The following is a 57,671-nucleotide window of genomic DNA, read 5'->3' on the forward strand; positions in this document are numbered from 1 at the left end:
TGCCACCCACCAACACCAAGGCTCAAATCAACCCAGGACTCTCGTTATCGCTGGATGAGAAACGGGGGTCACGTCACAATCCGTCGCCAAATGAGCGGGCCTGGCCGATGGCGCTCGCCAGCGACCGGTCAGCAGCATTGGACGTGAGTGGATGAATTTCCACCCAATCCCCAATTTGGGCAAAAGCTGAGCCGTTATTGAGAAGCTTTGCTCGACAGATGGATGACGACCAATGACGCCTGCTGTAATATCGACACCTGAAGTGCCAAAAATGCCCCTGCGGCTTACTTTCAAGTCAATCAACAAAGATCGGAATTGGTTTTGAAACCGGCGTTGATTTTCAAGTTCCAATCGCGCCGGAGGCCATCAAATGCAATCGGAAACAGAAGAGAAACCAATTTCCATCGCCTCGCGCCTAAAGATATTTCAGCATTTTGCACGACTAGGGCGGAATATCGCATATGCTCGACAGTAACAAAATTAATCTCGAAAATGCGAGAATATTGATCGCTGATGACAACGAGAATGCGAGAAATATTATTCAAGACATGCTGCAAGCTTTTGGCGCCCGCGAGATCGTCGCGGTAAATGACGGCGTCGAGGCAAAGGCGGCGCTGGCAAAGCAGCAGTTCGATCTCCTGATCACCGATGGCTCGATGCCGGAGTGCGATGGCTATGAACTGGTGCGGTGGCTTCGAAATCGCCCCAGTGACCAGGAACGGATCACGCCGGCAATCATCGTCTCAGCGCACGTGCGCGAGTCTCAGGTGGCTGCTGGTAGAGACTGCGGGGCAAACTACATCATTGCCAAACCGGTGAGCCCGCAAACCCTTCTGGAGCGGATCTTTTACATTACAAAAGATCCGCGCCCGTTCGTTATTGGCGACACCTATGCAGGACCGGACCGGCGCTGGAAGCACCAGGGTCCGCCTGGCGCGACCGAAGGACGGAGGAAGGACGACCTCCCCGCGGAGGTCGGCGCGATCGCCGGCGCAAATCTCAGCGAAAATGAACTCGACAGCCTGATCACACCTCAGAGGGTGACACCTTGAGCGCTATACGCACGATCCGCCAAGCTCCTCGGCTAAGCCAGCTTGTGAAAATGGAGGGCGGCCTCCATGCTCGAACGGCGCTGAGCCAAGCAAAAGCTGCCCAGGGCGCAAACCGGGACGCTCACTTGACGGCGATTGGCCAAAGCCTTGCCTGGATGGGAGAGTGGAGAGCCTTGGAAGAGCCGTCAGTCTCGGACTGGGAAGCGCTTCATGAGGCCAGCGCCGGGATCATTGGACTTTGCGACTCCGAAGCTGACGCCCACCTCCTGCGCGCCGCGCGTCTGCTCTGCGCGTACATTGACCGCGCGCGACATGGGAAATGCTCCAAAGAAATCGGCGCACTTTTCATCAACACGCTAAAGGCGCTCGCGGATCAGGATAGAGATATCGAAACCCGAGCAGCCGTTCTTAGCGGTCTGGAAGCCCTCCTGCCAAAGCAGAACTCAGGCGCATGATGACTAAGCCGCAGTCAAGCTGCGGCGCTGTTGGATTTAACTGAACCCATGAGTTTTTAGATTGGCGGGATTGGGCGCGCCGCTCAATTTCCCAACTGGCGCCCCTCGCGTCTTCAGAACTCGCGCCAGTCGGCCCTCGCGCCACCATTCGACACAAGTCTTGAAGGCGCCGATGTCGGCCTGGACTGAACGTAAGGGCGACCCTCCAGCGCCCCCTGCGCGTTGCGACCGATTTTGAAGTGACCGACCTGTCGGGCCAGGCCCTGAGCCTCGTGACTTAGACTGGCGGCAGCCGCAGTGGCCTGCTCCACCATGGCCGCGTTCTGTTGGGTGACCTGATCCATCTGATTGACGGCTATATTGACTTCACTAATGCCTGTGGATTGTTCCTGGTTTGATCTAGCTATCACTTCGATCAAGTTGTTGATCTCAGCAATTTTACCGACCATGCCTGAAAGCGCAGCTCCGGTTTCGCCAACCAGGCCGACACCCTGGGAAACCTGAGAAGCGCTGGTGGCGATGAGCTTCTTGATTTCTTTGGCCGCATCAGCAGATCGCTGCGCCAAGGCGCGAACTTCTTGAGCAACAACAGCGAAGCCGCGACCAGACTCACCTGCGCGAGCGGCCTCAACGCCAGCATTCAACGCCAACAGGTTAGTCTGGAAGGCGATCTCATCAATCACGCCAATGATCTGATTGATCTCTCCGGAACTACGCTCGATGGCCGCCATGGCAGATACCGCCCGCGCCATGACTTCGCCGGACCTCACCGCCTCAGCCTTAACATCAGAGGTCGTCTTCGCCGCCTGAAGCGCCCCCTCTGCGCTCCGCTTTACGGTTGCGGTGATTTCATCCAGCGCCGCAGCGGTTTGCTCCAGACCCGCAGCCTGCTGCTCTGTCCGGCGCGACAGGTCCTGGGAGGCCGCAGCGATTTCGGCGGAGCCGTTGGTCATTGCGTCCGTCGATCCGGCTACAGCAGCGATGACCTGGCGCAAACTTGCCAAGGCGGTGTTGTAATCACGCTTGATGGCCTCGTATTTTCCTCCGAAATCGATTGCGATTTCAGCCGTGAGATCGCCAGACGCTAGCTTTTGCAGGCAATCTGCAAGCGTTGAAACGACGTGGTCATCCTCCTCGGCTTTCCGGCGGATTGCTTCGTTTTCAAGGCGCTCTGTTTCAACAGCGGTGATGTCATTGGCGAACTTGATGATCTTATAGGGCTTGCCGCTCTCATCGAAGATCGGGTTGTAGGAGCCCTGGATCCACACATCGCGACCGCCCGCGCCGACACGCTGGAATTTGTCCGCGAAGAACTCCCCCGCGCTCAGGCGGCGCCAGAATTCCGCGTAGGCTGCGCTTCGGGCGTAGTCTGGATCTACAAAAAGGCTGTGGTGCCGGCCTTTGATCTCCGACAGGCTGTATCCCATGGTGGCGAGGAAGTTTTCGTTGGCATCGATCAGGTTGCCTGACAGATCGAACTCCACTCGCGCCTGCGAACGATCGATCGCGTTAGTCAAAGCCTGAAACGCGCGGTTTTGGGCCTGCAGTTCGGCGACCGTCCGACGCGTCTTAAAACTCGCAAAGCCCATTTGAGCGCCCCTACCTCTCAGCTTTCCCGGTGGGTCCAGAAGAGTACAGAGAGACTAGAGCTCAAAATCTTAACATTCGTAAACGCAAATCGATCGCTACTCGATCCGAGTACAACTGAGACTTTAGGTTAACTCCACATCACTAATAAGATCTTGATTTGATGCCTATCAAATATAGGTCCCCATTTTGAGGGTGGCTCCACTTCAATCGCGTCAATACACCGCACCATAACCTCTGGCTCTCATTTAATTTTGCGATCTAATGGATGGCCGTCGTCGCCGGCTAAAGAAAGGCGCAATGCGTTGCGCGAACCATTTCGCTGGATGACGGTTCATCAAAGGCCACGACCATGCCCGCAAGGCGATCGAACATCTCGTTCCGGCGAAAATAGCGAACCACGTTTTGCCGCCTTGGCTAACAGGTGTGGTTAATAACCAGTAAATCAACTCATTTTCGCATACAGCGGAAACCCAAAATGCATATAATGTTGGGCATATTCTTATATATTCAATATAATATTCATAAAATATAAAATATAAATTACATTTATAAACTGCAAAATACTAGAGCAATTGATATAGTTAAGACCTGCTTGGGATTTCAAGAGCAATAATCAATTAAAATTGATAATAATCTTTATTATAATCTTATATTTAAAAATTTAGACAGCTTATTCGAAAATAATATATCGCTCTCCCAGGAATACGATTGCCCCTCAATGCTCTTAAATCAACGCGCCGAAGAACCTACCTGAAAGCAGCGACTTTCAACGTCCGCCTCGAGATGAGGCCCTCATGATCGTGAGCGGTGGCGTTGGACAGAAATAGGACCCGCCGATCGGCACCGCCCTCCCCTTCTCCGAGTTAGCCTAGCAATGGCCCACAGGTTCACTCTGCGGGCCATGTCTCCAGGTACAGGCACACGGCATCCGCAACTCTAACCATGCTGGTCGCACCCATTGTTGCGGCAACTTACGTCCAGCTTTAACTCAGCGAACTGCTGCAAAGCACTCCCTCTCAGCGAGGGGCAGGGCCTTTCCGAGCCAGCGCAAATGGAGTGCCCCCCCCCCTTTCCACCAGAGCGATCGAGGCCCCTCGACCACGCTAATGGTTGCTCGCTCCCGACGGTTGGGAATTTCGATGTAACCCTTTGATTATCTTACAGCCGGAAAAGTACCTGTTGGGAAAAATTCCGTGGAAAAACAATGACGATCTCCTGACTCTTAATCAGCGGGTCCAAGGTTCGAATCCTTGTACACCCACCATTCTCTCTAAAAATCAGTAGGTTGGATGAGGCCGCGCAAGCGGCCGAGCGCCGCCGCTTGCGGAAATTGACAGGGCCCTGAATGGTGCTGCTCCGCCCCTGCTCCCGAAAACCATTGAGGCTCCGACCTCGCGCATCTAACAAGTGTTTGATCGCGATGATGGGAGAGCTCGCATGACCGCCGCCTATATCTGTGACGGGATCCGCACCCCGATCGGTCGCTACGGCGGGTCGCTCTCGAAGGTGCGCGCGGACGACCTCGCGGCGATCCCGCTGAAGGCCCTGGCCGCCCGGAACCCGAACCTCGACCTCGCTGCGATCGACGAGGTGGTGCTGGGCAGCGCCAATCAGGCCGGCGAAGACAACCGCAATGTCGCCCGCATGGCGCTGCTGCTGGCTGGCTATCCCGTCTCGGTTCCCGGGGTAACGGTAAACCGCCTCTGCGCCTCGGGCCTGGAGGCCGTCGGCTACGCCGCCCGCGCCATCGCCTCGGGTCACAACGATCTCGTCTTCGCCGGCGGGGTCGAGAGCATGAGCCGCGCGCCGTTCGTGATGGGCAAGGCCGATAGCGCCTTCTCCCGCAACGCCGAGATCTTCGACACCACCATTGGCTGGCGCTTCATCAACCCCGCCATGCGCAAGCTCTACGGCGTCGACTCTATGCCCGAGACGGCTGAGAACGTCGCTGACGACTGCGGCGTCAACCGCCAGGACCAGGACGCCTTCGCGCTGCGCAGCCAAGCCCGCGCCGCAGCCGCCCAGGCAAGCGGCTTCCTGGCCGGCGAGATCACGCCCGTCGAGATCCCTGGCAAGGCGGGTCCGACGCTCGTGGATCGCGACGAACACCCGCGCGAGACCACGATGGAGGCCCTGGCCAAGCTGAAGCCGATCGTTCGCGAGGGCGGCACGGTCACGGCCGGCAACGCCTCGGGCGTCAATGACGGTGCGGTGGCCCTGATCATCGCCTCCGAGGACGCGGTGAAGCGCCATGGCCTGACGCCGCGCGCCCGGATCACCGGCTACGCCACCGCCGGCGTCGAGCCGCGCGTGATGGGCATCGGCCCAGTTCCCGCCGTCCGCAAGCTCCTGGCCAAAACCGGCCTCTCGATCGGCGACTTCGACGCGGTCGAGCTGAACGAAGCCTTCGCCGCCCAGGGGCTGGCGGTCTTGCGCCAGCTAGGCCTGCCCGACGACGGCGCGCACGTGAACGCCAATGGCGGCGCCATCGCTCTGGGCCATCCGCTGGGCGCATCGGGCGCTCGCCTGGTGCTCACCGGACTGCGCCAGCTGGAAGCCACTGGCGGCAAGCGGGGTCTCGCCACCCTCTGCATTGGCGTTGGCCAGGGCGCGGCCTTGGCGTTCGAGCGCGTCTGATGTCCCTGGCCGATCCGGAACTGATCGAGGCCCTGCGCCACACGGTGCGGGCCCTGTGCCGCGACTTCCCTCCGTCCTATTGGCGGGGGCTGGATCGTGAAAAGGCCTATCCGACCGACTTCGTGGCGGCGATGACGAAGGCGGGCCTCCTTGGCGTTCTGATCCCGGAGGAATACGGCGGCGGCGGACTTGGCCTGACGGCGGCGGCGGCGATCCTGGAAGAAGTCCACGCCAGCGGCGGCAACGCCGCAGCCCTCCACGCCCAGATGTACACGATGGGGACTGTGCTGCGGCATGGCTCGACAGCGCAGAAGGAAACCTGGCTGCCCCGCATCGCCGACGGTTCGATCCGGCTGCAGGCCTTCGGCGTCACCGAGCCCACGGCCGGCACCGACACGACCTCGATTTCGACCTTCGCCCGCCGCGAGGGCGACACCTATGTGATCAACGGCCAGAAGGTCTGGACCAGCCGAGCCGAGCACTCCGACCTGATGGTGCTGTTGGCTCGCACCACCCCCAAGGACCAGGTGACGCGCAAGGCGGACGGCCTTTCGGTGTTCCTGGTCGACATGCGCGCGGCGCTCGGCAAGGGCCTGACGATCAAGCCGATCGCCACCATGCTGAACCACGCCACGACCGAGGTGTTCTTCGACAATCTCGTGATCCCCGCCGACAGCCTGATCGGCGAGGAAGGCAAAGGCTTCCGCTACATCCTCGACGGCATGAACGCCGAGCGCATCCTGATCGGGGCCGAGTGCCTGGGCGACGCCGCCTGGCTGATCGGCAAGGCCCGCGACTACGCCAACAGCCGCGTGGTGTTCGGACGCCCGATCGGCCAGAACCAAGGCGTGCAGTTCCCGATCGCCCGCGCCTACGCCCAGACCCACGCCGCGCGGCTGACCATCTATGACGCCGCCGCGCGCTATGACGCTGGCCAGCCCTGCGGCGAACAGGCCAATATCGGCAAGATGCTGGCCTCCGAGGCCTCGTGGGCGGCGGCCGACACGTGCCTGCAGACCCACGGCGGCTTTGGCTTCGCTGAGGAGTACGACATCGAGCGCAAGTTCCGCGAGACGCGCCTCTATCAGGTGGCCCCGATCTCGACGAACCTGATCCTGGCCTATGTCGCCGAGCACGTGCTTGGCCTGCCGCGCTCCTACTGATGACGTCGTACGCGGACTGGATCGGGAGAACCCGCCGCAGGACCGCCGTGCTGGAGGCCTCGGACCTCGCGAGGCTGGCCGCGCTGCTGAACCGGGACGCGCCCACTGAAGTTACACCGGCTTGGCATTGGGCCTGCCTGGCCGAACCCGTGTCACGCGCGGATCTGGGCCCCGATGGTCACCCGCGTCGAGGCTTGTTTCTGCCACCGATCGAAGCGCCGCGCCGGATGTTCGCCTCGGCCGATATGAGGTTCTCCGGCGTCCTGGCGGCGGGCGCGGAGACCGAGCTCACCGAGACGATCGCTAATATCGAGGAAAAGCCGGGCGCCAGCGGTCCCCTCACCTTCGTCACCGTCGATCGCCAGATGTCCCAGGCGGGCGTGGTGTGTGTGGCCGAGCGGCAGACCCTCGTCTACACCAGCGCGCCACCAGCGCCGCGGGTGGCGGACGACGCTCCACCCGCGGCGGCCGAGTGGCACCAGGACAACGCTACCGATCCGGTGTTGCTGTTCGCCTTTTCAGCGGCCACGTCCAACAGCCATCGCATCCACTACGACCAGACCTATGCGACGCAGGTCGAGGGCTATCCGGGCCTGGTCGTGCATGGCCCATTGATCGCTTTGCTGCTGCTGGACGCCATGCCCCGCCAAGCGATCAGCCGTTTCTCGTTCCGGGCGCTGAAGCCCGCCTTCGCCGGCGAGACGGTCACGGTGGAAGGGCGCCGGACAGACGACGGCGCGGATCTTTGGGCCCGATCCGGCGACGCCATCCTGATGCGGGCCCGCGTCGCGTTCTGAGCGCCCTACTCCTCCAGCGTCGACGTATCGAAGCCGTGATACAGCGACAGGAAGCGGAACGGATGGCCCGGCACGTACTCGCTGAACATCACGTTGTTGATGTCGCTGAGGGTGTCGAAGGCGCCGATCTTCGCGGTCGGGACCTGCAGCGCCAGATGATGACGCGCGAGATTCAAGGCGACCTGGTCAATCCAGCGGGTGACCGTCTCTCGCGAAAGGCGCTCATCGAGATAGGCGCGCAGCCAGCGCAGCATGATCGTCGTCGCTGGCGTGGGGCGCGCCAAGAGCAGGTTGGCCGTGATGCGCGAGCCCGCCTGGGTGTTGCGCTCGTTCTCGTTGAGAACGAAGTCGGCGTCACGCCACTGATCCAGCAGGTCCTCGACGCCCCGCTGCAGCAAAAGGTCGATGTCGGAGACGAATACGGGCCTCTGCAGCAGATCGAGCAATCCGCCCAGACGCTGAAAACGCACTGACTGATAGTGCGCGACGGGGATCTCGATCAGCCCCTTGGGCGGCGCTTCATAGCACCGGGTGGTGACCGCCGAGGCGTCGAAGGCGTCGCCGGTGAAGATGAGGCGAGTATCGCTCACGCTGACGGTTGCGGCGGCGTCCGCGAGACGCTCGGCGCCGCCGATCACATGGATCACGACCAGGAACGGCACATCGCTGTGTTTGATGACCGACAAGGCCAGCCAGCGCGCATAGAGCTCAACATAACGCGCGTCGGCGGCGGCGAAAAATAAGACCTGCGCTCCCAGCGCGTCGGCGTGCGCCTTCAGCCCCGCAGCGTCGAGCGTGAGGCCGTCGCCGGTCAGGAAGGTCTGGGGTCCATCATCGATCGCCTGAGGCGTGGGCGCGTCCAGCTCGGCGCTCGTCAGCGCCTCCATGACCACTCGATAGTGGATCACCCAGTCGCGCCATTCCGGCGACGGCGGCTCGACCTGCAGCGCCGCCGCCTCGTCTAGCAACGCTTCGAAAAGCCCCAGGCGCTCTGTGGTCAACGGCTCGCAGAGGATCAGGCTGACGGCGTCATGATAGTATTTCATGCGCCCAAGAGGATGCAGGCCGGAATTGGTGTCCCTTGCGGCGCCCATAGCCTTGGCCAACTCGGCCGCGACATTGAGCGGCGGCTCAACCTCGGGGACAACCGCCGTGTCCTCAGCGCTCACGCCCTCGAAGAAGCGCCCAAGCAGCGCCCTGGCCGCCTCCTGGGCCGGGAGGACGCCCTCCCCTGCCAGGATCTCGTAGCGCAGCCCGCCGCGCCAGCCGACCTGGAGTTCGAAGCGGTCGGTCGCCAGTCTCCACTGCGCTTCGCCCGGAAAGGTCATGCGCTCGACGAGCAGTGTCTTGGGCGCCATGACGAGGACGCCCTGGTCATTGTCCACGCCCCACCGGTGGTGAGCGAAACCGCGATGCGCGCCCTCGACCTGCAGAACTTCGAGATAGCGCGAGGGCGTCGTGATCCAGCCGGCTTCGGCGATCAGGGGCAGACGCTCCAGCAGAATCGAGGGACGGGCGAGGGTCTGGAGGACATGCGGGGCGACCGCGTAGTCGAAGCGCCCCTCTCGCGCCACCTGCGCCAGCAGGGCGCGATACGTGTCCGGGTCGGAGAGATCGCCCGCATGCGCTCCCGAGAAACCGCCGAGCGTGGCGTCGCGCAGATCCTCCGGCCAACCTAGCGGACCACCGCCGATCAGCAGAACCCGGAAGCTCGGATCCTGAGCCTTGCGCCCCCGCAGGTGGGCGACCAGTTCGCCCAGCGCGTTCAGCCCCGTGAGCTGGCCAAACTGCGAGGGCCGCGCCGCCCGACGTTGGAACAGGAAATCCAGCTGCAGCAGCCCGCCATCCCGCACGCCGCGCAGACGGTGGAAGTCGGTGACATCGGCCGGCACGAACCCCATCAGGCGAAGCTGCTCGAACACCAGCTCGGCCGGCGGCGCGCCCTCGTTAAAGTTGACCACCGAGATTTCGAGCAGGATGTAGTCGGCTTGGCGCAGGATGGTCTCGCCGCCGTGCAGGACGTCCAGCTCCGCGCCCTGGGTGTCGATCTTGACGAAATCGAAGCGGCGGCCCGCCAGAAGGTCGTCCAGCCGCGCCTTGGGCACCACCCGCCGGATCATCACGTCGTCGCGAAAGAAGTCCGTGTTCTCGCGATAGAGCGATGTGCCGGTCGACTGTAGCCACTCCTTGGTCAGGAACAGCTCGGCCTCGCCGTTCTCGCGCGAGGCGGCGACCATGTGCCGTTCGAAGGGCATGGCCGCGAGATCAGCCTCGCAAAACGGATTGGGCTCGACCAGCGTCGGCGTGCAGTCCGGAAACACCTGCAGGAAGCCGCGCGTGAAGCTGCCGATGTGGGCGCCGATGTCGAGCATCGTACGCGGCGCATAGCCATCCAGCTTGAGGGCCTGCAGTTGCTCGCGATTCACCGGCCCTCGCCTTCCCAGAGTCGACCGTCGGGGGCCATGGCCTTGACGGCGTGGCGGCGCGCCAGCTCGCGACGATAGACGCCGTGGAGATCCGGCTCGCTCTGCGCTTCGCGATCATCGCGATCGAGCAAGAGCCCCACGTCCAGATAGGTCGCTAGATTGGCAAGGTTGGGTCGGGGGCGAAGGCCAGCCTGATGCTCGGCGATCATCTCGCCGTAGAGCGTCTCCAGCTTGTCCGCCAACAGGTCCATGTCGAACAGGACGCAGGTGTCGCGATTGGCCTCCAGCGTCGCGCGTAGGGCCAGAGCGCGAGCGCGATCAGAGCCGATCTCGACGGCCTTTTCGACATAGGCCTGCGCACTGTCGACGACCAGTTCGGGCAGGCCGGCGCTGCGCACCAGGCTGCCGCAGACCCGCGAGGCGAACGAGCGGCCCGACCAGGTCAGGACCGGCACCGCCATCCATAGGGCGTCCGAGGCCGTGGTGTGAGCGCCATACGGCGTCGTGTCCAGGAACAGGTCGGCGAGCCGGTAGCGGGCCAGGTGGAAGGCGTTCTGCATCTTCGGTGCGAAGATCAGGCGCTGCCTGTCGACGCCCCGCGCCTCGGCGACGTCGCGCAGGCGGGCGTTGGTCTCTGGATTGCTGTCGAGCAGCCAAAGCACGCTGCCCGGCGTGCGCTTGAGGATCTCCATCCAACGGTCGAAGACGTGGGGAGTGATCTTCTGCGTGCCGTTGAAGCAGCAGAAGACAAAGCCGTCTTCAGGCAAGCCCGCCTCTGTCCGCCTCGGGACCTCGCTGGCCACGATCCGCCGACGGTCATTGGGCTGGTAGCAGGGTATCCGGCGAACGGCTTCGGAGTAGTAGAGCTCCATCTCAGGCGGGATGATCCACGGATCGGCGATGATGTAGTGGTGATAGTCACTGCCCATCGTGCCCGGATAGCCCAGCCAGTTGACGATGATCGGCGCGGGCCGCCGCGCGAAGACGGCCGTGCGGGCGTCGCGGGTATGACCGTTCACATCGACCAGGATGTCGATCCCGTCGTCGACGATCCGCTGTGCGGCCTCGTCGTCGCTCATCGGCCGGATGTCGATGAAATGCTCCGCCGCCGCCCGGATGCGGGTGTTGAGACCGTCGCTGGACTCGGGTCCGCAGTAGTAGGCGAAGACCTCGACCTTCGACTTGTCATGGACCTCGAAAAGCTCGGCCATAAGATAACCGACGGCGTGGTCCCGCAGGTCGGATGAGATGTAGCCGATCCTTGGACGACGCCCCGCCAGGTCGATGGACGCATCGCGGCGGTCACTTCGGATCTGCTCGGCGGAGGTCTTGGCTTCGCGCTCGATAAAGCGGTTGGCGGCCCCGAGCTGCAAGAGCGGGTCGTCTGAATAGGCCGCGACCGACAGCGGATTTACGCCGGTGAGCAGGGTCGCGCGGCTCAAACGCTCGGTCGGCTGGACAGCGGGCCATTTGCACTGCGCCAGACGATTGGCGACAAGTTGGCCGATGACGTCCATGGCGTGCGGATCGATGTCCGCGGCGCGTTGCAGGGCAAGCTCGGCCCGGGCGGGTTGATGCATCTCGCCCAGCAGGCGCGCGATCTGCTTGAGGCAGGTGAACGCGTAGCCTGCGCCGACACCATTGAGGATGATCGGGCGATTGGCCCCGGCCTCCCACGTCGCGATCGCCAGTTCGGTGAGTCCCGCCCGCTCCTGTATCCCGCCGAGGTTCACATAGGCGGGCATGAAGTCCGGGTGGATGGCGATCGCACGCTCAAGCGAAGCCGCCGCCCCCGCGCTGTCCCCGAGCGCCGCCTGCAGCACGGACCGATTGAACAGGGCGACGCAGAGTTGAGGATGCTCGGCGTTGAACTGGATCCAGATCTTGTAGGCCTGATCTGCGATGGCGGGCTGCCCCTGCGCGCCAAGCTCGGTCGCAAGTGTGATGACATCGCCCAGCGGGCAGCCGTCTGCGGTCAGTTTGGTGAGCATGTCCAAGGTGTCGAGGTCGGCCATTGTCTTCCTGAAACCGAAGGGCGGCGGCCAGGCGCAAGGAAACGCAGCGCGCGAGTCGGCCGAACGCGATCATGGCATGGGGGCATAAACTCGACCATCGGCCGAGCTACTATCCGCCGCCAGCGTTCGAAGACGCCGGCGGCGGATGTCAGGATCAGGTGACGGTCAGGTACGAAACGACCTGGGCGTCGCTCAGGCTTTGCACCTGAGTGGCGGTCAGGGCGTTGGCCTGGGTGCTGGTCATCGCCTCGATATTGGTGGTCGAGAGATAGTCCAGCTGCGTCGTCGTCAGGCCGGTCAGCTGAGTGGTCTGCAGCTGTCCGATCTGGGTGGTGGTCAGGCTGTCGATCACCGTGGTGGTCAGAGCGCCAAGTTGCGTCGAGGTCAGCGCGCCGATCTGCGTGGCGTCGAGGTCCGCCACATCGGTCGAGCTGAGGCCCTTGAGCTGCGTGGCGGTGAGACCCTTGATCTGGGTCGTCGACAGCGCTGCGGTCTGGGTGGCGTCCAGCGCGGAGAGGTTGGTCGCAGACAGGGCCCCGAGCTGCACCGTGCTGAGCGCGGCGATCTGGGTGTCGGCGAACTGGCCGATATCCGTCGTGGTCAGGCCCGCCAACTGGGTCGTGCCTAGGCCCTTCACCTGCGTGCTCGTCAGCGCGCCGACCTGGGTGGCGTCCAGCGTCGAGAACGCCGTGACGGTCAGGGCGCCCAACTGCGAGCTGCTCAATGCGGCGAGCTGGGTGGTGCTGAGCTGCTGCGCCTGGGTCGTGGCCAAGGCGCTGATGTGCGAGTTGGTCAACGCGCCAACCTGGGTTCCGGCCAGCTCGCCGATATCCGTCGTCGACAGACCCTTCACCTGGTCGACGCTGAGACCCTTGACCTGCGTCACGGTCAAAGCCGCCATCTGGGTGGCGTCCAGGGCCGAAAGGTTGGTCGTGGACAGCGCCAGCAGTTGGCTGGGAGCCAGGGCCGCAATCTGGGTGTCGGCCAGTTCGCCGATATCCGTGGTCGTCAGGCCCTTGAGTTGATCCACGGTCAGACCCTTGACCTGCGTCGTGGTCAGGGCGGCGACCTGGGTGGCGTCCAGCGCGGAGACATTGGTCGAGGACAGCGCCGCGATCTGGGCGGCCGACAGGGCGGCGACCTGGGTGTCGGCCAGCTCGCCGATATCGGTGGTGGTCAGCCCCTTGAGCTGCGTCGCGGTCATGCCCTTGAGCTGCGTGGTGCTCAGGGCGGCGACTTGGGTGCCGTTCAGCGTCGAGAAGCCGGTGGCCGTCAGCGCGCCCAGCTGGGTCGAGCTCAACGCCCCCACCTGGGTGTCGGCCAGATCCGAGACGTTGGTGGTGGTGAGGCCCGCCAGTTGGCCGACGGTCAGCCCCTTGACCTGGGTCGTCGTGAGGGCGCCGACCTGAGTGGCGTCCAGCAGGCTGAAGTTGGTCGCCGAGATCGCGCCGATCTGCGTGGCCGACAGACCGCCGATCTGGGTGGTCGACAGCTCCTGGATCTGGGTCGAGGCCAGCGCCGCGACCTGGGCCGCCGACAGAGCGCCGACCTGGGTGGCCGAGAGCTCGTCGATGTCCGTCACCGACAGGCCCTTGAGCTGCGTCGTCGACAGCGCCTGGATCTGGGTGTTGCTCAGCGCCGCGACCTGGGTGTCCGCGAGCGCAGAGATGTTGGTCGCCGACAGGCTCTTCAGCTGATCCGCGGTCAAAGCCGTGATCTGGGTGGTCGAGAACTCACTGATGTCAGTGGTGCTCAAGCCCTTCACCTGGGTTGCGGTCAGACCCTTGATCTGCGTCGCCGACAGAGCCGCGACCTGGGTCTCGTTCAGAGCGGAGAAGCCCGTGTCCGTCAGAGCGCCAAGCTGGGTCGCGCTCAGGGCGCCCACTTGGGTGTCGGCCAGTTCGCCAATGTCGGTGGTGGTCAGGCCCTTAAGCTGCGTGGCGGTAAGACCCTTGATCTGGGTCGTCGTCAGCGCCGCCACCTGGGTGGCGTCCAGAGCCGAGAAGGCCGTGGCCGTCAGGGCGCCCAGCTGCGTCGCGCTCAAGGCGCCCACCTGGGTGTCGGCAAGCTGGCCGACATCCGTGGTCGTCAGGGCGGTCAGCTGGCTGTTGGTGAGCCCCTTGACCTGCGTCGTCGTCAGGGCGCCGACCTGCGTGGCGTCCAGGGCCGAGAAGGCCTGGGTGGTCAGCGCGCCAACCTGCGTAGCGCTCAACGCGCCCAGCTGGGTGGTCGACAGCGTCTGAGCCTGGGTCGTCGCGAGGGCTGCAAGTTGCGACGTCTGCAGCGCCGCGATCTGGGTGTCGGCGAGGTCGCCCACATCCGTTGTGCTCAGGCCCTGGATCTGGGTGTTGGTCAGCCCCTTGATCTGCGTCGCCGTCAGGGCCGCAGACTGAGTGGCCGACAGCGCCGAGATGTTGGTGGTCGACAGGTTCTTGATCTGGTCGGCCGTCAACGCCGCCACCTGGGTGTCGGCCAGTTCGCCGATATCCGTGGTGGTCAGGTTCTTCAGCTGATCCGCCGTCAGCCCCTTGATCTGGGTCGTCGTGAGCGCGCCAACCTGGGTCGCGTCCAGCGCCGAGAAGCCGGTCGTCGTCAGGGCGCCGATCTGCGAGGCGCTGAGCGCGCTGAGCTGAGTCGTCGCCAGCTCACCGATGTCGGTGGTGGTCAGCCCCTTCAGTTGCGTCGCCGTCAGCCCCTTGACCTGCGTCTCGCTCAAAGCCCCCACCTGGGTGGCGTTGAGAGTCGAGAAGCCCGTCGCCGTTAGGGCTCCAAGCTGCGTGGCCGACAAGGCGGCAACCTGGGTGTCAGCCAAATTGCCAACGTTCGTGGTCGACAGGTTCTTCAGCTGATCCGCCGTCAGGCCCTTGACCTGAGTGGTGCTGAGCGCCCCGACTTGGGTGGCGTCGAGCTGGTTCAGGTTGGTCGTCGAGATCGCCGCCACCTGGGTGGCCGCCAGACCGCCGATCTGAGTGGTCGACAGCTCCTGGACCTGGGTCGTGGCCAGCGCTCCGATCTGCGCCGCCGACAGCGCGCCGATCTGGGTCGCCGAGAGCTCGTCGATGTCGGTGACCGACAGCCCCTTCAGCTGGGTCGCTGACAGCGCCTGGATCTGGGTGTTGGAGAGAGTCGCAACCTGCGTATCGGCCAGGGCCGAGATGTTGGTCGCCGACAGGTTCTTGAGCTGATCGCTCGTCAGCGCCTGGATCTGAGTGGTCGAGAACTCACCGATGTCGGTGGTCGTCAGACCCTTGAGTTGATCGGCGCTGAGCCCCTTGATCTGCGTCGCGCTCAAGGCGGCCAGTTGCGTCGCGTCCAGCGCCGAGAAGCCGGTCGCCGTTAGGGCGCCGAGCTGGGTCGCCGTCAGGGCGGCCACCTGGGTGTCGGCCAGTTGGCCGATATCGGTGGTGGTCAGGCCCTTAAGCTGAGTGGCGGTGAGGCCCTTGATCTGGGTGCTCGACAGCGCCGCCACCTGCGTGGCGTCCAGCGCCGAGAAGCCCGTCGCCGACAGCGCGCCCAGCTGGGTCGCTGTCAAGGCGGCCACTTGGGTGTCGGCCAACTCGCCGATGTCCGTCGTCGTCAGCGCGGTCAGCTGGCTGGTCGTCAGACCCTTGAGCTGGGTCGCGTTCAGCGCAGAGACCTGAGTGGCGTCCCACGCCGAGAACTTGGTCGGGCCGATGGCGCCGATCACCGTGGAGCTGAGGCCCGAGATCTGGGTGGTCGTCAGGTCCTCGACATTCAGCGCCGTGATCTGCGCCGACGACAGCGCAGCGATCTGCGTATCGGCAAGGTCGCTAATGTCGGTGGTCGTCAGCCCGGCCAGTTGAGTGTTCGTCAGGCCCTTGATTTGGGTGATGGTCAGGGCGGCTGTCTGGGTGGCGTCCAGAGCAGACAGGTTGGTGGACGACAGGTTCTTGATCTGATCGGCCGTCAAGGCGGCGATCTGGGTGTTGGCCAGCTCCGCCACGTCAGTGGTTGCGAGGCCTTTGATCTGGTCCGCCGTGAGGCCCTTGATCTGGGTGGCGTTCAGCACGCTGATCTGGGTGGCGTCGAAGGCCGAGAAGTTCGTCGCCGACAGAGCCCCGATCTGCGCCGTTGAAAGCGCCGACAGCTGCGTGCTCGAGAGCTCGCCGATGTCGGTGATCGTGAGCCCCTTCAGCTGCGTCGCCGTCACGCCCTTGATCTGGGTCTCGGTGATAGCGCCGACCTGGGTGGCGTCCAGCGCCGAGAAGTTCGTGGCGTTCAGTGCGCCGAGTTGGCTGGCCGAAAGCGCCGCCACCTGGGTGTCGGCCAGATTAGCCACATTCGTCGTGTTGAGCGCCGCCAGTTGGCTGGTCGTCACGCCCTTGATTTGGGTCGCCGTCAAAGCGCCGAACTGGGTGGCGTCCAGCAGGCTGAAGTTCGTTGCGGTGATCGCGCCGATCTGGGTCGAGGAGAGGCCGCCGATCTGGGTGGTGGACAGCTCCTGCACCTGGGTCGAGGCTAGGGCCGTGATCTGGGCCGCTGACAAGGCGCCGACCTGGGTGGCCGACAGCTCGTCGATGTCGGTTGTCGTCAGCCCCTTGAGCTGGGTCGTCGACAGGGCCTGGACCTGGGTGTTGCTCAGCGCGGAGATCTGGGTCTGGCTCAGCGCCGAGACGTTCGTCGCCGACAGGTTTTTGATCTGATCGGCCGAAAGCGCCGCGACCTGGGTGTCGGCCAGTTCGCCGATGTCCGTGGTCGTCAGGCCCTTGATCTGGTCGGCCGTGAGCCCCTTCACCTGGGTCGTGGTCAGCGCCGCGACCTGGGTTTCGTTCAGGGCCGAGAAGCCGGTCGCCGTCAGCGCTCCCAGCTGGGTGGCGCTCAGGGCGCCCACCTGGGTGTCACCGAGCTCACCTATGTCGGTGGTCGTCAAACCCTTGAGCTGCGTCGTGGTCAGGCCCTTGACCTGGGTTGTGCTCAGGGCGGCGGTCTGGGTGGCGTCCAGCGCCGAGAAGGCGGTGGGCGTCAGCGCGCCGATCTGGGTCGAAGCCAGCGCCGCCAGCTGCGTCGTCGCCAGTTCGCCGATGTCCGTCGCGGTCAACCCGCCGAGCTGAGCCGTGGTCAGGCCCTTGATCTGGGTTTCATTGAGCGCCCCGACCTGGGTCGCGTCGAACGCCGAGAAGTTCGTCGCCGACAGGGCCCCCACTTGAGACGCGCTCAGAGCGCCGACCTGGGTGGTCGACAGGCTCTTGACGTTGGTCAGGCTCAGGGCCGTGATCTGCGAGGTGGCCAGGGCGGCGATCTGCGTGTCGGCCAGCTCGCCGATATCCGTCGTCGTCAGGCCCTGCAATTGGGTCGTCGTGAGACCCTTGACCTGGGTGGCGCTGAGCGCCGCGACCTGCGTCTGGCTGAGCGCCGAGACATTGGTGGCCGACAGGTTCTTGATCTGGTCGGCGGTCAGGGCGGCGATCTGCGTATCGGCGAGCTCGCCGATATCCGTCGTCGTCAACCCCTTGAGTTGGTCAGCCGTCAGGCCCTTGATTTGCGTGGTGGTCAGCGCAGCCGTCTGGGTGGCGTCCAGCGCCGACAGATTCGTGGCCGTCAACGCGCCCAGTTGCGCGGTCGACAGTGACGCCAGCTGGGTGGTCGCCAGTTCGCTGATGTCGGTAGTGGTCAGACCCTTGAGCTGAGTGGCGGTCAGGCCTTTGACTTGGGTCTCGCTCAGAGCGGTGACCTGGGTGCTGTTCAGCGTCGAGAAGCCCGTCGCCGTCAAGGCGCCAAGCTGGGTCGACGACAGCGCCGCGACCTGGGTGTCGGCCAGATTGCTGACATTGGTGGTCGTCAGCCCGGACATCTGGGCGTTCGTCAGGCCCTTGATCTGAGTGCTGGTCAGCGCGCCCAGCTGGGTGGCGTCGAGCAGGCTCAGGTTCGTCGGGGTCAGCGCGCCGACCTGCGCGGACGACAGCCCGCCGATCTGCGTCGTCGAGAGCTCTTGAACCTGCGTCGAGGCCAGGGCGCCGATCTGCGCCGTCGTCAGAGCGCCGACCTGCGTGGCGGACAACTCTTCGATGTCGGTGACCGACAGACCCTTGAGCTGGGTCGTGGTCAGGCCCGCGACCTGCGTGTTGGTCAGGGCCGACACTTGGGTCTGGCTCAGCGCCGAGACGTTCGTCGCCGACAGGTTTTTCAGTTGATCCGCGGACAGAGCCGCGACCTGCGTGTCAGCCAGTTCGCCGACATCCGTGGTCGTTAGGCCCTTCAACTGATCCGCCGTCAGCCCCTTGATCTGGGTCACCGACAGCGCCGCAGCCTGGGTGGCGTCAAGCGCAGAGATGTTCGTGGCGGTGACGCCCGCCAACTGGCTCGTGGCCAGAGCGCCGATCTGGGTGTCGGCCAGCTCACCGATATCCGTCGTCGTCAGCCCTTTGAGCTGCGTCGTCGTGAGACCCTTGACCTGGGTGGTCGACAGCGCCGCAACCTGCGTGGCGTCCAGCGCCGAGAAGGCGGTCGCGGAAATGGCTCCCAACTGCGTCGCGGACAGCGCCGCGATCTGCGTGTCCGCAAGCTCACCAACATCGGTCGTGGTCAGTGCGGCCAGTTGAGCAACCGTCAGCCCTTTGACCTGCGTCTCGGTGAGAGAGCCGACCTGCGTGGCGTTCAACGCCGAGAAATTCGTAGCGCTCAGCGCGGCGACCTGGGTCGAGGCCAGGACCGCGAGCTGGGTCGTCGAGAGCTGCTGAGTCTGCGTGGTCGCCAGCGCGCCGATCTGCGCCGTGCTGAGCGCGCCGACTTGCGTGTCGGCCAACTCGCCAATGTCGGTGGTGGTCAGCCCCTTGATCTGGTCGATCGTGACGCCCTTGACCTGCGTCACGGACAGCGCGCCCACCTGGGTCGCGCTCAGCGCCGAGAAGTTCGTCGCCGACAGCGCGCCGACCTGCGCTGCGGAGAGCGCTGCGACCTGGGTCGTCGCCAGCTCACCGATATCGGTGGTGGTCAGACCCTTGAGCTGGGTCGTCGACAGCGCCGCGACCTGGCTTGTGCTGAGCGCGCCCACCTGTGTCGCATCGAGCGCCGACAGGTTGGTGACGCTGAGCGCGGCGACGCGGTCGGCCGAAAGCGCCGCAACCTGGGTTCCCGCAAGCTCGGCGATATCTGTGGTCGTCAGCCCCTTGATCTGGCTGGCCGTCAGCCCTTTGACCTGGGTTTCATTGAGTTCGCCGACCTGGGTGGCGTCCAGACCCGAGAAGTTGGTCGCCGAAAGCGCGCCGAGCTGCGTCGCGCTCAGAACAGCGATGTGGGAGGTGTCGAGCGCCGCCAGCTGGGTGGAGGTCAGCGCGGAAACCTGCTGGGTGGAGAGCTGCGTCAGTTGGGTGACGTCGAAGACCACCGAAGTTGCAAACTTCGGGATCTGGGTGGCCGTCAGCGCCTTGACCTGGGTGGTCGAGAGGGCGGCGACCTGAGTATCGGCGAGCGCGCCGATGCCGGTCGCGCTGATCGCGGCGATCTGTGTGCCGTTGAGGGACTGAATGTCCGTGGTCGTCAGACCCTGGATCGCGGTGACCGAAAGGGCCGAGATCTGCGCGGCGGAAAGACTGGAGATCGCCATTCGTCCATCCTTGCTGGTGGACGCCCCCAACGCGCGTCCGAGCAATGTTTAGACGCCCCGATACGCAAGCGCCCCAATGTAGCCACACTAGGCCACATCTCGGTAACCATATTTCCTTTCCAACACCTTTCAACGAGACACGCGGCCGCAGATCGACTTTGTCGGTCAACGCAACCTGAGGAACTCGTCGGGCGAGACCGGAAACCCTAAAAAGGCCTTTCAAGTCAAGGCGTCAGCCCCCTTTGGCTTTGGGGCGCCTCAATACCTGCAAGCGGCCGATCTCTTACCAGTCGACTAATATTCGCGGGCTGGTCGGATCGCCGAGACGCGGTCGAGACGGGCAGACCGTCGTTTTGTTAAGGCTTCCGATTCGGCGTTCAGACCCGGTTGGGCGGTAGAAGCTCGAATCCGCCGGAAAGTCCGTCGACACAGGAATTGGCGATCCAGACGTCAAACATGCCGGGCTCGACGATCCAATAGTCGTTGTCGCCGACGAACATCAGGTTTTCCCGCTTGAGCTCGAACCGGACCTCATGCTCGGCGCCAGGCGGCAACGCGACCCGCTGAAAGCCCTTCAGTTCGCGCACCGGTCGCGTACGGCTGGCCAACCGATCGCGAATGTAGAGCTGCACCACATGCTCGCCGTGGACCTGGCCCGTGTTGCGAACCTTGGCGCTGACACGCAGCGTATCGTCCCAACCCAGCCGGGCGGTGCTGAGCCTGAGATCGGAGAGCGCAAAGCTCGCATAGCCCAGCCCGAAGCCGAACGGATAGAGCGCGTCGTTGCGGATCGACCGCCAGCGCGCCTTGTACTCCTGCGCGTTCGGATCGGCGGGCGCGGGACGACCGGTCGTACGGCTGTTGTAGAAGAACGGCTGCTGTCCGCTATCGATCGGGAAGCTGACTGGCAGGCGCCCGGACGGATTCACCGTTCCAAACAGCACGTCAGCCACCGCGTGGCCCATCTCACTGCCCAGGAACCAGGTGGCCAAGATGGCCGGAGCGTCTTTGACGACGCCTTCCAACGCGATGGCGCGACCATGGCGCAGCAGCACCACCACGGGCTTGCCGGTGGCGGCGACCGCCTCGGCCAGACGTTGCTGGACCGGCGGGATGCGGATGTCGGTGCGGGACTTGGCCTCGCCGGTCATGTCCTCGCTCTCGCCGACCGCCAGCAGGACGATGTCGGCGGCCTGCGCTGCGGCGACGGCGCGCTCGAAGCCGCCGGCGATAGTGGTCTCGACCTCGCAGCCGCGCTCGACGATGAGACTGGCGGGGTCGGCCATCTGGGCGCGAAGCCCCGTGGCGAGATCGACGTTCAGCTTGCGGTCGGCGAAGAAGCCGCCCCATGCGCCCAGCACGTTGTCACGATCGTCGGCGAAGGGGCCGATCAACGCCAGTCGCTTACCTGACTTGGGCAGCGGCAAGAGGTTCTGGTCGTTCTTCAGCAACACGATCGACCGGGCGCCGGACTCTCGGCTCAGCGCGCGCATCGCAGGGGTGGCGGTATGCCTGCGCTCTGCCTCGGGATCGAGGGACCGATACGGATTGTCGAAGAGGCCGATGGCCTCCTTCAGCGCCAGGACGCGCCGGACCGCTTGGTCCACGGCCTCGACGGGCACCGCGCCCGAGGCGACGAGCTCGGGCAGATAGCGGATGTAGAGGCCGCTCTGCATGCTGATATCGATGCCCGCCAGGATGGCCAGGTGCGCGGCGTCGCGATCATCGGCGGCATAGCCGTGCGCCACCAGCTCCTGGTCGGCGGTGTAGTCCGAGATGACCACGCCCTTGAAGCCCCACTCGCCGCGCAAGATGTCGGTGAGCAGGCGTCGGTTGGCTGTAGCGGGGATACCATTGATGTCGTTGAAGGCCGACATCGTCGTCATGGCGCCAGCGGCGAACGAGGCCTGGAACGGCGGCAGATGCGTCTCGCGCAGCGTCGCCTCGGACATCTCGACCGAATTGTACTCCATGCCCGCCATCACTGCGCCGTAGCCGGCGAAGTGCTTGGGCGTGGCCAGCATGCTGTCGGCCGCCTTGAGGTCGCGCCCCTGGAAGCCGCGCACCCGCGCGGCGGCCATGACCTCGCCCAGATAGACGTCCTCGCCCGCGCCTTCGGCCACCCTGCCCCACCGTTGGTCACGCGCGATGTCGACCATCGGCGCGAACGTCCAATGCAGACCCGAGGCCGACGCCTCGACCGCAGCCGCCCGCGCCGTGCGCTCGGCCAAGTGGGGATCGAAGCTGGCCGCCTCGGCGAGCGGGATCGGGTAGACGGTGCGGAAGCCGTGGATCACATCCGCCGCGAACAACAGCGGGATCTTCAGCCGCGAGCCTTCGACCGCCGCCCTCTGGGTCTCGAGCGCGGCTTGCGCCCCGACACCATTCATCAGCGTCCCGATCCGTCCAGCCTTGATCTCGGCCGTCAGCGTCTGGGCGTTGCGGATGTTGACCAGTGGATTCATGTCGCCGATCGGCGGGCGGATCATGTCGGCGAAGCACGAAAGCTGGCCAGCCTTCTCCTCAAGCGTCATCTGGGCCAGCAGCGCCTCGACACGTCCCGAGGCGCGGGCGAAGGCCGGAGGCGCCGTCACGGCCAAACCCGCCAGCGCGGCTGCGCCGGACAGGAATCCGCGTCGGCTGGGCCCAGCGGGGCCGCCGGTCTTCGTCTTCAAGGCCATGGAATCCCCCGGGGACGCTTCACGAGGCGCGCAAACTCGCCGCTAAAGCATCGCCGTGCAACCGCGCTCGCCTATTCGGCCGCGTGGAGCACCCCGTCGAGCGAGGAACCCGGGGCGTTGTAAGCCTCCAGGTCCAGAATGCCTTCCCGCTTGGCGACAAGAGTCGGGACCAGCGCCTGGCCAGCGACATTCACCGCTGTGCGCCCCATGTCGAGGATGGGATCGATCGCCAGCAGGAGGCCCGCGCCTTCCAGGGGCAGTCCTAGGGTGGACAGGGTCAGGGTCAGCATCACAGTCGCGCCCGTAAGACCCGCCGTCGCCGCCGAGCCAATCACTGACACGAAGACGATCAGGACATAGTCCGACCAGACGAGCTGCACCCCAAAGAACTGAGCGACGAAGATCGCGGCGATGGCTGGGTAGATGGCGGCGCAGCCGTCCATCTTGGTGGTCGCGCCCAGAGGCACGGCAAAGGCGGCGTAGGCGCGCGGCACGCCCAGGCGCGTTTCGGTCACGGTCTCGGTCACGGGCAGCGTGCCGATGGACGAGCGCGAGACAAAGCCCAACTGGATGGCCGGCCAGGCGCCCCGGAAGAAGCGGATCGGGTTCAATCCGTTCAGCGCCAGCAGGCTCGGATAGACGACCAGCAGCACCAAACCCAGACCCACATAGATGGCCACGGTGAAGGCGCCGAGCTGTCCCAGCGTGGTCCAGCCGTATTGCGCCACCGCATTGCCGAACAGGCCGACCGTGCCGATCGGCGTCAGGCGGATCACCCACCACAGCACCTTGCGGACAATGGCCAAGGCCGAGGCGTTGAACTTCAGGAAGGCCTCGCCCGCTTCGCCGACCTTAAGAGCGGCGACGCCGGTGACCAATGAGATGACCACGATCTGCAAGACGTTGAACGACAGCGACGTGCTAGCCGCGCCCGCGTCGGAGATCTTGGTCGAGGCGGCGAGGCCCAGGATATTGACCGGCACGAGACCCGTCAGAAAATCGAGCCAGGAGCCATGCGTCTTCGGCGCCTTGGCGGCGGCGGCGTCGAGGCTGGCGTGCAGGCCGGGCTGCAGGACGAGGCCAAGCGCGATCCCGATCAGCACCGCGATGAGGGCCGTGATCGCAAACCAGAACAGGGTCCGCCACACCAGTCGGGCGGCGTTCTGCATCTGGGCGATGTTGGCGATGCTGGCGACAATCGCGGTGAACACCAGCGGCGGGACCAGCACGCGGAGCAACTGGACGAAGATCTGCCCTACCTGCCGAAGCGTCTCGGCCAGGGCGTAGCCGCCCTGCCCTTCGGCCGGTCCAAGGTGACGGGCGAGGAGCCCTAGACCGAGGCCCGCCACCATGGCGATCAGGACCTGCGCCCCAAACCCGCCGATGAAGCGGCTGCTCTTGCTCTGGGTGGCGGCCATGACGTTCCTCGACAATCGTATCGGGTGAATGTCGTGTTGCGCGCTGGGATTTACGAGCGAGGTTTTTCCACGGGCGCCCCCAGGAAAACTGAAGCGCCTAAAAACGCGGCGATCCGCGTCGTGTCACTCACGCCCTCGCCCCAAAAAGAACCCCGGGAGGACGAACCTCCCGGGGGCGCTTGCAGGGCAGTATCAGGCGAAGAGCTAGTGGCCGCCGGCCACACCCTCCTGAATCTCGTGGGTCGGGGCCTTTTTGGCGACTAGGGCGAACCACAGGACATAGACGTAGCAGACCAGCGGGGCGGCGAAGCCCATGGCCATTGAGCCGGTCATCTCTTCGATCTTGGCGAAGGCCAGCGGCAGGAAAGCGCCGCCGACGATGGCCATGCACAGCAGGCCCGAGGTCGCCGAGGTCGGCGCCGAAGAGCGCTGCAGGGTCAGGGTGAAGATCGTCGGGAACATGATCGAGTTGAACAGGCCGACCAGCAGGGCCGCGAAGGCCGGGATCAGACCCGTCGTCACCGGCGCGGAGGCCAGCAGCAAGTTCACCGTGCCAGCGTGCGCGCTGGGCGTCATGTCCTTGGTCAGGATCACGACCACGCAGAGGGCGATCGCGCCCACGGCCACGATGGCCAGCATGGTGTAGTCTTTGATCGTCTTCAGCAGGGCCGAGCCCGCGAACCGGCCGATCATGGCGAAGACCATGTAGAAGGTCGTCAGCTTGCCAGCCTGCTCGGACGAGATGTCCAGGATATGCGCCTGCTCGAGGAACAACAGCAGGTGCAGCGAGATCGCCACCTCTGCGCCGACATAAAGGAAGATGCCGATCGCGCCGAGGTTCGCCCACTTGGACGTCAGGGCGGTGAACGGGTTGACCAGCTGGCCAGTCTTGGGCGCGGCGTCGGTGATCTTCTGGCGGACCATGAAGATCAGCAGGATGAACAGCGCCAGGCCCAGGCCGATGGCGAGGTAGACGTTGCTGACGAAGCCCAGCGCCTGCTCACGCATGGCGTCGGTGATAACGACGTCCTTCTCGAAGATCTCGCCCTTGAGCAGGAAGTTCGCGCCGAACCACAGGCCGCAGGCCGCGCCTAGCGAGTTGAACGCCTGCGAGAGGTTCAGGCGGAACGAGGATTCCTCGGGCTTGCCCATCGAGGCGATCAGCGGGTTGGCTGCGACCTGCAGCAGGGTGACGCCCGAGGCCATAACGAACAGGCCGACCAGGAAGACGCCAAAGACGTGCAGCTTGGCGGCCGCAATGGCGATGAAGCAGCCGGCGACAATGCCGCCCAGGCCCACCATCACCGAGCGAGCGTAGCCCAGCTTGGAGAGAAACGCCGCCGACGGCAGCGACATGATCCCGTAAGCGATGAAGAAAGCGAAGCCGGTAAGGCTGGCCTCAACCGGCGTCAGGGTGAAAACCGTCTTCATGGTCTTCAGCAGCGGGTCGAGCAGGTTTGTGACCAGCGCCCAGATAAAGAACAGGCACGTCACATAGACGACGGCGAGTTTAACGCCCCCGCCCTTGGTCGTGGTCTTGGCGATCGCGGCGTCGGTCATTGGCCGACACCTCCGAGGTTGAACGTCAGGAACGCAATCACTGCACCACTCCCTAGTGACGATATGTCAGATCCGTCTTCGCGCGGATGTCGCATTCACCGGAAACGTGACAACGTTGTCAACCATATGCGTTGATTTTCTGGTGTTTCGAGCCTCGCCGGAGGAACTTCAGCGCGCCTTCTGACTTGTTGGGCCAGAGGAGAATCCACCATGTCGGTTCTGGCGATCCTGGCGATTTCGAGCGTTTTCGTGCTGGCGGCGATCGTCGGCCTAGCCGACGCTTTCGTTCATTTTGTCTGCTGGGGCGCCAGGCGACTGACGACGCCCCCGATAGCCGGCGAACCGGTTCAGGCCGCCCGGCACGGAATCACCGCGTAGCGGCGAGCCGTCATCCAGCGACGCCCTGCGGCGTCGGAAAGGTCCTCGACATACGGAGCGCGCGGCGACCACTGACGCACGCCGGGGACCGAGACGAGGGCCCCCTCTCCGTCCCAGATCGGCGATACAATCCAGGCCGGCGCGTCCCGCGCAGCGCAGAAGGCGCGCACCTTAAACCCTTCGATAGGCGGCGGTTTCAGAGCCGGCGTCGTCAGCGGCCGGATCCAATCGGGTCCGGCAAGACCGGCCGCCTCAAGACGCTGCGCCCTGCTCCAAAGCGCCTCGGCCAATGGATGAGAGAAGACCACACCGGCGCTTTGCACCTTGCTCATCCAGCTCGGACGCCCGGCAGACACCCACGGCTCGACATCCCCGGCCAGCCAGAGCAGCTCGCCGGGGCGGCTGGCGATCAGGGCTGTGAGGTCCGGGTCGCGCCCCGCGTCGCGATGGCGGACATAAGCGGATCGGTCGTCCCACAGCACCAAGGCCAGAAGCCCAACGACGAGCAGGCCCGCCCAACGCAAGGACAGGCTCGGCGCCTTCCAGCCTCGCGCCAGCCAGAGCCCGACCACGATCGCAATCGCTAAGCTGGGCAGATCGCTGCCCCAAACGAAGCCTTGGCTGAACGGCCAGCTCTCCGGCATCCGGACCAGCGAGCGTTCCAAAGCTATGCTTCTGAGCGTCGCATAGCCAATAGCCGCGAGCGCCAGCAGGCCGGTCGCCGCGCCTGCGTAGATCTTGGGCCGGCTCAGACGCATCCGGTCGCCGAGCAGCACGAACGCGAGCCCGATCGGGGCGGTGAAAAGGCCAAGATCGCCAATGTCACGGACCATCCAGGCCACGCCAAGGAACGCCAGCGCGATCAGACCGCTTGCGCCGCGCCCGGGAAGCTCGGCGCAGAGGACCGCCAGACCGATCAGCGACAAAACCGCCAAGGGCTGCAGGGTTCGCCAAGTCTGGGCTTGGAGGAAGAGCAGCAACGACAGGCCATCGCCCAGGATGGCCGTCGCGACGACGCCCGCAAGCCCGGCGATCAAGGCGCCCAGCGCCAGCCTGCGCGGCGCGCCGCTCAACAGGGAGGCGGCGGCGGCCAACGTGCAGGCTTGCACGCTCAGGCGTCCCCAGGCTTCGCTGGACCATAGGCTGGGGAACAGGATCGGGCTGCGCGTCTCGACGATGGCGCGCCAGGCGGGATCCATCACCGTCACGATCCGGTCGGCCAAAGGCAGATGCAGCAGTCCCCCGATCGTCACAGCCGCGAGGACGGCCATACCAGCCCACAGCCAGCGCCGATCCTCCAGGGCGATGGCGAGGACGATAGCGGCTGCCGCGCACAGACCCATGATCGGATGGAAGAGCATGCCCGCCACGCAAACGCCAAGGCTCAGGATACGGCGTGCGGAAAGATAGGCGGCCATGCCGAGCAGACCCGCCGCCTCGGCCAGACCGCGTGGCGTGGCATAGGGCTCGCCGAAGCCGATGACATCGAGCGGTCCATAGAGCGACGGCAAGGCGACCGCGAAGACGAGGGCGGCCCAACGCACACCGGTCGATCTGTCGGGCAGCAGCCGCTCGACCAGAAGCACCAGGGCTGAGAACCAAAGTACAAGGGTCAGGAGGACGATCGTCAGCGTCCCGCCCGAGATTCCAAGACCGTCGATCAGTCGCGCCAGCAGCGGCGTGTACAGACTGAATCCGAACTGCCCGTCATGGACGAAGAGCAGATCCTTGCCGACGCCTTGGGGGTCCAGCTTGGCCAGCGCGTCGGCGACATAGAGACGGCCATCATGGCGTATCCCCTGGAAGGGCCGGCTGATCAGGAACAGCCCGAACGCCGCTAGCCAGCCGAACCAGCGGCTGTCAGCGAAGCGCTCCAGCCGGTTCACGACCGGGCGATGTCGGCGCGCGGCGCGCGGAACAGCAGCGCCCGGCGGACGGTGAAATTGAACAGGAAGACGAGGCAGGCAGTCGGCCCCTTGGCCGAGGCGGGCGTCATGCCGAAGGCCTCGACCCAGACGATCATCAGCCCTTGTGTCAGAAGCAGGCCCGCAAGGCCCACGCCAAGAAAGCCAGTGAACTCCCGCCAGCGGTCGGCGATCGGCCGGTGGGCGAACACGACCCGGATGGACAGAGCATAGGCCACGCCGATGCCGACGCAGAAGCCAAGTCCCGACGCCACCAGGTAGTCCACGCCCATCCAGGTCAGCAGAACCAGCAGCCCCCAGTCGACCGCCAGCGCGGCGGCGCTGACCAGCCCATAGAGGATCAGTTCCCGAAAGCCCTCCGGCAGGAGGCGCCAGATCGGTCCGGCCAGGGTGAAGATCATGCGGCGACCTTCGTGGGCACGGCGCGCTGGCTGCGCAGCGCCTCACGCGCGCCCGAGACGCCGGCTTCGCCGTACTCGGCGTCCTCGTTGACCTCCCAGACGTCGTGGATGATCTCACCGGCGATGATGTTCTCGGCCGTCAGCAGGCCGGTCATCATGGCGTGGTCCTGGTTGTTGTATTTGTGCATGCCGTTGCGACCCACCAGGTGCAGGCCCGGGAAGTGCATCTTCAGGTCCAGACGGATCATCTTCACGTGCTCGGCGTAGGCGTCGTCGTAAACGGGATAGGCCTTGGGCTGGCGCACCACGCAGGCGTCGTAGACGTCCGCCGGCGCCATAAGGCCGATCTTGCCGATCTCCCGCTTGGCCTGAGCGACCAGGTCTTCATCCGAGGTGACCCAGAGGCCATCGCCCTCGAAGCAGAAGTACTCAAGACCCAAACACGTCGAGACGCCGTCCGGGATCATCTCCGGCGACCATGAGCGGAAGTTCTGCACGCGGCCGACCTTCACCGACGGGTCGTGGATGTAGATCCAGTTGTCTGGCAGCTCCTTCTGCGGTTTGCCGATCAGCACCACGGTGATGAAGTCGCGGTACATCAGCTCGCCGGCGTGGAAGACGCTGATCGGGGTGGGGCTGATTGACTGCATCAGCTCGCGGATCGGCGCGGACGAGACGACGTTATCAGCCGTGTAGATCTCCTTGCGGCCATCGGCGCAGGTGACCGCGACGGTCCAGATCTTGGCCATCTTGTCATAGTGCAGACCATCGACCTTGCGGCCCATGCGCACGTCGCCGCCCAGGGCCATGACCTTGTCGGCGCAGGCCTCCCACATCATGCCGGGGCCCTTGCGCGGATAGCGGAAGCTCTCGATCAGGGTCTTGGGTCCGCCCTCGGCCGCCTTGCCGCGCAGGCCCAGCGAGCGCTTGACGCCGTCGATGATCGCCGCCCCCAGGTCCAGCCCCTTGATCCGCTGGCTGGCCCAGTCGGCCGAGATCTCGTCGCAGCTCATGCCCCACACCTTCTCGGTGTAGGTCTTGAAGAAGATCGAGAACAGCTTCTCGCCGAACTGGTTGCGCACCCACTGGTGGAAGGTGGTCGGGGCCGCGATCGGGTTCAGCTTGGCCCAGCCGAACGAGGCCATGCACTTGGCGGCCGTCCAGACGCCCAGATTGGCGAGCGCCTCAAAGGCCTTCAGGGGATAGGCGTAGAACTTCTCGCGGTAGTAGATGCGCGACAGGCGGGGACGGTCGATAAAGTCGTCGGGCAGAATCTCGTTCCAAAGATCGACGATCTCCTTGCTCTTTGAGAAGAAGCGGTGACCGCCGATGTCGAACTTGAAACCCTTGTAGTCGACGGTCCGACTGATCCCGCCGACATAGGTCGGGTCCATCTCCAGCACGGTCACGCCGCGCCCGGCCTTGGCCAGGGTATAGGCGGTCGTCAGGCCGGCCGGACCGGCCCCGATCACCAGGGTTTCCACGTGCTGGCCCATATGGCCCCCTCTCGTCCCATTCCAGTACAGGATGGTCGGTGATGGTTAAGGCGATGTACCCACGCGTGGTGAATTCCGGTTAATCGCCCAAGCGAGACGATTGGTCGCGGGTTGTGACCCGCCCCGGGGCTGACCTACCGATACCCCAACAACTCTCGCAGACCCGGCGCGTGGAAGTCCACCACCCGCTTATGTGTGTCGGACAGCACCTTGGGCACCTCAACCGTGACCTTGAGGTTCTCACGGGCGGTGCGGCTCTCCTTAGGGTCGGCGCCAGCCTCGACCCGCTCGCGCCAGTCGGCGGGCAGCTCCAGGCCACAATCAGAAAGGAGTTGGCGGAAAAAGGCCTCCGCACGCTTGGAGCCGAGATCCTTCAGGCTCTCGACGATGTCCTCGTAACGGACGACGACCGCATGGGAGCCCATCCACGCCACGGCGTTCATGCTGAAAACGTCTTTCAAATCCGGCACGCGGCCATGCGCGCCCAAGATCATCATCATGATGACGTCCTCGATCGCCGCGCCGCCGTTCTTGATATGCTCGAGGTTTCCCTGGAATTCGTCAGACAGATAGAAGCGCGCGCGCGCCAGCACCCAGTCATAGGGATCGCGCACCAGCACGATGTGACGGGTGTCGCGCAGGGCCACCGCCGACTCGTCCGAGAACAGCATGTGCCCCCAGCTGATCATCGGCTTGTCGGCCAGGAAGGCGTCCCGGCTGCGCGACAGCAAGGCGTGCTGGATGTACTCGCGCCGCCAGTGCTGATCGGGATGCACGAACATCCGCAGGATGTTGCGGATCAGGTGTGTTCCCGCCTTCGGGACGCTGTTGAGGAACACCGATTGGGTAAGCCGCGCGCGCTCGAAACGCTGGCCGATCTCGTCGAGATTGTCGGGCTTACCCCGGATGATGGCGTTCACGCGAACAGGTTCCTTGAAACAAAGACGGCGGCGACCCGAAGATCGCCGCCGCCATGTTAGCCCGTTGGGCTGAGACTAGAAGTGGGTCGAGATGTTCAGGAACACGCGACGACCCAGATAGTCGTACTGCGAGGCGAACACCGAACCGCCCACCGTGCTGTACTCACCCTGGCCAAGCGTGACCGCCGGAGGGGCTTCGTTGAAGACGTTCGAGACGCCACCCAGGATGGTGAAGCCGTCAAACTTCTTCTGCAGCGACATGTTGTGGTAGGCCGTGAACTCGGTGTGGACCTTGTAGAAGGTCGTGCCCGCCGTGTTCTGGGTCGCTTCGGTTTCGGCGTCAGACGCCTTGCCGATCATGTTGATGCCCCAGAAGGCCGTCCAGTCGTTCTTGGTGAAGCGGAAGTTCAGACGACCGGTCCAGTCGGGGTCGCCGACGAAGCCGTTGTTGTCTTCAACCGTATCGGCGAACAGCGCGATCGTATCCTTCAGCTGCCACGTCGATTGCAGGTCGACGTTCATCTTCACATCCCAAGGCAGTCGCTGACCGTAGCTGACCGTGAGGTCGATGCCGCGGTTCGTCTGCTCGGCGATGTTGATGTAGTTGTTGGTGACCGTGCTGATCAGGTTCGACGCGTTGCGGGTGAACAGCTTGCAGAGCGAGTCGTTCGGGAAGTTGTCCGAGGTGTAGCACCCCCGCACGATGTTCCCCGCGCCGAGGCGACGGATTTCGCCGTCGATCTTGATGTCGAAATAGTCCACCGCGACTTGCAGGTCGGCGAACTTCGGCGACCAGATCACGCCGTAGGTTACGGCCTTGGAGGTTTCTGCCTCCAGATTGCCCTTGCCGCCCGACGAGGAGATCGTAGCCGAGGAACCGGCGCCCGTATGGGTTCCTGGCACGCCGGCCGCGCGGCAGTTATCGGCCAGCTTCTGGCTGATCAGACCCTGAGCTAGGTTCGAGGCCCAGCGGATGCAGGGGTCGATGGTGCGTTGACCGAGGAAGCTGGTCTCGGCGTTCTTGTAGAGCTCGAACAGCGCCGGGGCGCGGAACGAGGTGCCCTGCGTCGCGCGCAGGCGGACCGACGGGATGATCTGCCAGTTCAGGCCGACCTTGTAGGTGTCTTGCTCGCCGTACGAGTTGATCTTGGTGTGACGGCCCGAGACCGACAGGTCGACCCGTTCAGCCAGGAACACGTCGCGCAGCACCGGGATGCTCAGTTCGCCGTAGACTTCACGCGCCAGGTCGTCGCCCTTGGTAATGCCGGCGCCCGAAGAGCCCCAGGCATTGCCGGCCAGAGTGATCGGGCCCGGGACGTCGTTGATCGAGTCCTTGCGGTAGTGGAAGCCGACGGCCGCGCCGACCGAGCCAGCCGGCAGTCGGAACAAGTCGCCCGACATCGAGCCTTCGATCACGAGCTGCTTGTAGGTGGTTTCGCCAGCCTCGTTGTCGAACAGGAAGGCTTCTTCGGCGGCGGTGTACTTACCGGCCAGGAAGTCCGGCGTAACCCAGCTGACGTCGACGCACGACTTCTTGCTGATCGGGGTGGTCTGACCCGCGCACGAACCGGTGCGGTAAGCACCGATATCGACGGCGTCCTTCAAGATCACGTCCTGCGTGTAAACGCCCTTGTTGTGGCTGTACTGAGCAAAGACGTCCCAATCCCAACCCTTGAGGAAGTCGACACTGCCGAAATCACCACGCAGACCGCCGACGTAGCGCTGGTAGTCGACCTTCTGGCCCGACTTGTTGCGGTTCGTGACCGGGGTCGGCGACAGGATGTAGTCACCGGTGAAGCCCGCCGAGAAGGGATCATAGTCGCCGGTGTAGAAGTACGACCAGAATTGACGGTAGTCGTTGGTCTTGGTCGCGCGGCGGTTCAGCAGGATCTCGCCATAGGCTTCGATGCCGTTAGTGATTTCGTAGGCGCCTTGGGCGAACACGGTCGAACGCTCGACGCGCGGCGTCAGCGACGAGGCCAGGTTGAACGGGCTGTTGTAGTCCAGCACGCCCATGTCCGGGTTGGCCGGATCGCCGCTGTGGCCGACGACGAAGAAGCCGGCGGGCATGCCCGGATAATTCGCTTCCTCACCGGCCGGATAGCGCGGGATCAGACCAGCCATCTTGCCGGTGTAGTCGTACTGCAGCTTGCCGTCGAAGCCGGCGAAGTTGAAGTCGTACAGCCAGATTTGATCGTACAGCAGGTCGCGGCACTGGATCTGGCCCGTGCGCGGATCGATCGTGTCCTTGCGCTTGCCCTGAGCGTCGAAGATGTACTGACGGCCGCACGAGGTGAAGGGACGCTGGCCCTTCGTCTGCTCCATGCGCTTGTTGTACTCGTACGCCATGCTGAAGAAGCCGCGGTCGAAGCTCTTGGCCCAGGCGGCGCTGGCGCGGAACTCTTCGCCGCCTTGCTTCTGGGGCTGGCTATAGAACATGTCGAGATCGACGCCGTCGGTGTTGCGCTTGGTGATGATGTTCACCACGCCGGCGACCGCGTCAGAGCCGTAGATCGACGACGCGCCGTCCTTCAGGATGTCGATACGCTCGGTGATCGCCATCGGCAGTACGTTGAGGTCGAAGGCCGAGACCCCGCCCCGCACGCCGGCCGGACCGGCGCGACGACCGTTCAGCAGCACCAAGGTGCGGTTGGCGCCCAGGCCGCGCAGCGAGATTGTCTCGGCGCCAGGACCGCCGTCGGTCACGAAGGCGCTGGAGATGGCGGCGTTGACCTGCGGCGAACCCGACGCGATCGTCGCCGACTGCAGAAGCGCGCCGGTCGAGCCAATGCCCTGCAGACGGCCCTGCTCAGCCGTGATCACTTGCACCGGATCAGGGCTGTTGAACTCGTTGCGCTTGATGCGCGAGCCGGTGACGACGACAGCCTCGACCTCGGTCGCGGGCGCCTGGGCGGGTTCGGCGGTCTGAGCCATGGCCGGGAGAGCCACGCCGACCGCAAGGCCCGCAATGATCGTCGACGCCAGAAGGTGTCTGCGTTGGGTTAGCATGGGAATTCTTGCCTTAGATTACGGATATGCGGTCACGCCTTCCCCAAGCCCCCTTGGCGCGGCGACCCACCGCTTATCCGCCACCCAAGCTGCTTCGCTTCGTGATCGCAATCGCGCCGTCGCGCTTTCGTCGCATTTCCGCGCATGTGTGACATTCGCCACTCAGTTTTTGCGCGAAAACAAGCGAACTACGACCTTGACCTTAGCGTAAGCCGCCGCCGTCTGCGGTAGCGGCACGCATGTCGCATCGAGTTGAAGCGCGGCGGATGACACCCCAGCCGCGCTCACAGCGGATGACCCAGCCCCAGGCTCGCGCCAGGAAGCGCTTAGGCGTCCGTCGTCGCTGCGAACCGCTTGGCCTGGGCGATCCAGGCGTCGCGCTCGGCGCGGCCCTTGAGGTTCAGCAACTGGTCGATCGAGGCCAGTTCATCGGGCGACCAGGCGGCGATCTGGCTGAAGCGCGTCACCCCCAGCTCGGCGAGCGAGGCCGCAAGCTTGGGACCGATCCCAACCAATTGGGTCAGGTCATCGACGCTGTCTTCGACGACTTGAACCACCACATCAGGCGCAGCGGACACTTCGGGCGGAACCTCGGCGATCACCTCGCCCCCCGCCTCGCCGACGTCAGCGGCGATCTCAACGACGGCTTCCGCGCCGAGCGCAAGGGCGGCCTCCTCCGCGTCCATGACGGCCTCGATGGCCTCGACCACCGCCTCCGCGACCGGTTCCAGAACGGGCTCGATCACCGGTTCGAGCGGGGTGTCCAGCGCGGCCTCAGCCTCCAGGGACAGAGCCACGGGCTCCGGCGTCAGGGCCATCAGCGCCTCGAGATTCACGGCCTCGCGCCAACGGGACGCCCACCACCAGTAGGCGGCGCCGGCGGCGGCCGCGCCGCCGAACATCAACCACAACGGCGATGCCGCACCCACCGCAACGCGGGGCGCGGTTTCAGGCTCGACCTTGTCCGTCGAGTAATCTGGAAGAAAGGTGAAAAGCGAAACCATGGCGCGCTCCTGGGCAACCGCGATTTGTTGCAATGCAACATAGCACGGAAATTCCGTTCGCAAGCGCAAAAAGACTGCCGCTACGTCAATAGAGCCCCATCGCCTTCAAAAGCACCGCCGTGACGACCGTCGCCACGATCATGGCCAGCATCGGCAGGCGAAGCGCGAAGGTCAGGGCCAGCGCCAGACCAGTCAGGCCCAACGCGGCGACGTCCAGAGAGCCAAGGCTCGGAACCGTGACCCGCGCTAGACCGAACTCGAGCGTCCAGCCGCCGCGAAACAGCAGATGGATTGCGAACCACAGCGCCAGTTGGCCGATCACGCCCACCGCCGCCGCCGACACCATGGCCAGAGCCCGGCCCGGCCTCGGGCGCCGTCCCCAGCGCTCGAACAGGGGACCGCCCGCGAAAATCCACAGGAACGATGGCGCAAAGGTCGCCCACGCGGCCATCAGTCCGCCCAGAAAGCCCACAATCCAGGCGGCGTCGGACGGAGCGTTCTGGAAGGCCCCGACAAAACCGACGAAAACAAACACTAGGACCAGAGGTCCGGGCGTGGTTTCGGCGAGGCCAAGGCCATCCAGCATCTGGGTCGCCGAGAGCCAGCCAAAACTCGCCGCAGCCTGCCCAAGATAGGCCAGGGCCGCATAGGCTCCACCGAAGCTGATCGCCGCAAGTCCGCCGAAGGTCAGGCCCATCCAGGCCAGGGTGGAGCCCGGAGCGATCGCCCAGGCCAGGATGATCGGCGCCAGCCAAGCCGCCAGGCAGGCCAGGGCCACGCGAGCGCCCCCGCTCCGCGTCGGTGCGGCGGGAGCAAGGTCCGGAGCTACCCTCCCCCCCATGACCCAGCCAGCGACGCCAGCCAGCAGGACGACCAACGGAAACGGTACGACCGTGAAGGCCATCAGGGCGAAGGCGCCGATCGCCACAACGACCGCCGCGCGATCCTTCAGCGTGCGTTGGCCAATCCGCGCGAGGGCTTGGACGACCAGGGCCACCACCGCAGCCTTCAGGCCCAGCAGCACGGGCCCGGCCCAATCCGAGCGCCCATGGGCAACATAAAGCGCTGATAGCCCCAGGATCACCGCCAGGCCCGGCAAGACGAACAACAGACCTGCCGCCAATCCGCCTCGGATCCCGTGCAGCCGCCAACCAAGCCAGGTGGCCAGTTGCTGCGCTTCGGGTCCCGGCAGGAGCATGCAGAAGCTGAGCGCGCGCGCGAACTCATCGTCAGCGACCCACTTTCGGGCCTCGACCACTTCGCGATGCAGCAGCGCAATCTGGCCCGCCGGACCGCCAAATCCCAGGAGGCCGACCTTCAGCCAGATTGGTAGGGCTTCAGCCATAGTCGGCGCCTGAGGTGCGGTGGGGCGCGTCACGTCAGGTCCGCCAGACACGCGAACGGCCGCCAGGCTCGCCCAGGCGCGCCGCAAGCCAGTCGCCAGCCTGAACCGCCGCCGCGTCCACCGAGGCCGGGGCGCCGATCATCACCATCGCGCAGCCGTTCATCTTCATGGGATCCGTCAAAGGTCGGAGGCGGAGCTCCGCCACTAACAGGCCCTTCGTGACGGTTTCCATCGCGCGCAGGAAGGCGTCGAAGGTCTCCAGATCCTTGATCGGCAGCCAGATGGCTACGGCCGCGTCCGGCGCGCTGGCCAGCACGGCGCGGGTGGTGGCGACGATGCGGTCATAGTCGTCCGGCCGCTCGAACGGCGGGTCGATGACGATGAAGGCGCGGCCGCCCTTGCCGGCGTCCTTGACGGCGGTGTCGAAGCCGTCGGCTCTCAGAGCGCGTGTATTCGCGTGCGGCTTCAGCGTCGCGCGCAGCAGATCGACATCGTCGTCGCGCAGTTCGCAGCCGGCATAGCGGTCGTCCTTGCGCAACGTCTCCGCGATCAGGCGCGGCGAGCCAGGATAGAGATCGCCGCGCGGGCCGCCGTTCATCCGCCCGACGGCGTCCAGCAGCGGCTTGAACACCGCCGGCGCGTCCACCGCCGCCTTCAGCCGGAAGATGCCGGCCTGAGCTTCGCCCGAACGACGCGCCATCTCGCCGGCGAGATCATACCCCCCGGCCCCCGCGTGAGTATCGATCACCGCCAGCGCCTGGCTTTCCCGCTGCAGGGCCGACAGCATGGCCAGCAGGATCGCGTGCTTGTGCAGATCGGCGAAGTTGCCGGCGTGGAAGGCGTGGCGGTAGTTCATGCCCTGGCTCCTACCACGCCCCGTGCGCGCGACCAGCCTCGCGCAGTTCCTGGACCATCATGTCCTTGAGAACCTGCGGCGCGACGATCTCGACCGCGTCGCCCCAGGTGAAGAGGTGCCAGGACAGTTCACGCATGCCGCCGGCCCGGAAGGTGACCAGAACTGAGCCATCCGCCTCAGGCGTCACCTGTTGCGTCGCGTGGAAGCGCCAGCGCAGCGCGTCCTCGGCCCGGCTCTTATGAATGCGCAGCACCACGTCCTGGATCTCGTCGTGATAGATGCCGAAGCTCTCATCGGCAAAGGCCTGCAGCGAAAAGTCCTCGGGCGGCGGTGCGGGCTTGTCGAGCACCTTCAGGTCGCTCATCCGATCCAGCCGCCAGGAGCGCGGCTTGCCGCCCTTTCCTTCCAGCGCGACCAAGTAGTTCGAGCGTCCGAACAGCACGCCGAGCGGCGTCACCTCGCGCGTCCGGCCGGGCGTGGAGCCGCCCTCGTAGCGGAATGAAAGCGCCTGCAGCCCCTTGATCGCAGTGCGGATCGCCGTCAGCACGGCTTGGTCCTCGAACGGGCGCGGACCGGCGTGGACGGCGATGGTCTCGGCCTGCACCAAGGCCTCGACGTCCGGCGCCACCCGGCGACGGGCCGAGCCGCGCAGCGCCGACAGAAGCTTGGCCTCCAGGGCATAGAGCGATGCGGCCCGCGCGTCGGCGCCCGAGGCCTTCAGCGAATCCGCAGCTACCCGCAGGGCGGCCAGCTCCTCGGCGGTCGGGGTCTGGAAGACGCCATCCAGGCCCGACGGGATGCGGAAACGCTTGGTCGGCGGATCGTCCACGGCCTCCATCTGCGGAAACGCCGCCCAAACGGCGTCACGCATCCGCTCGGCGGTACGGCGCCCCACGCCCAGGGCCGCGGCCATCTCGTCCAGCGTCAACCCTTCGGCCGATCCCGCCAACATGCGCGCCAGGTCCAGAAGGCGAGTTGCTTTCTCGTGTCTCATGGCGCTCGTCATACGACCGTTTCTGTCGCAATGCGCGAACATTCTTCACTCATCGCTCCTGGAGAACCCAAGGACATCCGATGACCCGCTTCGCCTGCCCGACCTGGACCGTCGCTCCCGTCAACGCCGCCATGATCTCGGCGGTGCTGGACTTCGCCGACATCCACCGCGACTTGGGCGGCGGCCGCACCCTGCGCCGCATCAGCCACGAGCGCGCGGCCAAGGCCGACATGTTCCTGCTGCTGGGCCGCGACGTCGAGCGGGTCACTGACATCGGCCTCGTCTGGAACGATCGCGAGGACCAGATCGTCCGGGTCACAGATGACGCCGAACTGCGCGAGTCGCGCCTGACCCTCTGGGAAGAGGCGTTCGAGCTGTTCGAGACCGAAGAGACCGACGAAATGGACGAACCACTGCGACTTTGCGCCTGAGCCTGAGGCCGTACTGGCGCCAGCTGGCCACCCCCGCGCCGTGAGCACGGCGACAATCTGCCTAAAATCCGTGAACAGACGCCGCGCAAAGGGGCGCCCAAAGGGCGCTTGCGCGGCTTCTGCTTTTTTGTGACGCGGCCCCATTGCCGAACGCCCCAGCTTGAAACCTCATGAATAGATCGACAGTGCGTCGATATATTTTAGTACCCGCGTCAAAAAATATAATCGTCGGGAGAAAAACGTCATGGAGAAGGGAATCGTCATGCGTCAATAAATAGAATGAGGGGGCTACTTATGACTCGGCGTTTTAAACCCGTCCTAATGGCGGGCATTTCCACACTATCTATTACTTTTGGTTACTGCCAATCTGCGGCCGGCGCGGAAACGGTTTCCGCATCAACGCCTGCAGCGGACGCGCCAGCTCAGACGGCGGAACTTGAAACGGTCGTCGTCACCGCCCGCGGCAAGCCCCGCACGGTTCTGGACTCCGCCGTCCCAGTCGACTCCTTCGGCGAAGCCGACATCAAGGCCTCGACCTTCACCGACACCAACGACATTCTGAAGACGCTGGTCCCGTCCTACACCCTGGCCCGTGAGCCGATTTCGGACGGCGCAACCTTCATTCGCCCCGCCAGTCTGCGCGGCCTGCCTACCGACAAGACCCTGTTCATGGTCAACTCCAAGCGTCGCCATCGTTCGGCGCTGGTCACGATCGGCGGCACCGGCGCCCAGGCGCCCGACGCGGCCACGATCCCGGCCTCGGCCCTGAAGAACGTCGTCGTCACGCGCGACGGCGCGGGCGCGCAGTACGGTTCGGACGCCATCGCCGGCGTCATCGACTTCCAACTGAAGGACAGCCCCAGCGGAGGCTCGCTGACCGCGCAGTATGGCCAGTTCTATCTCGGCGACGGTGAGGACGTGCTGGTCACCGGCAACCTCGGTCTGCCGATCGGCGAGAACGGCTTCATCAACACTACCGTCGAGTACACCAGCCAGAACCAGGTCAACCGCGGTCGCCAGTACTGCAACGTTGGCATCCCGAACCAGTCGGCCGGCTTCTGCGTCACCAGCTATGCGGCGACCAATCCGGCCTACGGCGCGCTGATCAACGACTACGTCCAGAAGTGGGGCCAGCCTGACGCCGAAGCCACCCGCGCCGTCGTCAACGCCGGCTACGAGTTCAGTGACAATCTGTCGGTCTACGCCTTCGGCAACTACTCCAAGAGCAGCGCGGTCGAGTACTTCAACTACCGTCCGCCCGTCAGCAACGCCGTCAACGCGACGCCGATCCGCCTGCAAGACGGCTCGACCTTCCAGTTCAGCTCGATCTTCCCGGCCGGCTTCACGCCGATGTTCGGCGGCGACGTGACCGACTACAGTCTCGCCGGCGGCGTCAAGGGCCTGACGGGCTACGGCCTGAGCTACGACCTGTCGGCTCGCTATGGTAACGACAAGATCGCCTACTCCCTCTGGGACACCGTCAACCCCTCGATGGGCCCGGCCTCGCCGAAGAAGTTCTATGACGGCGCCCTGATCTCCAGCGAGTCCGCCGTGAACGCCGACTTCGCCTATGACTGGGAAGGGCTTGGCTTCAAGACGCCCGTGACGATCAACTTCGGCGCCGAATACCGCAAGGAAGGCTACGAGATCGAGCCGGGCGACGTCCCCTCGTACGTCGCCGGAACCTGGGCGACGCCCGATCCCTTCAAGTTCTGTAACGCCACGACCCACACGCCGACGACCGCCGGCCTGGCGCTGCCTGCCACGGCGGGCCTGAACTGCGCCAACTACCTGTCGACCAACGCCGACGGTTTCGCTGGCATTGACCCGGTCTACAACGCGCTGGCGGTCGGCTCGAACGGCTTCCCGGGCAACACCCCGCTCTACTCCGGCAAGCTGACCCGCGACTCCTACGCCGGTTATCTGGAGACCTCCGGCAACGTGACCGAGGAATGGTTCCTCGACTTCGCGGTGCGCGGCGAGCATTTCTCGGACTTTGGCAGCACCTGGAACGGCAAGGCCGCCACCCAGTACCAAGTGACGCCGAACTTCGGCCTCCGCGGCTCGGTGGGCACCGGCTTCCGGGCCCCGACGCCAGGCCAGGCCTTCACCACCAACGTGTCGACCCGCGTGGAGAACGGCGCGATCATCGCCTCGGGCCTCTTCCCGGCGACCAATCCGGTGGCCCAGTTCCTGGGCGCCAAGGAGCTGAAGCCTGAGAAGTCGACCAACTTCGCCGTCGGCTTCACCGCCACGCCGTTCGAAGGCCTGTCACTGACGGTCGACGCCTACAGCATCAAGATCAAGGACCAGTTCTACGCGACGACGCCGATCACCGTGACCCCGGCGATCCGCACGGCCCTGATCTCAGCCAGCATCCCGGGCGCCGACACGATCGGCCAGGTGCAATTCTTCCAGAACGCCTTTGACTCGACGACGACTGGCGTCGACGTCGTGGCGACCTATCGCAAAGCCTGGGAGAACGGCCAGACGACCAACCTCTCGGTCAGCGGAAACTACAACAAGTTCAAGATCGACAAGGTCTTCTCGACCAACTTCTTCGACGCCGAAGGCGTGCATGACTTCGAGAACGCAGCGCCGCGCTGGCGGTCGGTGATCTCGGCGACGCACCAGATCGACAAGTTCAAGGCCACCGGCCGGCTGAACATCTGGGGCCCGTACAAGAACATGTTCAGCGTCGGCAATCCGATCGTCCAGAAGTGGGACCCCGAGACGTTCTTCGACATGGAACTGTCCTATCAGGCCACCGAAAACTATTCGGTCGCCATCGGCGCGCGGAACCTGTTCGCCAACTATCCCGATCCCGACAAGACCGGCGAGTCGGCCACCAACGGCCGCATCTATCGCTCGGACACGATCGTCGATTGGCAAGGCGGCTTCTGGTACGCCAAGGTCTCGGCGACGTTCTAGGGCAAGCGGATAACAGACATGCGAAGGGCCGGGGAACTCCCCGGCCCTTCTGCTTTTTGGAGGGCTATCCAGCCCTTAAAGCGCCTTGCCCATCCGGATCAGCGGCACGCGATAGCCGGTCGAGGTTTCCGCTTCGAACGGCTCGATGTCTTGATAGCCGCACGCTCGATAGAGCGGCACGCCGCCCATGGTCGCGGCCATCTCGACGCGACTGAAACCTTCGGCGCGGGCGGCGGTCTCGCACGCGTCCAGGATGATCCGGCCCACGCCTTTGCGGGTGTGATCGGGGTGAGTGTACATCGCCCGGACGCGCGCGGCGTCGGTTTTGGGATCCAGCAGCGCCGCATCGCGCCCCGCGGAGTGGTCGCCGCCGAACAGCGTCGCGCGCCGGCTCCAGCCACCGCAGCCCGCGATCGCGTCGCCATCCTCGACCACGAAATAGGTGCCGTCAGCGATCAGCTGGGTGTCCAGGCCCATGATCTCGTACGACGCCGCGACGCCTTCCGGCGGCAGGAAGTCCTGGAGAAGCTCGCCGATCGCGCGGTCCATCAGCGCCGACAGCACCGGCATGTCGTCGGGATGCGCAAGGCGCAGGCGAAGTTGGGAACGATCATGAGTCATCACCCTTCATCACCTCGCGCTCTTCCGAGCGAAAAACAAGGATTCGACGGGGAAGGCGCGATCCCCCGCCCTCGCTCAGTGATCGCACAATCTCCGCCTCAGGCGCCCAATGGCGAGGCGTCTGACATGTCAGTCCTGGCGACCGTGGAAAACGGATTGCGCGCGAGGGAGCAGCCTTTCGAGATGGTGAAGGTTTCGGCGCTGGGGATGCCCGACACCGCGCGGGACGTCCTGGCGACGCCCCCCGCAAAAACAAGGGCAGGGATTGAATGAGCGGATCTGACGCGTCATCGGCGGCGAGCGTACTCACGCGCCGGCGGTTCTTTGAAAGCCTGGCCGCGGTCGGCGGCATGTCGCTGGTGCTGTCGGGCATGGAGGCCCTGGGCTTCTCTCAGGCCTCGGCCACCGAACTGCCGCCCGCCCTGACCGGAGGCGCCAAGAACACCAAGATCATCATCTTGGGCGCGGGCCTGGCGGGCATGACCGCCGCCTACGAAATGTCCAAAGCCGGCTATCAGGTCCAGATCCTTGAGGCGCGCGACTATGCGGGCGGTCGCTGCCAGACCGCGCGCAAGGGGTTCAAACACACCGACCTCCTGGGCAACACCCAGGTCTGCGAGTTCGACGACGGCCACTACATCAACCACGGTGCCTGGCGCATCCCGTACCACCACCGCTCGACCCTGCACTACACCAAGAGCTTTGGCGTGTTGCTGGAGAGCTTCGTCAACGACAACGACGCCTCCTACGTCTATTTCGAGAAGGGCAAGGGCCCGCTGAACGGCAAGCCGGTCCGCAAGGGCGAAATCGCCGCCGACGTGCGGGGCTACACCGCCGAACTGGTCGCCAAGGCCGCCAGCGCCGGGGCCCTGGACGCGCCCCTGAGCGGCGTCGATCGCGAGCGGTTCGTAGCCTATCTCGTCAATGAAGGCCGCCTGTCCAAGAGCGACCTGACCTACAAGGGCACCGAGGGGCGCGGCTTCTCGGTGCATCCTGGGGCCGGCGTCGATCCGGGTCCTGGCAAGGAGCTTGAGCCCTTCGCCTTCAAGGACGTGCTCGACAGCAACGCCTGGCGGGTGCTGAGCTCGGTCACTGGCTACGAGCAGCAGCGCACCATGCTGCAGCCGATTGGCGGCATGGACCAGATCGCCAAGGCGTTCGAAAAGCGCGTCGGGCCGATGATCCGCTACTCAACCGTGGTCGAGAAGATCAAACAGTCGCCCACCGGCGTGACGGTCGCGTTCAAGGGACCGGACGGCAAGCTTGGCGAGGTCACCGCCGACTACTGCGTCTGCACCATCCCGCTCAGCGTGCTCAAGCAGATCGATCTGGACGCCTCGGCCCCGTTCAAGGCGGCGATGGAGGGCGTAGCCTATGCGCCGGTCAACAAGATCGGCCTGCAGATGAAGAGCCGCTTCTGGGAAGACAAGCACCAGATCTATGGCGGCCACATCTATACCGACCTCGCGGGTATCGGTTCGATCTCCCTGCCCTCCTACGGCTGGCAAGGGCAGAAGGGCGTGCTGCTGGGGTACTACGCCTTCGGCGGCGAAGCCGCGCGGATCAGCGCCAAGAGCCCGGCCGATCGCGCCGCCTTCGCCGTCGCCGGCGGCCAGAAGGTGTTCCCTGAATACGCCGAGAACTTCGAGAACGCCTTCTCCTTCAGCTGGCACCTGGCAGAGCACAATCTGGGGGGCTGGGCGGAATGGGGCGAGACCGGCCGCAAGGAGGCCTATCCGATCCTCTGCGAGCCCGATGGTCGCCTCTATCTGGCCGGCGAACACCTCAGCTACCTTGGGGGCTGGCAAGCCGGCGCCATCGAGTCGGCCTGGCAGCAGATCGCCAAGATCCACGCCCGCGTCCAGCAGGCCTAAAGTCCACCGTTCGAGGATACGCATGACGTTCGCTCACCGCCTCGCCGCCCTGGCGCTCGCCGCAGGTCTGGCCGCCCCGGCTATCGCGTCGGCCGATGGCAAGTCCCTGTACATGGACAACTGCTCGGCCTGCCATCAGGTCTCGGGCAAGGGCGTCAAGGGCGCCTTCCCGCCTCTGGCCGGCGCGCCCCTGGTGCAGGGACCGCCCAAGGTTCTGATCACCACGGTGCTCAACGGTCGCGCCGGCATGCCCGCCTTCAAGGACGACATCAACGACGCCGACCTCGCGGCGATCCTGACCTACGCCCGCACGACTTGGGGCAACAAGGGCTCGGCGATCAAGCCCGCCGATGTCGCCGCCGCCCGCGTCGCCGCCAAGGCCGCCGCCAAGCCGCGCGGCCTGCAAGCGCACTGACCTTCAGCCTTCACCATAGGGAAGACGCCATGAAACGCCTGATTGCTCTTACCATCGCCGCCTGCGCCCTGACCGGCGCCGCCCACGCCCAGGAGATCGTCCGCGGCGGCGACCCCAAGTCGGCCATCGCCAGTGTCGTCACCGTGCCGGCCGGCTACGACACCATCTATGTCTCGGGCATGACCCCGCCGGTCATCGACGACAAAGCGACCGGCGTCGCCCGCTTCGGCGACACCAAGACCCAGACCCTCGGCGTGCTAGGCCGCATCGAAGCCGCCCTGAAGAGCCAAGGCGCCACCATGGCCGACGTCGTGATGATGCGCGTCCTGCTGGTCGGCGACCCGGCCAAGGAGGGCAAGATGGACTTCATGGGCATGATGGAAGGCTACAAGACCTATTTCGGCACCGCCGCCCAGCCCAACAAGCCGGCCCGCATCACCAGCCAGATCACCGGCCTCGTCGCCGATGGCATGCTGGTCGAGATCGAAGTCCAGGCCGCCAAGAAGAAATAGAGGAGCCCGCCGCGCATCGGATTTCACCGTTCCGCGAAATAATTTCCGTGACAACGTTGTCACGTCTAATTCAAACAGCTATACGGAACTCAGCCCTTTCGGGCGTTTCCTCCCAATGACTCGGCCGCCTTCTTCTCCTGGAAGGCGGCCGTTCTTTTGTCTGGGGATAGGCGCGATTGCGTTTGCGCTCCCTACGCCGTCACCACTCGCCCGTCGCTCACCTCCACCGGCCAAGGCTTGAGCCGCGCGCCGACGCACGGGCCACCGACGCAAGCGCCTTCGTCAACGGTGAACACCGCCCCGTGCCAGGAGCACATGATCAGCCCGCCATCCGGCGTCAGGTAGCGGTCCAGTTCCTGGGCCAGCGGCAAGCCGGCGTGCGGGCAGCGGTCGACATAGCCGAACACCGCCTCGCCCCGGCGCACCACGAAACCGTGGAACCGTGCCTCGCCGATCTGAAGCACGTAGTTGCGCGCGCCGCCGTCCGGGATCAGGTCCAGCGAGCCAAGATTAATCCCGGCCCGCGTCTCCCAAATCCGCCCAACTGCAGCGGACGCGGTCTCGTCCGTCAAATGCGTTCGACCGTCTGTTCGATAGCGCCAAAGATCGAGTGCCCCTTGGGGTCCTTCATCTCGATACGGATCGTGTCGCCGCCCAGCAGGAACGGCGTCTTGGGCGCGCCGTGGAGAATAGTCTCGACGGTGCGAACCTCGGCCAGGCACGAATAGCCCAGACCGCCCTCGCTGATCGGCTTGCCCGGACCCCCGTCGGCGTCGCGGTTGCTGACCGTACCCGAGCCTACGATGGTCCCGGCGCACAAGGACCGGGTCTTGGCGGCGTGAGCCACCAGCGTGCCGAAGTCGAAGGTCATGTCGACGCCGGCGTCCGCGCGACCGAAGTCCTTGCCGTCCAGCTCGACCAGCAGCGCCCCGTGCAGCTTGCCGTCCTTCCAGGCCTCGCCCAGGGCGTCGGGCGACACCGCCACCGGCGAAAAGGCGCTAGCGGGCTTGGACTGCAGGAAGCCGAAGCCCTTGGCCAGTTCGCCCGGGATCAGGTTGCGCAGCGAGACGTCATTGCACAGCATGACCAGACGGATGGCGGCCAGAGCCTCCTCGCGGGTCGCGCCCAGCGGCACGTCATCGACGATGACCGCTACCTCGCCCTCGAGGTCGCAGCCCCAGCTGGCGTCCGCCAGCGGGATCGGATCGCGGGGGGCCAGGAAGCCGTCCGACGCGCCCTGGTACATCAAGGGATCGGTCCAGAAGCTGTCGGGCATCTCGGCGCCGCGCGCCTTGCGCACCAGCTGCACGTGATTCACATAGGCCGAACCGTCGACCCACTGATAGGCGCGCGGCAGCGGGCTCAGGGCCTCGTGCTCGTGGAAGCGCTCCTTGGGCACCGCGCCGTGCTCCAGGCTCTCGGCCAGGCCCGCCAGCATCGGCCCGCAGCGCTCCCAGTTGTCGAGCGCCGCCTGCAAGGTCGGCGCGATCGTCCCGGCGTCGGTGAACCAGGCCAGGTCGTTGGAGACCACGACCAGACGGCCGTCGCGACCACCCTTGAGAGACGCCAGCTTCATTCGGTTTTCCTCCGGGACTTGGAATTTTCAGCCATCCCCCCACATCGCTGGACCGCGCGCAAGCCGGATCGAGGCCCGCGCGCGTCCTTACGGGAGATCGCGAACAGAATTTGGATCAGGACAGGCGGGCCTTGGGGAAGCCAGCCCAGCAGGCGTCGTAATCGGACTGGAGCGCCGAAGACGCCATCGCCAGAGCCGTCGGGCGGAACACCCAGCGGCTCTCGAACATGAACGCCATGGTCCCGTCGATCTTATGCGGGGCCAGGACAGCCTCGGTCGCCTTCTTGTGGCTGGCGACGTCGGGACCGTGGTCGCTCATGCAGTTGTGCAAGCTGGCGCCGCCCGGAACAAAGCCGCCCTCCTTGGCGTCATAGGCGCCGTGGATCAGCCCCATGAACTCGCTCATCACGTTGCGGTGGAACCACGGCGGGCGGAACGTGTCCTCCGCGACCATCCAGCGCGGCGGGAAGATCACGAAGTCGCAGTTGGCCGTCCCCGGCGTGTCGCTGGGCGAGGTCAGGACCGTGAAGATCGACGGATCGGGGTGATCGTAGCTGACCGTGTTGATCGTGTTGAACCGCGAAAGGTCGTAGCGAAAGGGCGTCAGGTTGCCGTGCCAGGCCACCACGTCCAGCGGGCTGTGATCCCAGGTCGCGGCCCACAGCGCGCCCTGGAATTTCTGGATCACCTCGGTCGGCGCATCGACGTCCTCGAAGGCCGCCACCGGCGCTTCGAAGTCGCGTGGATTGGCCAGGCCGTTGGCGCCGATCGGGCCCAGCTCTGGCAGGCGGAAGGCTGCGCCATAGTTCTCGCAGACATAGCCGCGCGAGGGTCCCTCGACCTCGACCCGGAAGCGCACGCCGCGCGGGATCACCGCGATGTGGCCGGGGCCCGCCTTCAGCACGCCCATCTCGGTGACCAGGGTCAGCGCGCCCATCTGCGGCACGATCAGCATCTCGCCGTCGGCGTTGTAGAACACCCGGTGCTTCATCGAGACGTTGGCCAGATAGACGTGGGCGGCAATGCCCCCCAGAGTCGCGGCGTCGGCGTTGCCGGCGAGACTCACGAGACCATCGACAAAGTCGGTCGGCGCGGCCGGGATCTCCAGCGGGCTCCAGCGCAGGCGGTTCGGCGTGGCGGGACCCGGAAAGGCCGAAACCAGCGTGTCCTGCGCATAGGGCTGATAGGCCCCGTGGCCGGCGCTGGGCCGCAGGCGGTAGAGCCACGTGCGGCGGTTCTCATGACGCGGAGCAGTAAAGGCCGAGCCCGACAACTGCTCAGCATAGAGGCCGAACGGAACCTTCTGCGGCGAGTTGCGCCCGATCGGCAGTGCGCCGGGATGCGCCTCGGTTTCGAAATAGGAGCCGAAGCCGGTTTGGTACTTGAGCGCGTCAGTGCTGGTCACGTGCGTCCTCCCCTACCCCGACTTTCCCGGCGAATGCCGGGACCCAGATTCATCCGGGCGGTTCGTAGGCTTCACCTGGGCCCCGGCATTCGCCGGGGAGATCGGAAACTAAGTCGCCTTCGCCGCTTCAAACGCGATGAAGCGCTCGTAGAGAGCCTCCACCTTCGACACAGAGCTCGTTTGCCCAAAGAGCAAGGCGGGCTCCGGCTCGAACCGCACACTGAAGTAGACGAAGCACTCCTCGGTTAGGAAATCTTCCAAGAGATCAATTAGCTCGGCGTCCATGCTGGACAGCATCACACCGTGCTCAGTGTCACGAATATCTACCCGGCTCGTCATGGCGCGATCACACGCCATGACGCACTCCAGGTAAAGTCTCTACGCGTCGACCGTGATCACGCCGCGGCGGATCTGGTCCAGTTCGATGCTCTCGAACAGGGCCTGGAAGTTGCCGTTGCCGAAGCCTTCATTGCCCTTGCGCTGGATGATCTCGAAAAAGATCGGGCCAAACAGGTTCTCGGTGAAGATCTGCAGCAGAAGACCTTCCTCGCCGACATTGCCGTCGATCAGGATGCGGTTCTTGCGCAGACGCTCCAGGTCCTCGCCGTGGCCGGGGACGCGCTTGTCGACCAGCTCGTAATAGGTCTCGATGGTGTCCTGCAGCTTCACGCCGCGTGCGCGCAGCTTTTCGACGGTCTCGTAGATATTGTCCGTCGTCATCGCCAGGTGCTGGATGCCCTCGCCGTTGTACTGGCGGATGAACTCCTCGATCTGGCTCTTGTCGTCCTGGCTCTCGTTCAGCGGGATGCGGATGGCCTTGTCAGGCGCAATCATCGCTTGGCTGAACAGGCCCGTGGCCTGACCCTTGATGTCGAAGTACTTCTGCTCTTCGAAGCCGAAAATCTGGTTGTAGAAGGTCGACCAGGTGCGCATCTGGCCACGCTTGACGTTGTGGGTCAGGTGGTCGAGCAGATCGAGGCCGACATTGTTCTTGGCCTCGGCCAGAGCCGCGCCCGGAACCTGCTCCCAGGCGTCATAGATCGTGCCCGCATCGCCATAGCGGTCGACGAGATAGAGCAAGCTGCCGCCGATCCCTTCCAGCACCTTGGCGTCCGCGCCCAGCAGCGAGCGCGAAGCATCGGCGGCCTTGGCGCCGCGCTTGATCGCGTCGGCATAGGCCTGCTCGGCGTTCTCGACGCGGAAGGCCATGCCGTTGGCCGACGGCCCGTGGTCGGCGCGGAAGTCGGCGACCTGACCGGTCGTCTCCTCGTTGACGATCAGGTTCACGCGGCCTTGCTTGTAGCGGGTCGCGGCCTTGGTCGGGTGCTTGCTGGCGGCGACGAAGCCCAGTTGCTCGATCAGGGCCTTCATGGCCGCCGGATCAGGGCTGGTGAACTCGACGAACTCGAAGCCGTCGAGGCCCAGGGGGTTCTGGTCGGTGACGAGGGTCATGCAGGCGTCTCCGTGTGTTCTTAGAGCGAAAGGGCCGCCGGCAGGGCGGCGATCAAGGCGTCGTTGTCGGCCGGGCGGCCGATGGTGATCCGGACCCAGCCGCCGGCGACGGGCGTCGGCCGGATGATGAGGCCCTGGTGCAACAAATGCGCGGCGGTGGCGTCCGGGCCCGCCGGCGAGCGCAGGAACACGAAATTGGCGTGGCTTTCGGTGTGCTCGACGCCCATGTCGTCCAGCACCGCCTCGACCCGGCCGCGCTCGGCGATGGTCTGGGCGACCGTACGCTTAAGGTAGTCCTGGTCCTCCCAGGCGGCCAGGGCGGCGGCCTGGCTGACGGCGGTGACGTTGAACGGCGGGCGAATGCGGTCGAGATATTCGACCAGCTCGGGCGAAGACGCGACGCCATAGCCCATCCGCAGGCCGGCCAACCCATAGGCCTTCGAGAAAGTGCGCGCCGACACCCACGGACCGCCCCAGGCGTCCAGCAGGGCGAAGGTGTCGAAGGCCTCGTGGTACTCGCGATATGCCTCGTCGACGAACACGACGGTCGAGCGCGGGGTGGCGGCCAGGATCGCCTGGAAGTCCGCCGCCTTCAGGGCGTTGCCCGTCGGATTGTTGGGCGTGCACAGGACCAGCAGCTTGGGGCCTTGGGCGGCGGCGGCGCAGACGGCCGGCACGTCCATGTCGAAATTGGCCAGACGCGGCACGTCGATGATCCGCGCCTCGGCGCAGCGGCCGAAGATCTCGTAGGTCGGGAAGGTCGGGCTCGACAGCAGGATCGAGTCGCCCGGGTGAAGCACCGCGCGGAACACGTAGTCGATCAGCGCTTCCGACCCCGGCGAGATCACCAGACGGGCCGGCGAGACGCCCAGCCGTTCGCCGATCGCCGCGCGCAGGACGTCGCTGTGGGGGTCGGGATAGATGTGCGGCTCGGCCATCGCCGCCATCACCGCCTCGGCGACCTTGGGGCTGGGACCCAGCAGGTTCTCGTTGCTGGCCAGCTTGGAGAAGGCGGTCAGGCCCGTGCGGCGTGCGGCCTCGGCCAGGGTCATGCCGGCCTTGTAGCCTTGCACCCCCTCCAGCGCCTGGCGCATCGGCGAGGCCCAGGCGGGCGTCAGGGGCTTGCGATCGAGAACCAGCATGCAGCCGCGCTCCAACGAGATGAGGGCGGCAGCTTATCGCGAAAGCCGAGACAGAACGTGGCGATTATGACCACAAATTAGGCCATAACGGTCACGATATGCCAATGATCTGGATCAATTAGCGCAGTGAGTGATCAGGCGACATAATCAAGCGGCAGCGCCGTCTGATCCTTGATGGTGTCGAGCACGAACGAGGAGCGGACGTCCTTGACGGCCGGCATCTTCAGCAGGCGCTTCATGGTGAAGTCGGCATAGGCGTCGAGGCTGGGCACCACCACGCGCAGCAGATAGTCGTAGCCCCCCGTCATCGCGTAACAACCGACGACCTCCGGCTCGCGCAGAACCGCCTGCTGGAAGGCCTCGGCCGCCTCCTCGCTGTGCCGGTCGACCTGCACCTCGACATAGGCGAGCACATCCAGCTTGGCCTTGCGGCGATCCAGCAGCGCCACATAGCCGCGGATCAGACCCGAAGCCTCTAGTTGCTTGACCCGCCGCAGACACGGGCTGGGTGACAGCCCCACCCGTTCGGCCAGGTCAACGTTCGAGATCTTGCCGTCCTCCTGGAGGATCTGAAGAATCTTCCGATCGGCGCGCGTCAGCTTCATCGTGACCGGTTTCCGCATGAAATTGGCATTTCATGACAAGCTAGCCGATTTGGTGGCTGTGGGGGAGACGCCGCTTGCGCGCGGCCGCGCTTCCCGCTCTACCATCCTGAGTATTTTCAGCGCGAGGACCCCCGCATGCCCGAGAGCCCATTCGCCATCCCCCCAAGCAGCAGCAAGCCACCGTTCAAGTCGCCCTTCCAGAGCAAGGGCAAGCAAGCGGTCGCCATCAGCGTCGGCGTCGTTCTGCTGCTGCTGAGCTCCTGCGTCGTCGTCACCCAGAGCTCGACGGTCGAGCCGGGCAATGTTGGCGTGAAGATTCGCACCCTGGGCTCGTCCGCCGGCGTCGATCCCGAGCCCCTGCCCGCCCGCTGGTACCTGCGCGGCGTTGGCGAGCGGATCATCCAGTATCCGGTGATCCAGCGCACCTACGGCTACACCCGTGAAGCCGACGAGCGTGGCAACGAGAACGAGGAGATCACCTTCTCGGATAACACCGGCCTGCCGATGACGGCGGACATCTCGGTGACCCTGCAGGTGAACCCGGCCTCGGCGCCGAACCTCTACCAGACCTACCGCCTGTCGTTTGACCAGTTGCTGGACGGCCCGATCCGCAACGACGTGCGTTCGGCCGTCGCCGCCGAGGCTGAAAAGGTCGGGGTCGAGACGCTCTACAGCGGCGGCCGCCAGATGGTGATCCAGCGCGCCTACGCCCGGGTCGCCGGCAAGTGGGCGCGCCACGGCGTCAACATCAGTCAGCTCGACTGGATCGGCTCGATCCGCTACCCGCAGGCGATCATCCAGCAGATGCAGGCCAAAACCCAGCTGGAGCAGGAGGCCCTGGCCGCCAAGGCGCTGGAAGCCAAGGAAACCGCCCTAGCCAACGCCGCCGTCGCCAAGGCGCGCGGCGAGGCCGAAGCCATCCGCATCAAGGGCGAAGCCCTGCGCGCCAACCCGCAGGTGCTGCAGCAGTTGGCCATCGAAAAGTGGAACGGCGAGATGCCCAAGGTGACCAGCGGCGGCACGCCCTTCGTCAAGATCGACTAAACGGACGGCGGCGCGCCGGATGCTGACAGCCCCTGGCGCGCCGCCCTCCATCTTCCGCTGAGCTGCGGAAGGACGAGATGCGTTACGACTTCGAAGCCGAGATCTGGCGATCCAGCGGCGCCGGCGGATGGTTCTTCGTCACGCTGCCAATCGAGGTCGCTCAAGGCCTTCGCGCCCTCAGCGGCCAGCGCGTCGGCTTTGGATCCCTGCGGGTGCGCGCCGAGATCGCGGGCGTCAGCTGGGACACCTCTGTGTTTCCGGATACGCGATCTGGAAGCTTTCTTTTGCCCTTGAAGGCCGAGGTGCGCCGTCGCGCGAGCGTCACGGCCGGCGATCGGCCCCTCGTCCAGATCGACCTCGCCGCCTGAGCCACCTGGCCCGATGCTGCGCACAGGCGACGAACTTCATGAGCGATAATTAAGTTCCCAGCCGTCACGTTCTGCGTAACTAGCGCGATCAAGGCGCTAAACAGCAGCGCTGCGCATCACCTGAGCGGGGGCTCACCTTGAAGAACGTCGAACTCTACGGGCCCAAACAGCCCAAGCATCGCCGCACTTGGACTGCGGCGGCCATTCCGCTGATCATTGTCTTCTTCATCGTAGGCCAACTGGCCACGGTCTTCGGCGTTCTGAAGCCGATGGGCTTCCATCAGGCAGACCTCGAGAGCCAGTGGCCGCCGCTGGTGATCCAATTGCTGGGCTTTGGTTTCACCGCCCTGATCCTGCTGGCCTGGGTTTGGCTGTTCGAACGCCGCTCACCCAAGGTGCTTGGCTTCAATGGCGACTTTGCTCGGCGTTATGGCCGCGGCCTGCTGGTTGGGGCCGGCTTCCTGTTCGGTGTCGTCGGCCTGATCTGGGCGGCCGGCGGCTACCGCGTCGAAGGGTTTGGCGTGTGGGCCGCGCCCTCGCCCATCCTGTTCCTGCCCATCCTGGCGCTGTTCGCGGGCTTTGTGATCCAGGGAGGAACCGAAGAACTCCTGATGCGGGGCTGGCTGATGCAGCTGGTCGCCTCGCGCCACGGATTGATCGCCGCCATCGTCATCAACAGCGCCCTATTCGCCATCATGCATGGCGGCAATATCGCACCGTCGAAGGACCTGGCGCTGGCGTTGGTCAACCTGGTTCTGTTCGGCGTGATGATCAGCCTCTACGCGATCAAGGAAGGATCTCTGTGGGGCGTCTGCGCCTGGCACACGGCCTGGAACTGGCTGCTGGGCGTCGGCTTTGGCCTGGAGGTCAGCGGCGGCCGGATCGCGGTGCAGAGCCTCGTCGTCGACCTCGCCCCCAAGGAGGGCGCGCCCTGGTGGCTGACGGGCGGCGCGTTTGGACCGGAAGCCAGCGTGGCCACGACCATCGTCCTGCTTGCAGGCTGCGCCTACTTCGGCGTGACCGGCGCATTCCGGGCCGCCCGCGCCCGGTCAGCGGCGTTCAACTAAGCGATCTTGCCGGGCGGGTCGTCGCCGAACCCCGCCCGGCTTCTGCTTCTACTTCGAGGCTTCAGCCTCTGCGCCAAGCCAGGCCTTGCGGAACGTCAATTGGGCGTCGGTAGGCTTCAGATCGGCCTTCTCGAAGCGCACGATCTCAAGCGTCGGGTCGGCGGCGATCGTAAGCGGCGCCTCGCGGACCTGGCCGCGCTGAATGAACTTCACGCTCGTCGCGTCGCCGGGCTTCAGGCGATCCAGCGCATCGGTCCAGTCGCCCTCATTGGCGAACACGAAGCGGCCGATGCTGACGATCCGATCGCCGACCTCGACCCCGGCGCCGTAGAGCGGGCTGTTGGGCGCAGGCGGCGCGTCCAGCAGCAGCTCCGTCCCGCTAACCTTGACGCGCGAGGCGCCCAGCCAAGCCTTCTTCGGGGCCTTCTGGCGCAGCTTCAGCCCCGCCTGCTCCAGCAGAGGCGCGAAGTCCGGCAGGGCCGAACCTTCGATGCTGGCCTTGAAGAAAGCGTCGGCGAAGGCCTGATCGCCGGTCGTCTTGGCCAAGGCGGCGCGGATATCAGCGGGCGTGTAGGGCTTCTCAGTGACGCCGTGGGCGCGCCACATCTGCTTCATGAAGTCATCGAGGCTGAGCGGCTTATCGCGGCCGCGCATCTGCAGATCCAAGGCCAGGCCAATCACCGCGCCGTACGGATAGTACGAGGTGAAGATGTTCGGATTGACCGGGTCCAGAGCGGCGGCCGCGTCGACGAACGGCGCGCGCAGGCTCATCTCCTGGGGCGAGCCGTAGAGCCGGCCCGGACCGGTGACGACGCCGTTCAGCGTACTGGATAGACCGGAGAGGAACTCATCCGTCGTCGACTGCCCCGCCCGACGGATCAGCAGCGGGCCGTAGTATTGGGTGAAGCCCTCGGCCAGCCACAGCGACGGGGTCGGGTTGGCCTTGGTGAAGTCGAACGGCTCCAGTTCGGCCGGACGGATTCGCTCCACGTTCCAGGCGTGGAACAGCTCGTGGCTGGCCGTGCCCAGCTGGCTGAAATTGCCCCGGAACAGCGACCGCGGCTGGCTGATGAAGGTGGAGTTGCGATGCTCCATGCCGTCGCCCGTGATCTGCGGCATGTAGTCGGCGATGAAGGTGTATTCGCCGTAGTCGAACTTGGGCAGCTCGCCGAACACCTTGATGTGCTCGGGCACGATGGCCTTCAACTTCGCGGCGAAGATGTCGGCGTCCTCGGGCGTGCCGGGATCATGCAGGGCCAGACGGAAGGTGTAGTCGCGCCCCTGATCGGTCACCGTCCACTCGCGCACCGTCATGGCGCTGAGCTCGGTGGGGCTGTCCATGAAGTACTGCAGGTTCGGCGCCCAGAAGCTGTCGGGCTGGCCGGTCACCCGGGGCAGCTGGGTGGCGATCTTCCAACTGGGATCGGCCCGTTCGAAGCGAATGCGGATCGGCTTGTCGTCATAGCCCGCCGCCCACAGGAAGGTCGCCGGCATGTTGAGGTGGGCGTGGGTATTGTCGATCTGCGAGTAGGTGCCGTCGCCGCGATCGGCGTAGAGCGTGTAGGTGACCCTGACCGTGCCATCGTGGCCGGACACCGCCCAACCGTAGGGATCGGTGCGATCGACGGTCAGCGGCTTGCCCGCGCCGTCGACGGCGGTGACCTGATAGACGTTCTTGGCGAACTCATGGATCGCATAGCGCCCTGGCGAAGAGCGCGACATGCGCAGCTTCAGCGCTCCCTTGGGAACCTTGCGGAACGTCGCCGTGATCTTCGCTTCGCGATGCGCTGCGTTGGGGAAAGCGACGTCGTACTGGACGGGCGCTGCGGGACCAGGATCCTGGGCGGATGCGCTCGTCGCAACGAGGGCCAAGGCCGACAGGCCAAATAGAAGCTTCCGCATGAACTTAAATCCCCTTCGCGATCGCGGCGGGAACTGTGGCCAACCCCGGGGAGAGTCGCAAGGCGAGCGCCCAAAGCAAAACGCCCCGGGAGACATCCCGGGGCGTTTCGTCAGGTCTTGTCAGTCTTTCAGTTGGCCAGGCGACGCAGGAAAGACGGGATCTCGAGATCCTCGGCGTCATCGACCTGTGGCGTTTCGACCGGCTGCAGCTGCGGGCGGGCGCTCTGGGCCGAGCGAGCCTGCGGCTGCGGCGCGGAGGCCTGTTGCTCATAACGCTGGCGTCCGCCGCCGAACATCGAGAAGAAACCGCCCTGCTTCTGGGGACGACGCTCTTCGTAGTAGTTGCTCTCGGGGAATAGCGGTTCCTCAGCGCCGTCATCGACCAGCGGATCGACGATGCGGCTCACCGGCCGGGCCGGAGCCGCGGCGATACGCGGTTCTTCAGCTACAGTCGGCTCGTCGTAGTAAAGCTCGGCTTCCGGCTCTGGTTGCGGGGCCGACATCACGATCTCGGGCTCGGGCGCCGGCTCGGGCGCGAACGCCACGGGACGCTCGACCGGGCGAGCGGCTTCGTAGCGGGCCGTCGGACGGGCCGGCTCGGGCTGCGGCGCGGGACGCGAGGTCTCGGCGATCAGCGGCGCGGCGGAGGTGTTCCGCGAAACAGGCTTGGGCTCGATCTGGGCGATCGAGGCGCCGTCCATGCCAGTGGCGACCACCGACACGCGGATCACGCCTTCCAGCGACGGATCGAAGGCCGCGCCGAAGATGATGTTGGCTTCAGGATCGACCTGATCGGAGATCGCGTTGGCGGCCTCGTCGACCTCCAGGAGGGTCATGTCCATGCCGCCGGTCACGTTGACCAGCACGGCCTTGGCGCCTTTCAGCGAGACTTCGTCCAGCAGCGGATTGGCGATGGCGTTCTGCGCGGCCATCAGGGCGCGGTCTTCGCCGGTGCCCTCGCCGGTGCCCATCATCGCCTTGCCCATCTCGGTCATGACCGTGCGGACGTCGGCGAAGTCGAGGTTGATCAGGCCCGGCAGGACCATCAGATCAGTGATCGAGCGGACGCCCGAGTGCAGCACCTGGTCGGCCATGCCGAAGGCTTCGGCGAAGGTCGTGCGCTCATTGGCGACGCGGAATAGGTTCTGGTTCGGAATGACGATCAGGGTGTCGACGTAGCGCTGCAGCTCCTGAATGCCGCTGTCGGCCAGGCGCATGCGGTGACGGCCTTCGAAGTGGAAGGGCTTGGTCACGACGCCGACGGTCAGGATGCCGCGCTCTCGGGCGCACTTGGCGATGATCGGAGCCGCGCCGGTGCCGGTGCCGCCGCCCATGCCGGCGGTGATGAACACCATGTGCGCGCCGTCGAGGTGCTCGCCGATCTCCGGGAAGCTTTCCTCGGCCGCGCTCATGCCCACTTCGGGGTGCGCGCCAGCGCCCAGGCCTTGAGTGATCTGCACGCCCAACTGGATGCGACGGTCCGTCTTGGCGAACTGAAGCTGTTGAGCGTCAGTGTTGGCCACCACGAACTCCACACCCTCGAGGCCCGCCTCGATCATGTTGTTCACGGCGTTGCCGCCAGCGCCGCCCACGCCGAAAACCACGATGCGCGGCTTCAGCTCAGTCGTACGCGGCGCGGAAAGAGAAATAGCCATGGGACCCTCGCGTCCTTACGCCGAAATCGTCAAATTAGACCTCGGCGACACCCAATCGCCGGGGATGCCTCGACGATCGTGTTAACAGAACAACCACCATCGTTAATCGGCGGTTAACTGCATAATCTGAGTCGTGGTCTGGTCGAGCGGGGCCGTTGGATAAATTGTGGCCTATCAACAGAATCCCTCAATGAACCAAAGGTTCTACGGGGATTCACAGGCGCGTGCGACCGAACGCCGCTGAGGCTCGAAACCTCCGTCTACAGCGGCTTTCAGCCAGCAAAAGGCCCGGTCGATAAACTCGACCGGGCCCTGAAAGTTAAACTGTAGTGTTACTCACGCTTTAAGACTTCGCGCGGTTTTGTCGCGGCTTAAAGGTTGTCACGCAGCCAGGCGGCCGCCTTGGCCATCGGGCTGGCGTTGGGATCAATGGGGCGCTTACGCGCCATGCCCCCGCCGGCCAGAGCCTTGGACGACACCGCCTCGCGCGGGCCAAAGGCGGTGCGATGCAGCACGCCGGCGGCGGCGCAGAAGGCGGGGCCCGACGCGGCGTCGGCCAGATGCGGCACCCGGCGCGGGCGGCCCAGGCGAACGGGACGATCAAACACACGCACGGCCACTTCGCGAACACCGGCCAGTTGGCTGGCGCCGCCGGTCAGCACGATCCCCGCGCCGGGCTCGACCGGGGCGCCCGAGGCCTTCAGGCGCTCGCGCAGCAGTTCCAGGGTTTCTTCGACGCGCGGCTGGATGATGCCCTTGAGCAGGCTGCGGGGCGCGATCACCGGACCCGCGCCCGGATCGTCGCCGCGCGGCGGCGCTTCGATCATCTCGCGATCCTCGTTGGCCGAGGCGATGGCGCTGCCGTGCAGGGTCTTGATGCGCTCAGCGCCGACCACCGAGGTCTGCAGGCCGCGCGCGATGTCCTGGGTCACGTGCCCGCCGCCCACGGCCAGGCTGTCGACGTGGCAGAGAGCGCCGTTGTTGA

Annotated in this window: 43 protein-coding genes (1 of these 43 running past the window's edge); 14 read left to right on the top strand and 29 right to left on the bottom strand. The window is 65.2% G+C overall.

Annotated elements, in window-relative coordinates; genetic code table 11:
• The first annotated feature begins 461 nt into the window (after nt 1–461).
• The gene (locus ACT53N_RS17890) at nt 462–1,052 is read left to right on the top strand and encodes a response regulator (RefSeq protein WP_476065146.1); all 591 of its coding nucleotides are present in this window, start codon (nt 462–464) and stop codon (nt 1,050–1,052) included.
• Nucleotides 1,053–1,177: 125 nt separating this feature from the next.
• Nucleotides 1,178–1,507 carry a hypothetical protein gene (locus ACT53N_RS17895; RefSeq protein ID WP_476065147.1) on the top strand — a complete coding sequence of 110 codons (330 nt, stop codon included), beginning with the start codon at nt 1,178–1,180 and terminating at the stop codon, nt 1,505–1,507.
• Between the two features lie 113 nt (nt 1,508–1,620).
• Here ACT53N_RS17895 and ACT53N_RS17900 read toward each other — a convergent pair whose 3' ends face one another.
• Nucleotides 1,621–3,096, bottom strand: a complete 1,476-nt coding sequence (locus ACT53N_RS17900) for a methyl-accepting chemotaxis protein (protein ID WP_476065148.1) — start codon at nt 3,094–3,096, stop codon at nt 1,621–1,623.
• Nucleotides 3,097–4,534: 1,438 nt separating this feature from the next.
• Here ACT53N_RS17900 and pcaF point away from each other — a divergent pair.
• From pcaF to ACT53N_RS17915, 3 genes are read left to right on the top strand one after another with little or no spacing between them, the layout of a single operon-like run.
• Nucleotides 4,535–5,734, top strand: a complete 1,200-nt coding sequence (gene pcaF / locus ACT53N_RS17905; RefSeq protein ID WP_476065149.1) for a 3-oxoadipyl-CoA thiolase — start codon at nt 4,535–4,537, stop codon at nt 5,732–5,734.
• Nucleotides 5,734–6,897, top strand: a complete 1,164-nt coding sequence (locus ACT53N_RS17910) for an acyl-CoA dehydrogenase family protein (RefSeq protein WP_476065150.1) — start codon at nt 5,734–5,736, stop codon at nt 6,895–6,897. Before pcaF ends, ACT53N_RS17910 begins: the two co-directional genes overlap by 1 nt.
• Entirely contained in the window at nt 6,897–7,694 is a 798-nt protein-coding gene (locus ACT53N_RS17915; RefSeq protein ID WP_476065151.1) for an HTD2 family dehydratase, read from the top strand. Before ACT53N_RS17910 ends, ACT53N_RS17915 begins: the two co-directional genes overlap by 1 nt.
• A gap of 5 nt (nt 7,695–7,699) precedes the next feature.
• Here ACT53N_RS17915 and ACT53N_RS17920 read toward each other — a convergent pair whose 3' ends face one another.
• The 7 genes from ACT53N_RS17920 to ACT53N_RS17950 form a co-directional block, all read right to left on the bottom strand.
• Nucleotides 7,700–10,138: an FkbM family methyltransferase gene (locus ACT53N_RS17920; protein ID WP_476065252.1), complete on the bottom strand. Its 2,439-nt coding sequence runs from the start codon at nt 10,136–10,138 to the stop codon at nt 7,700–7,702.
• Nucleotides 10,117–12,135 (bottom strand): O-linked N-acetylglucosamine transferase, SPINDLY family protein, encoded by a 2,019-nt coding sequence (locus tag ACT53N_RS17925; protein WP_476065152.1) that lies wholly within the window; start codon nt 12,133–12,135, stop codon nt 10,117–10,119. Before ACT53N_RS17925 ends, ACT53N_RS17920 begins: the two co-directional genes overlap by 22 nt.
• Before the next feature lie 154 nt (nt 12,136–12,289).
• A complete protein-coding gene (locus ACT53N_RS17930) occupies nt 12,290–19,729 on the bottom strand; it encodes a beta strand repeat-containing protein (protein ID WP_476065153.1) in 7,440 nt (2,479 codons plus the stop codon).
• Between the two features lie 347 nt (nt 19,730–20,076).
• The gene (locus tag ACT53N_RS17935; protein ID WP_476065154.1) at nt 20,077–22,380 is read right to left on the bottom strand and encodes a glycoside hydrolase family 3 N-terminal domain-containing protein; all 2,304 of its coding nucleotides are present in this window, start codon (nt 22,378–22,380) and stop codon (nt 20,077–20,079) included.
• A 71-nt stretch (nt 22,381–22,451) separates the two neighbouring features.
• Nucleotides 22,452–23,798: a dicarboxylate/amino acid:cation symporter gene (locus ACT53N_RS17940; RefSeq protein ID WP_476065155.1), complete on the bottom strand. Its 1,347-nt coding sequence runs from the start codon at nt 23,796–23,798 to the stop codon at nt 22,452–22,454.
• A 204-nt stretch (nt 23,799–24,002) separates the two neighbouring features.
• Nucleotides 24,003–25,358, bottom strand: a complete 1,356-nt coding sequence (locus ACT53N_RS17945) for a sugar MFS transporter (RefSeq protein ID WP_476065156.1) — start codon at nt 25,356–25,358, stop codon at nt 24,003–24,005.
• Complete coding sequence (locus ACT53N_RS17950) at nt 25,355–25,399, bottom strand: hypothetical protein (RefSeq protein WP_024265671.1); 45 nt, start codon at nt 25,397–25,399, stop codon at nt 25,355–25,357. The genes ACT53N_RS17945 and ACT53N_RS17950 overlap by 4 nt, the downstream gene beginning before the upstream one ends.
• A gap of 169 nt (nt 25,400–25,568) precedes the next feature.
• On the opposite strand from ACT53N_RS17950, the gene ACT53N_RS17955 reads away from it, so the two are divergent.
• Nucleotides 25,569–25,736 carry a hypothetical protein gene (locus tag ACT53N_RS17955; RefSeq protein ID WP_476065157.1) on the top strand — a complete coding sequence of 56 codons (168 nt, stop codon included), beginning with the start codon at nt 25,569–25,571 and terminating at the stop codon, nt 25,734–25,736.
• On the opposite strand, the gene ACT53N_RS17960 is transcribed toward ACT53N_RS17955, so the two are convergent.
• The 9 genes from ACT53N_RS17960 to ACT53N_RS18000 all read right to left on the bottom strand — a co-directional run bounded on the left by ACT53N_RS17960 (nt 25,706) and on the right by ACT53N_RS18000 (nt 37,686).
• Complete coding sequence (locus tag ACT53N_RS17960; RefSeq protein WP_476065158.1) at nt 25,706–27,622, bottom strand: hypothetical protein; 1,917 nt, start codon at nt 27,620–27,622, stop codon at nt 25,706–25,708. The two genes, ACT53N_RS17955 and ACT53N_RS17960, sit on opposite strands and share 31 nt — an antisense overlap.
• On the bottom strand, nt 27,619–28,062 hold the full coding sequence (locus ACT53N_RS17965; RefSeq protein ID WP_476065159.1) for a GtrA family protein: 444 nt from the start codon (nt 28,060–28,062) through the stop codon (nt 27,619–27,621). The genes ACT53N_RS17960 and ACT53N_RS17965 overlap by 4 nt, the downstream gene beginning before the upstream one ends.
• Nucleotides 28,059–29,558 carry an NAD(P)/FAD-dependent oxidoreductase gene (locus ACT53N_RS17970; RefSeq protein WP_476065160.1) on the bottom strand — a complete coding sequence of 500 codons (1,500 nt, stop codon included), beginning with the start codon at nt 29,556–29,558 and terminating at the stop codon, nt 28,059–28,061. The genes ACT53N_RS17965 and ACT53N_RS17970 overlap by 4 nt, the downstream gene beginning before the upstream one ends.
• A gap of 134 nt (nt 29,559–29,692) precedes the next feature.
• Nucleotides 29,693–30,478 (bottom strand): hypothetical protein, encoded by a 786-nt coding sequence (locus ACT53N_RS17975; protein ID WP_476065161.1) that lies wholly within the window; start codon nt 30,476–30,478, stop codon nt 29,693–29,695.
• A gap of 75 nt (nt 30,479–30,553) precedes the next feature.
• Complete coding sequence (locus ACT53N_RS17980) at nt 30,554–33,487, bottom strand: TonB-dependent receptor plug domain-containing protein (protein ID WP_476065162.1); 2,934 nt, start codon at nt 33,485–33,487, stop codon at nt 30,554–30,556.
• A 326-nt stretch (nt 33,488–33,813) separates the two neighbouring features.
• Nucleotides 33,814–34,491, bottom strand: a complete 678-nt coding sequence (phaH, locus tag ACT53N_RS17985; RefSeq protein WP_476065163.1) for a phasin PhaH — start codon at nt 34,489–34,491, stop codon at nt 33,814–33,816.
• An 85-nt stretch (nt 34,492–34,576) separates the two neighbouring features.
• Nucleotides 34,577–35,836 carry a chromate efflux transporter gene (chrA, locus tag ACT53N_RS17990; protein ID WP_476065164.1) on the bottom strand — a complete coding sequence of 420 codons (1,260 nt, stop codon included), beginning with the start codon at nt 35,834–35,836 and terminating at the stop codon, nt 34,577–34,579.
• 34 nt (nt 35,837–35,870) lie between these two features.
• Nucleotides 35,871–36,692: a 23S rRNA (adenine(2030)-N(6))-methyltransferase RlmJ gene (gene rlmJ, locus ACT53N_RS17995; RefSeq protein ID WP_476065165.1), complete on the bottom strand. Its 822-nt coding sequence runs from the start codon at nt 36,690–36,692 to the stop codon at nt 35,871–35,873.
• A 10-nt stretch (nt 36,693–36,702) separates the two neighbouring features.
• Nucleotides 36,703–37,686, bottom strand: a complete 984-nt coding sequence (locus tag ACT53N_RS18000; protein ID WP_476065166.1) for a helix-turn-helix transcriptional regulator — start codon at nt 37,684–37,686, stop codon at nt 36,703–36,705.
• Between the two features lie 80 nt (nt 37,687–37,766).
• Between ACT53N_RS18000 and ACT53N_RS18005 the strand changes: the two genes are divergently transcribed.
• Together ACT53N_RS18005 and ACT53N_RS18010 are read left to right on the top strand one after the other, a co-directional pair.
• Entirely contained in the window at nt 37,767–38,117 is a 351-nt protein-coding gene (locus tag ACT53N_RS18005) for a hypothetical protein (protein WP_476065167.1), read from the top strand.
• Nucleotides 38,118–38,396: 279 nt separating this feature from the next.
• Nucleotides 38,397–41,048 carry a TonB-dependent receptor plug domain-containing protein gene (locus ACT53N_RS18010; RefSeq protein ID WP_476065168.1) on the top strand — a complete coding sequence of 884 codons (2,652 nt, stop codon included), beginning with the start codon at nt 38,397–38,399 and terminating at the stop codon, nt 41,046–41,048.
• Between the two features lie 75 nt (nt 41,049–41,123).
• On the opposite strand, the gene ACT53N_RS18015 is transcribed toward ACT53N_RS18010, so the two are convergent.
• The gene (locus ACT53N_RS18015; protein ID WP_476065169.1) at nt 41,124–41,672 is read right to left on the bottom strand and encodes a GNAT family N-acetyltransferase; all 549 of its coding nucleotides are present in this window, start codon (nt 41,670–41,672) and stop codon (nt 41,124–41,126) included.
• A gap of 266 nt (nt 41,673–41,938) precedes the next feature.
• Between ACT53N_RS18015 and ACT53N_RS18020 the strand changes: the two genes are divergently transcribed.
• Genes ACT53N_RS18020 through ACT53N_RS18030 form a run of 3 tightly spaced genes read left to right on the top strand, consistent with a single transcriptional unit; the run spans nt 41,939 to nt 44,470 of the window.
• Complete coding sequence (locus ACT53N_RS18020; protein WP_476065170.1) at nt 41,939–43,543, top strand: flavin monoamine oxidase family protein; 1,605 nt, start codon at nt 41,939–41,941, stop codon at nt 43,541–43,543.
• A gap of 22 nt (nt 43,544–43,565) precedes the next feature.
• Complete coding sequence (locus ACT53N_RS18025; protein ID WP_476065171.1) at nt 43,566–43,958, top strand: c-type cytochrome; 393 nt, start codon at nt 43,566–43,568, stop codon at nt 43,956–43,958.
• A 29-nt stretch (nt 43,959–43,987) separates the two neighbouring features.
• Complete coding sequence (locus ACT53N_RS18030; RefSeq protein WP_476065172.1) at nt 43,988–44,470, top strand: RidA family protein; 483 nt, start codon at nt 43,988–43,990, stop codon at nt 44,468–44,470.
• A gap of 191 nt (nt 44,471–44,661) precedes the next feature.
• Here the strand turns inward: ACT53N_RS18030 and ACT53N_RS18035 are convergent, their stop codons facing one another.
• The 7 genes from ACT53N_RS18035 to ACT53N_RS18065 form a co-directional block, all read right to left on the bottom strand.
• Nucleotides 44,662–45,042 carry a Rieske (2Fe-2S) protein gene (locus ACT53N_RS18035; RefSeq protein ID WP_476065173.1) on the bottom strand — a complete coding sequence of 127 codons (381 nt, stop codon included), beginning with the start codon at nt 45,040–45,042 and terminating at the stop codon, nt 44,662–44,664.
• Nucleotides 45,039–46,046, bottom strand: coding sequence for a fumarylacetoacetate hydrolase family protein (locus tag ACT53N_RS18040; protein WP_476065174.1), 1,008 nt, complete (start codon nt 46,044–46,046; stop codon nt 45,039–45,041). The genes ACT53N_RS18035 and ACT53N_RS18040 overlap by 4 nt, the downstream gene beginning before the upstream one ends.
• A gap of 115 nt (nt 46,047–46,161) precedes the next feature.
• On the bottom strand, nt 46,162–47,451 hold the full coding sequence (gene hmgA / locus ACT53N_RS18045; RefSeq protein ID WP_476065175.1) for a homogentisate 1,2-dioxygenase: 1,290 nt from the start codon (nt 47,449–47,451) through the stop codon (nt 46,162–46,164).
• Nucleotides 47,452–47,559: 108 nt separating this feature from the next.
• On the bottom strand, nt 47,560–47,808 hold the full coding sequence (locus tag ACT53N_RS18050; RefSeq protein ID WP_476065176.1) for a hypothetical protein: 249 nt from the start codon (nt 47,806–47,808) through the stop codon (nt 47,560–47,562).
• Between the two features lie 21 nt (nt 47,809–47,829).
• A complete protein-coding gene (gene hppD / locus ACT53N_RS18055) occupies nt 47,830–48,903 on the bottom strand; it encodes a 4-hydroxyphenylpyruvate dioxygenase (RefSeq protein WP_476065177.1) in 1,074 nt (357 codons plus the stop codon).
• 20 nt (nt 48,904–48,923) lie between these two features.
• A complete protein-coding gene (gene hisC, locus ACT53N_RS18060) occupies nt 48,924–50,060 on the bottom strand; it encodes a histidinol-phosphate transaminase (RefSeq protein WP_476065178.1) in 1,137 nt (378 codons plus the stop codon).
• Nucleotides 50,061–50,179: 119 nt separating this feature from the next.
• Nucleotides 50,180–50,650, bottom strand: coding sequence for an Lrp/AsnC family transcriptional regulator (locus ACT53N_RS18065; RefSeq protein WP_012640520.1), 471 nt, complete (start codon nt 50,648–50,650; stop codon nt 50,180–50,182).
• Between the two features lie 135 nt (nt 50,651–50,785).
• Between ACT53N_RS18065 and ACT53N_RS18070 the strand changes: the two genes are divergently transcribed.
• The 3 genes from ACT53N_RS18070 to ACT53N_RS18080 all read left to right on the top strand — a co-directional run bounded on the left by ACT53N_RS18070 (nt 50,786) and on the right by ACT53N_RS18080 (nt 53,129).
• Entirely contained in the window at nt 50,786–51,694 is a 909-nt protein-coding gene (locus ACT53N_RS18070) for an SPFH domain-containing protein (protein ID WP_476065179.1), read from the top strand.
• A gap of 77 nt (nt 51,695–51,771) precedes the next feature.
• Nucleotides 51,772–52,062 carry a DUF1905 domain-containing protein gene (locus ACT53N_RS18075; RefSeq protein ID WP_476065180.1) on the top strand — a complete coding sequence of 97 codons (291 nt, stop codon included), beginning with the start codon at nt 51,772–51,774 and terminating at the stop codon, nt 52,060–52,062.
• 137 nt (nt 52,063–52,199) lie between these two features.
• Nucleotides 52,200–53,129 (top strand): lysostaphin resistance A-like protein, encoded by a 930-nt coding sequence (locus tag ACT53N_RS18080; protein WP_476065181.1) that lies wholly within the window; start codon nt 52,200–52,202, stop codon nt 53,127–53,129.
• Nucleotides 53,130–53,177: 48 nt separating this feature from the next.
• On the opposite strand, the gene ACT53N_RS18085 is transcribed toward ACT53N_RS18080, so the two are convergent.
• From ACT53N_RS18085 to ftsA, 4 genes are all read right to left on the bottom strand, one after another.
• On the bottom strand, nt 53,178–55,031 hold the full coding sequence (locus tag ACT53N_RS18085; protein ID WP_476065182.1) for a M61 family metallopeptidase: 1,854 nt from the start codon (nt 55,029–55,031) through the stop codon (nt 53,178–53,180).
• A 128-nt stretch (nt 55,032–55,159) separates the two neighbouring features.
• Nucleotides 55,160–56,686, bottom strand: coding sequence for a cell division protein FtsZ (gene ftsZ, locus ACT53N_RS18090; protein WP_476065183.1), 1,527 nt, complete (start codon nt 56,684–56,686; stop codon nt 55,160–55,162).
• 34 nt (nt 56,687–56,720) lie between these two features.
• Entirely contained in the window at nt 56,721–56,786 is a 66-nt protein-coding gene (locus tag ACT53N_RS18095; protein ID WP_024265820.1) for a hypothetical protein, read from the bottom strand.
• A 271-nt stretch (nt 56,787–57,057) separates the two neighbouring features.
• On the bottom strand, nt 57,058–57,671 hold the 3' end of the coding sequence (gene ftsA / locus ACT53N_RS18100) for a cell division protein FtsA (RefSeq protein ID WP_476065184.1). It continues 715 nt past the right edge of the window; 614 of the gene's 1,329 nt are visible here — the last part of the coding sequence; its start codon lies off the right edge, out of view; it ends in the stop codon at nt 57,058–57,060.

The sequence above is a fragment of the Caulobacter sp. DMC95 genome, assembly GCF_056313785.1.

Coding starts and splice junctions, on each gene's coding strand:
- ACT53N_RS17970 (WP_476065160.1), bottom strand. CDS start 29,558: ATGGGCCAGCACGTGGAAACCCTGGTGATCGGGGCCGGTCCGGCCGGC.
- ACT53N_RS17965 (WP_476065159.1), bottom strand. CDS start 28,062: ATGATCTTCACCCTGGCCGGACCGATCTGGCGCCTCCTGCCGGAGGGC.
- chrA (WP_476065164.1), bottom strand. CDS start 35,836: ATGGCTGAAGCCCTACCAATCTGGCTGAAGGTCGGCCTCCTGGGATTT.
- ACT53N_RS18040 (WP_476065174.1), bottom strand. CDS start 46,046: ATGAAGCTGGCGTCTCTCAAGGGTGGTCGCGACGGCCGTCTGGTCGTG.
- ACT53N_RS17945 (WP_476065156.1), bottom strand. CDS start 25,358: ATGACCGACGCCGCGATCGCCAAGACCACGACCAAGGGCGGGGGCGTT.
- ACT53N_RS18010 (WP_476065168.1), top strand. CDS start 38,397: ATGAGGGGGCTACTTATGACTCGGCGTTTTAAACCCGTCCTAATGGCG.
- ACT53N_RS17955 (WP_476065157.1), top strand. CDS start 25,569: ATGTCGGTTCTGGCGATCCTGGCGATTTCGAGCGTTTTCGTGCTGGCG.
- ACT53N_RS18020 (WP_476065170.1), top strand. CDS start 41,939: ATGAGCGGATCTGACGCGTCATCGGCGGCGAGCGTACTCACGCGCCGG.
- ACT53N_RS17915 (WP_476065151.1), top strand. CDS start 6,897: ATGACGTCGTACGCGGACTGGATCGGGAGAACCCGCCGCAGGACCGCC.
- ACT53N_RS17980 (WP_476065162.1), bottom strand. CDS start 33,487: ATGCTAACCCAACGCAGACACCTTCTGGCGTCGACGATCATTGCGGGC.
- ACT53N_RS18005 (WP_476065167.1), top strand. CDS start 37,767: ATGACCCGCTTCGCCTGCCCGACCTGGACCGTCGCTCCCGTCAACGCC.
- ACT53N_RS18065 (WP_012640520.1), bottom strand. CDS start 50,650: ATGAAGCTGACGCGCGCCGATCGGAAGATTCTTCAGATCCTCCAGGAG.
- hppD (WP_476065177.1), bottom strand. CDS start 48,903: ATGACCCTCGTCACCGACCAGAACCCCCTGGGCCTCGACGGCTTCGAG.
- ACT53N_RS18030 (WP_476065172.1), top strand. CDS start 43,988: ATGAAACGCCTGATTGCTCTTACCATCGCCGCCTGCGCCCTGACCGGC.
- ACT53N_RS18050 (WP_476065176.1), bottom strand. CDS start 47,808: ATGGCGTGTGATCGCGCCATGACGAGCCGGGTAGATATTCGTGACACT.
- ACT53N_RS18025 (WP_476065171.1), top strand. CDS start 43,566: ATGACGTTCGCTCACCGCCTCGCCGCCCTGGCGCTCGCCGCAGGTCTG.
- ACT53N_RS17890 (WP_476065146.1), top strand. CDS start 462: ATGCTCGACAGTAACAAAATTAATCTCGAAAATGCGAGAATATTGATC.
- ACT53N_RS18000 (WP_476065166.1), bottom strand. CDS start 37,686: ATGAGACACGAGAAAGCAACTCGCCTTCTGGACCTGGCGCGCATGTTG.
- pcaF (WP_476065149.1), top strand. CDS start 4,535: ATGACCGCCGCCTATATCTGTGACGGGATCCGCACCCCGATCGGTCGC.
- ftsZ (WP_476065183.1), bottom strand. CDS start 56,686: ATGGCTATTTCTCTTTCCGCGCCGCGTACGACTGAGCTGAAGCCGCGC.
- ACT53N_RS18085 (WP_476065182.1), bottom strand. CDS start 55,031: ATGCGGAAGCTTCTATTTGGCCTGTCGGCCTTGGCCCTCGTTGCGACG.
- phaH (WP_476065163.1), bottom strand. CDS start 34,491: ATGGTTTCGCTTTTCACCTTTCTTCCAGATTACTCGACGGACAAGGTC.
- ACT53N_RS17900 (WP_476065148.1), bottom strand. CDS start 3,096: ATGGGCTTTGCGAGTTTTAAGACGCGTCGGACGGTCGCCGAACTGCAG.
- ACT53N_RS18075 (WP_476065180.1), top strand. CDS start 51,772: ATGCGTTACGACTTCGAAGCCGAGATCTGGCGATCCAGCGGCGCCGGC.
- ACT53N_RS17910 (WP_476065150.1), top strand. CDS start 5,734: ATGTCCCTGGCCGATCCGGAACTGATCGAGGCCCTGCGCCACACGGTG.
- ACT53N_RS17925 (WP_476065152.1), bottom strand. CDS start 12,135: ATGGCCGACCTCGACACCTTGGACATGCTCACCAAACTGACCGCAGAC.
- ACT53N_RS18070 (WP_476065179.1), top strand. CDS start 50,786: ATGCCCGAGAGCCCATTCGCCATCCCCCCAAGCAGCAGCAAGCCACCG.
- ACT53N_RS17935 (WP_476065154.1), bottom strand. CDS start 22,380: ATGGCCTTGAAGACGAAGACCGGCGGCCCCGCTGGGCCCAGCCGACGC.
- ACT53N_RS17940 (WP_476065155.1), bottom strand. CDS start 23,798: ATGGCCGCCACCCAGAGCAAGAGCAGCCGCTTCATCGGCGGGTTTGGG.
- rlmJ (WP_476065165.1), bottom strand. CDS start 36,692: ATGAACTACCGCCACGCCTTCCACGCCGGCAACTTCGCCGATCTGCAC.